This window comes from Frondihabitans cladoniiphilus (assembly GCF_039544345.1).
Lineage (GTDB): Bacteria > Actinomycetota > Actinomycetes > Actinomycetales > Microbacteriaceae > Frondihabitans > Frondihabitans cladoniiphilus.
In genome coordinates this window covers 338170-394864 of the sequence record NZ_BAABLM010000001.1, presented here as the reverse complement: position 1 = coordinate 394864, position 56695 = coordinate 338170, and the positions used below count along the sequence as shown (strand labels likewise).

The following is a 56695-nucleotide window of genomic DNA, read 5'->3' as shown; positions in this document are numbered from 1 at the left end:
CCTGAACAGCTTTCCGCCGACCTTCGTGAGCACCGGGCTCGACGCCGCTCTGATGCCGTAACGGAACACCCGCAGCCCGAGCGCCGTCCGCGGGTTCGCCACCTTCGGGACCCCCGGCGGCAGCTTCTGCGCCTGGTCGACATAGGGCCGCATGATCCTGTCGTAGGCCGCGAACGCGTCGCGGTGATGCACGTGGGATGCAAGCTCCCCCGCCAGCACGTAGGCGCCCACGACCGAGAGGCTCGTGCCCATGCCGCTCACCGGGGAGGCGCACCAGGCGGCGTCGCCCGTCAGAGCGACCCGGCCCCGCGACCACTCGGGCGCGTGCACCTGGCCGATCGCCTCGTAGTAGACGTCCTCCGTCGAATCGAGGGCGGCGAGGATGCGCGGGGCGGCGTAGCCCACGTCGGCGAACTGGTCGCGGAGGTGCTGCTTCTGCTCCTCGAGGCTGCGTCGGTTCTCGCGCCGAGCGCTCGCGCCCCGATCCGAGCTGTAGTCGATGGAGGTCAGCACCGCCCGCGTGGTCCCGTGCCGGTCGGGCCGGACGGTGACAGCCAGGCCTCCCGGCTCGTTGTACCAGTTCCACCAGTCGTCGTCGTCGGGTGTGCGCTCGAGGGTGAGGTAGGTCATGTCCATGCCGAGGGGCTTGATGACCGGGGCACTCGGGCCGTCGGCGCCGAACACCAGCCGACGGGTCGAGGAGCCGATGCCGTCGGCGGCGATCACCAGGTCGAAGGTGCGGTCCGGGCCGTTCTCGAACGAGACGCGGACGTGATCGCCCGTGTCGTCGACGGCCGTGATGGAGTCGCCGTAGACGTATTCGGTGGTGCTCGCGTCGCTGGTGCTGGTGTCGTCGGCCGTGCTCGCGTCGCCGGTCGGGCTCGCGTCGCCGGTGCTCGCGTCGCCGGTGCTCGCGTCGCCGGTGCTCGCGTCGACGAAGATCCGCGAGAGGTCGCCGCGGAGGATCTCGATCTCGGCGGTGGCCCCTTCCGTGTCGGACTCCCCCGCCGGGAACTCGGCCACGACGGCACCGCCCTCGCCGAGGAACCGTGTGCCGACCTCACCCGTCGTCGCGGCCCGGACGGCGTCCTCGAGCCCGGCTCGGCGGAGCACCTCGCGGGCGGCTCCACGGATGTCGATGTTCTGGCCGCCGGTGCGGAACTGCGGCGCCTTCTCGACGACGGTCGCCTGCCAGCCGTAGCGCCGCAGCCAGAAGGCGAGCGCGGGCCCGGCGATGCTGGCCCCCGAGATCAGGACGTGCGGTCGGGTCATGGTGGTGCCTCTCGGTGCAGGTGCGGTGCTGTGCGGGTGCGGGTGGGGGCGCTTCAGCGGGGCAAGGCAGCGGGAGCCGCGACCCCTGCGCCCGACAGTAGGCGGCTTCGCGACGCTCGGCGCGCCGCAGGCCTCCGGCGGCGGGAGACCGCTGTCGTCCCGTGACCTGTTGTCCTCCGCGGTGAATTCACGCCCACCGACAACACCCCGGCAGGCGCCGTAGTTGTCTGCCCGCGTGAATTCACCCCCACGGACAACGGCCCACCGCACCGAACAGATGTCCGTCGCAGTGAATTCACGCCGGCCGACAACAGCACGCCACGCCAATCAGATGTCCGTCGCGGTGAATTCACGCCGGACGACAACACGTGCGCGCACGAGTTCAGGCTCGGTCGCCGGGCATCCCCCGTCTCGCCGGTTCTGCGATCACGAGGGCTGGGCGGCGCGCCATTCGGCCGCGAGCACGGCCATGATGACCTCGTCGTGGAACTCGCCGTCGTGGAACACCACCTGCCGTCGCACGCCCTCCTCGACGAAGCCCGCCTTGGCGTAGGCACGCCGGGCCCGCGCATTGAAGGCCCAGACGCGGAGTTCGATCTGGTTCAGCGCCATCTCGAGGAAGCCGTAGCGCACGAGGGTCCGGACGGCATCGGTTCCGAGGCCGCGGTCGGTGAAGTCCGGCCCGAGGAGGATCGCGAGGGTCCCAGCCCGCCAGGGCAGAGCGGCGCCGTACAGGGTGGCGTGCCCGACGAGCTCGTCGGTCGCGAGGGAGCACACACTGAAGCCGACCGACCCCGGCCCCGTGTTCGCACTCCACTCGCGGAACATCTCGGCGGCGGCTCCCTCGGGGCGTGGCCGCACGAAGGGCTGCTGCAACGGAGCCCAAGCGGGGTCCGGGACCGTAGTACGGGGGTGCAGCTCGGAGCGCGGGCAGAGGCGCACCCCCGAACCCGCGCAGAACCCCAGGTCGACGAGGGTGCGGTGCGGCAACCGGGGTGCTCCTCCGCGGGAGCGGGGTGCGGGCGCGCGGAACGGGGGTGCAGCTCATCGCGCGCAGACCGATGCCCGCGCGAGCAGGGTCCTGGCGCGCGGAACGGGGGTGCGGGTCCACAGGGACGGGGTGCGGGTCAAGGCCCGGCCGACGCAGCCAGCCGAAACGAGCTAACTCGCCCCGCCGCCGTCACCACTGCGGCGGGTGCCGCCGATGCCACTTGATGCGCCGCTCGAGCTGCGCGCCGATCGCCAGCAGCACGTCCTCGCGCCCCGGCCGCCCGATCAGCTGCACCCCGACCGGCAGCCCGTCCGCCTCGTGCACCGGCAGGCTGATCGCCGGCAGCCCGGCCACGTTCACGAACGAGGTGAACGGCGCGTACAGGCACTGCTGCTCGAAGTTCCTCTCGGCGTCGACGGCGTCGTACCAGCCGTTCGGGCGCGGCGGCAGGGCGTTCGTCGGGGTCAGCACCGCGTCGAAGCGGTCGAACCGGGCGATGACCATCCGCTCGAACGCGGTCAGCCCCGCGAGAGCGCCTGCGAGGTCACGTGCGCCGAGCGACCGCCCCTGCAGCACGAGCCAGCGGGTGATGGGCTCGAGCAGGTCGAGGTCGGCCCCCTCGGCCGGGATCGACGCGGCACCCGCTTGCCAGAGCGTGCGGAAGTGCGTGCCGTAGTCCGACGGTGGAAGGGACGTCTCGTCGAGGCCGTGGCCGATCGCAGCCAGGTGGTCGACGGTGAGTTGCAGGGCATCCCGCGCGCTGGGGTCGATGGTCACGTCGTAGACGTCGTCCCACGGGCTGGTGGTCATGACGCCTATCTCGTAGCGCCCCTCGCCGCGCAGAGCCGACCCCAGATAGGCGGAGCCGAAACCGGGGCCGTCGGGATGCTCGGGGGCACGCAGGGCGTACGGGTGACGGGCCGGCAGGGAGTCGGGCGACACCATCGCGTCGAGGAGCATGCCGGCGTCGGCGACTGTCCGGGCGAGCGGGCCCCCGACGGCCAGGCCGCCGAGGCTCGTGATGCCGGACTGCGACGGGACGCGACCCCGCGACGGCTTGAGCCCGACGAGGCCGGTGGCCGACGCCGGGATCCGGATCGAGCCTCCCCCGTCGGATCCGGGTGCGAACGGGATCAGGCCCGCGGCCACCGCAGCGGCCGCCCCGCCGCTCGAGCCGCCGGGATTGAGAGAGGGGTTCCAGGGGTTGCGAGTCGGCGGACCGACGAGCGACTCGGTGTACGACGTGAGGCCGAACTCGGGGGTCGCCGTCTTGCCGAGGCTGATCGCGCCGGCGGCGTCGAGGGCCTCGACGATGCCGGAACTGCTGCTCGGAACCCGGCCCAGGGAGAGCCGCGAGCCCGACCAGGTCGGCACCCCCGCGCGGTCGTACAGATCCTTGTCGGCCAGAGGAAGGGCCCAGAGCGGGGCGGTCGACCGACCGCCGTCGGTCAGGGCTCGGGCCCGAGCACGAGCGGCATCCGCCGTGACGGTGACGAAGGAGCCGAGGCCGTCCGGGCCGCCGTCGAGACGCCCGATCCGCTCGAGATAGTGGTCGACCAGTTCGAGCGGAGAGACCTCTCCGCGACGGAGCCAGTCGTACTGTTCGTGGGCGCTGAGATGGTGGAGTTCGAACATCGGGTCGATCCTACGGCCGGGGTCGCCCGCGCATCGGGTGACAGCCGATGTCCTCCCTCCTGCGACTGATTTCGGGCGTCCGCTCACGGTTTCCTGAACGACTCTGGACTGTTCGGCGACACCGGCGTACGTTCCAGGTATCGGGTCCAACCAGCCCGAGTCGACGGGCCGACCACCCGGAGGCACAGGGGCCAACCCCCTACCGCAACACGCCGACCGTTCACCACGGCCGGCTCGCTCGATCGACCGATGAGGTGATCGCCGTGGATCAGACGGCTGAACGCTCCCCCCTCGGTCTCGTGCGCCTTCTTCTCCTCGGCCTGATCGTCTCAGGCGGGCTCGTTTTCGTCGGACTGTTCTTCTCCGCGACCTCGGCCCATGCCGACACACTCGACCCCGCGGCCGCGGCTCCTCCGGCCGCCGCGGCTCCCGCCGCCTCCGGTGGACTCGTCGGCGGCCTCGTCTCCAGCGTCACGAAGCCCGTCTCCGACCTGACCACGTCCGTGGCGTCGACCGCGGGATCCGCGGTGCAGCAGGTCACGCACGTCGCGACCGCCGTCACCGCACCGGTCCCGGTCGTGAATCACGTCGTCGCCCAGGTCGCACCGGTGGTCCCCGCCGTCGTGCAGCAGGTCGCGGCGTCGCACCCCGTCGCCACCGTCACCGCCCCTGTGGCGTCGACGGTCGACCAGGTCGTCGCCTCCACCGGACTCACCTCGACACCGATCGTCTCCGGTCTCGTCGGCACCGCTCCCGTCGCGGCGATCACCGCCCCGGTCGCGACCACCGTCGACGGCACCCTCACCGCGGTCGCCACCGGAACCACCACCCCCGCCGGCCTCGGGCCGGTCCTGTCCGGCCTCGGGCCGGTCCTCGGACTGCCGCCGATCGTGTCCTCCCCGACCGTTGCCGGCACGTCCGAGGCGACGACCATCCTCGCCGCCTCGGGCGATTCCCTTCTGCTCGGCTCGGCCCTGACGACGGCGACCTCGGCTTCGGCCTCAGCGGCCTCCGACCGGGCAGCCTCCGCCTTCGCCTTGACGAGCGGCTCGAGCATCCCCGTCTCGCTGTCGGCTTCGGGCTCGTCCGCCCCGTCGGCTCCGGTCTCCCCCGCCACCCCGGCTCCCGCGGGCCCCGTCGCTCCGGCGCTGCCCTCGGCTCCGGCCGGCAGCGGTTCGGGCTCGGGCTCGGGCAGCGGTTCGGCCGGCGGTTTCGCCGGCACCGCCGACCTGGCCTCCGGGTTCGGCGCACCGGCTCTCGCACTCACGACCTCCGGCATCTCCGCCGACGTCGCGCTTCCTTCCGCTCCCACGTACGACTCGGACACCACCCCCGACTGACCGGTCGCGTCCTGCCTCGGTAGAACGCCCTCGCCGCTCTCGCGGTCGCACTCGCCCTTCTCGGGCGGTCGACCCGGCCCGGCACCCGCCGCCTCCCAGCGGCACCTTCGCCTCTCGCAGGCGACGACCATCAGTCGAACGGATCGATTCAGAATCGGTCCGGGGATGCACGCCTCCCGTCTTCGGGACGGCTCGCGACATCCCCCGTGTCAAGGAGTACTTCCCATGAACAAGTACGTCACCCGCGGGCTCATCGGAGCCTGCTTCATCGGGGGCCTCTGGGCCGTCGGAACCACGGCGGCCAACGCCGCCACCACGACCGGCGACGACGGTCTCCTCTCCGGCACCCAGGTCGCCGGGGCCGTCACCACCCCGGTCACCGCCGCCGGCAACGCGATCAGCGTGCTCGGCAACTCGTCCTCCACTGCCGCGGCTGCTCCGGCCGCCGCCGCTCCGGCTGCGACCTCCCCGGCTCCGGCCACGGCGGCTTCCGCTCCGACCACGACCGGCACGCACGGGCTCCTCTCCGGCACGCAGGGCATCGTCTCGGTGCACCTGCCCGTGACGGTCTCCGGCAACGGCGTCTCGGTCGTCGGCCACTCGAGCTCGACCGGGTCCGCCGCTGCTCCGGCCGCTGCGGCTGCTCCGGCCGCTGCCGCTCCCGCCGCGCCGACCACCACCGGCACGAACTCGATCGCCGGCGGCACGCAGGTCGTCGCTCCGGTCTCCGTTCCCGTGACGGTCGGCGGCAACGCCATCTCCGTCCTCGGCGACTCCCACAGCACCGGGTCAACGACGGGCTCCGGCTCGACCGCCCCGGCCGCTTCGACCCCGGCCGCTTCCGGCTCGGCGCCGACGACCTCCGGAGCGAACGGCACCGCGAGCGGTACGCAGGCCCTGATCGGCCTCGACGTGCCCGTCACGGTCGCCGGCAACGGCATCTCGGTGCTGGGCGACTCGTCGAGCACCGGCTCCTCCACCGGCTCCACCGGCTCCACCGGCACCGGCTCGACCGGCTCCGGTTCGACCGGCACCGGTTCGGCACCGTCGACCACCGGCACGGACAGCGTCCTCGGCGGCACGCAGGCCCTCCTCGGCCTGAACGTGCCCGTGACGGTCGCCGGCAACGGTATCTCGGTGCTGGGCGACAGCAGCAGCACCGGCTCGACGGGCACCCCCACTGGTACGTCCGGCACGGGCACGGCCGGAACGGGCAGCACCACCGGAACCGGCAGCACCACCACCGGCTCCGACAGCACCCTCGGCGGCACGCAGGTCACCCCGACCGTCGGCGCTCCCGTCACCGTCGGAGGCAACGCCATCAGCGTCCTCGGCGACAGCAGCAGCACCGGCTCCACCACCGGTACCGGCACGACGGGTACGTCCACCGGCAGCACCGGAACCGGCAGCACCACCACCGGAGACGGCAGCACCCTCGGCGGCACCCAGATCGCCCCGATCGTGGGCCTGCCCGTCACCGTCACCGGCAACGGCATCTCGGTGATCGGCGACAGCAGCAGCACCGGCTCCACCACCGGCACCGGCACCACCGGAACCGGCACAGGCACCACCACCGGAACCGGCAGCACCACCACCGGAGACGGCAGCACCCTCGGCGGCACCCAGATCGCCCCGGTCGTCGACCTGCCCATCACCCTCGGCGGCAACGCTGTGACCGTCATCGGCACCTCGACGACGACCACGCCGAGCACCACGGGCGACCCCACCACGCCGATCACCGACCCGACGGACCCCACCGGTCCGGTCACCGACCCGACCACCCCGGTCACCAACCCGACGACGCCGACGGACCCCACCGACCCCACGATCGGTACGACTCCCGCCGCGACCCCGACGGTCGGCACCGCCTCTGACACCACCACCGGTGTCACCGACGGCACGACCACCGGCACCGCCGCAGTGACGACGGCCGCCGGACTCGGTGCGACGACGGCACTCGCCGACAGCGGCACCCTGGCCTTCACGGGGAGCGCGAACATCCTGCCCGCCCTTCTCGCCGGCCTGATGCTGCTGCTCGCCGGACTGGCCCTCGCGCTGAAGGCGCGTCGCGTCCGTCGCTGACGCGGCGCCGCGCGACACAACACGCACCACTGAACACGAGTCACTGAACACGCACCACTGAACACGCACCACTGAACACGCACGACCGAGCGCTTGGTCAGCGCTCGACGGACCCGGCCCGTGCCTCCTCGGCACGCGGCCGGATTCGTCGTGTCCGGCCGCGCCAGTGTCGACCGAGCAAGGGCGACGCGGCCAGGCCACCCGCATCCGCTACGGTCGCAGCATGGGGTACCTGTTCCTGGCCGCGGCCATCGTGTCCGAAGTCGTCGCCACGAGCTTCCTCCGGCTGACGAGCAACCCCGGCGGCACGAGCGGCACGAGCACACCGTGGTGGCCGTACATCATCGTGGTCGTCGGCTACGTGCTGTCGTTCGTGATGCTGTCCCAGACCCTGAGCGCGGGCATCCCCCTCGGTATCGCCTACGCGGTCTGGGCCGGAGCCGGCGTGGTCCTCGTGGCCCTCATCAGCTGGATCTTCTTCAAGGAGACCCTCACGCTGGTGCAAGTCGGGGGCATCGTGCTCGTGATCGCCGGCGTCGGGATGCTCGAACTCGGCGGTCGGCACAACCCCACGACCTGACCGCCGCACGACCCACGAGCGGAACGCCGCACGACCGGCGAGCGGAACGCCGCACGACCCCCGAGCGGAACGCCGCAGCGCCCTGCGAGCCGCCCGCCTCACGACCCCGACTCGACGCCGCCGACCCCTCCGTGGCAGGGTGGTGCCGTGCTCGAAGAGGAATACCAGCCCCGTCGTCAGCTGCCCCGCGCCCTGCGCAAGCCCGAGCCGCCCGAGGCCCCCTTCGCCTTCTCGATCCGGCCGGCCGTCGAGACCGACCTCCCGGGCATCCGCGAGATCTACAACCACTACGTCGCGAACTCCACGGTCACGTTCGACGAAGACCGAATGACTCTGCGGGAGTGGCGCGCGAAGTTCCACAAGGCCGAGAAGCTCGACATGCCGTTCCTCGTCGCCGAGTCGCCGACCGGCCACCTCCTCGGCTACACGCTCGTCATGCCGTGGCAGGCGAAATCGGCCTACCGCTTCACGGTCGAGAACTCGATCTACCTGGGGCCGGGCTCGACCGGCAAGGGCCTCGGCAAGGCCCTCCTCGCCGCGCTCATCGACGCCTGTCGTGAGGCCGGGATCCGCGAGATCATCGCCATCATCGCCGACAAGGGCGCCGACGCCTCGATCCACCTGCACGAGACCTTCGGCTTCAAGGAGGTGGGCCGCATGGGCAAGGTCGGCTTCAAGTTCGACCGCTGGCTCGGCACGGTCATGATGCAGAAGTCGATCAAGAAGAAGCCGCGGGTCAAGCGCGCCTGATCGGTGCAACACCCGGTCCGGCCGCACCCTGCACCTCCCGTACACCTCGCTTGCGGCGAGCGATCTAGTCCGCGGCGTGGATCGCCCGCCGCACGAGAGGGTTCCGGCCGCAGCACACTTCAGCCGGCGCGCCCCGGCGGCACGGGCAGCACGGGCAGCACGGGCGGCACGGGCGGCACGGGTGGCAGCGGCGGCACCGCCGGCAGCGCCCAGTCGACCGGCGCACCGCCCTGCGCCACCAGCAGCTCGTTCGCCCGCGAGAACGGTCGGCTGCCGAAGAAGCCCCGCGATGCCGACAGCGGGCTGGGGTGCGCCGACTCCACGACGGGCACCGAGCCGAGCAGGGGCTTCAGCGACTGCGCATCCCGCCCCCACAGAATCGCGACCAGCGGCCCGCCGCGCTCGACCAGGGCACGGATGGCCTGATCGGTGACCGCCTCCCACCCCTTGCCCCGGTGCGACGCCGCCTCGCCGGGACGCACCGTCAGCACCCGGTTGAGCAGCAGCACGCCGTTCTCGGACCACGGCCGGAGGTCGCCGTGAGCGACGGGCGGCACCCCGAGGTCGTCGTTCAATTCGCGGTAGATGTTGGCGAGGCTCCGCGGCACCGGCCGCACGTGCGGGTCGACCGCGAACGACAGTCCGATGGGATGCCCCGGCGTCGGGTACGGGTCCTGCCCGACGATCAGCACCCGCACGTCGTCGAACGGCTGTTGGAACGCGCGCAGCACCGAGGCACCGGCCGGCAGGTAGCCGCGCCCGGCCGCGACCTCGTCGCGCAGGAACGCCCCCATCGCGTGGACCTGCGGCTCGACGGGCGCCAGCACTCGAGCCCAGCCGGGGTCGACGAGGTCCATCAGGGGATGCACGTCCATGGTGAGAGGGCGGCCGTCAGTCCGCGACGCCCAGAGTGCCGACCGTCACACCGACGATCTCGCCGGACACCTCGTCCAGCTGCGGCTCGACCCGCCAGACACTGCCGTTGCCGATGACGGCGAGGGCACCGTCGCCGACGACCAGAGCCGTATTCTCGTCGATGGCGACGCCACCGGTGACGAGCCCGGCCTCGGTCGCGGCGATGAGGCGCGTCAGCGTGCCCCACTGGGCGGCATGGACGTCGATGGCGAGGTCGACGAGCCCGAGCCCCTGAGCGAGCGTCACCTCGTCGAGGTCCTCGGACGCGTCGGGCGGGCAGACCTCGACCCCGCCGATGCGGTAGCCGCCGAGGATGGCCGTGTCGGCAGCGATCATCGCACCGGCCGAGAAGCCGAGGTAGGGCAGCCCGTCGGAGACGAGGAGACGCACCTGGTCGACCAGCGGCACGATCGCCTCGAAGTACGCGGGCGTCACGCCGCCACCGACGAGGAGGCCGTCGATGTCGGAGAGCACGGTCGTGTCGAAGACGTCGCTCGAGATGACCTCGGTCACCAGCGGCTCGCACGGGCCGATGCTCGCGAGCAGCGCGGGGAACTCGTTCCGGTACTCGGCGGAGGGCACGTCGTCCTCCACCACGAGGAGCACGGCGATGCGAGGCACCTCGCGACCGATGCGGGAGGCCCGGGTCGCCGCCTCGGCGACGAACAACTCGTAGACCTCGGTCGCGTCGGGCGACCAGCCGCCGCCGACGAGGTGGATGCTCACGTGCTCACCGTCACCGGGGGCAGAGCGCTCCACGGGAAGGTGATCCAGTCGGCCGTGTGCCGCCAGACGTGGTCGGGTTCGAGGATCGTGCGGGGCTTCGCGTACAGGCAGACGGTGTGGACGTCGGCCCCGTGTTCGCGCAGCAGGTCGCGCACGAGCTCGAGGGTGCGGCCGGAGTCGGAGACGTCGTCGGCCAGCAGCACGCGCTTGCCCGCGAGCGAGGGGGCGTCGAGCGCCGGCGGGAGGACGACGGGCGCCTGCAGCACCGAGTTGATGCCGGTGTAGAACTCGACGTTGATCGAGCCGCACATCTTGGTGTCGAGGGCGTAGGCGATGGCGCCGGCGAGGACGAGCCCACCTCGGGCGATCGCCACGACGACATCGGGGCGGAAACCGCTGCCGAGGACGTCCTGCGCGAGCTCGCGGGCGGCCTCGCCGAATTCAAGCCAGCCGAGGATCTCGCGCGAGGTGTCGCGGCCACTCGTCTCGCCGAGGGCCGTCGGCCCGGTGAGCAGGTCTGCGGACGAACCGGCCGCGTCGGCGGCTTCCGGCACGTCGTCGGGGTGAAGAGCCATGCCGACAACCGTAGTGGGAGGGCCCGCGTCGGACCTACCCGGTAGCGGGAATAGCCATCGGCCGGTTGAACGACACCCGCTGCCGTTCTGGCAGGGAGAACCGCGTCGTCACGCCTCGCGAGTAGAGCACCGAGTCGGGGGCGCGCTCGACGACGCCGGGAAGCCCGCCCGCAGCCACCAGCTGATCGTCGAGCTCGACCAGCTCGGCCCGTTGCAGGGGCCAGGCGGGATGCTCGTTCCGCCAGTACCGCGTCGTGCCCCCACGCTCCACGTGCATCCCCCACCGCGCGGTCAGGAAGTCGGCCAGCGGATCGCCCGAGACCTTCTCGTCGAGGGGACGGATCGTGAGGTGGCTCGTCGGGTGCGGGCTCGCGCCGGCCGCGGCGGGCCAGCGTCGCCGCGAGTCGTAGGTGAGGGTGCCGCCGCCCCGCACGATGCTCATGTCCGCCCAGGTGTAGGGCAGCCCGAGCCCGGCGCGGGCGGCCAGGACGGGCGGGAGCTTGGCGGCCTCGAGCGAGCGGAAGACGACGCCGCGTCGCCCTTCATCGTCGACGCTGTACAGCCGGACGTTGGTCTCGGGAAAGGTGCCGAAGTACGGCACCGGGGGCAGCGGCCCGAACGCGCTCCGGCCGAGCTCGAAGCCGATCAACCCGACCCAGGTCGAGCCGTCGAAGACGTCCGGACGGGTGCCCGGGGGCAGGAGCGGCGCCACCCGCTCGGGCTCGACCCGCCAGTGGACGAAGGCGAGGTCGCTCCACCGCTGCTGAATGATGCCCGCACCCGGCAGTGCCGGCGCCACCGTGGTCACGGCCTCGGCGGTCGCAGCGTCGCGGATCGGGGGATGCTCGGAGTCGCTCACCTGGTCGACGCTAGCCCTGCCCGCTGCACGGTTCCGGACGCCTCGGCGAGCGCCGCCGCCTCGGGCCCGCGAGCGCTGCGACGCGTCACGCCGACTTCGACCACACGGGCCGGAACTGGACGCTGATGCGCGGCCCGACGGCGTTCTTGGTCTTGGCGATGGCGTGCTCGTGGGTGCGCTGGGTCGAGCCGCCCATGACGAGGAGGTCGCCGTGACCGAGCGGGAAGCGTCGCACTTCGCCGGTCGATCGGGAGCGGACGGCCAGTGTGCGGGCGGCGCCGACGGAGACGATGGCCACCATCGTGTCGCGGTCGATGGCGTCGCCGACCTTGTCGCCGTGCCAGGCGATGCTGTCGTCGCCGGTGCGGTAGAAGCAGAGCCCGGCGGTTTCGAAGACCTGGCCGGGCGGGCGGCCGTAGTGGTCGTTGAGGGCGTTCTGCGCCTCGTGGAGCACGGAGTCGGGCAGTCGTGAGCCGGGCCCGAACCAGGAGACGAGCCGGGGGACGTCGACGATGCGGTCGTACATCTCGCGGCGGTCGGCCTGCCAGGGCACGTCGCCGGCGAGCCGTTCGAAGAGAGCGTCGGAGTTCTCGACCCAGCCGGGGCGGAGGTCGAGCCAGGCGCCTTCGCCGAGGTCGATGCGCTGGACGGAGCGGCCGAGAGCCGCGAGCGTCGGGTCGGCGTCGAGGTCGTCGAAGAGCGAGGACTGGTAGGTCAGGGTCATGAGTCGATCGTACGCTTTTTCGAACGTATGTTCGAGTGAATTCTTCGAATGAAGAGGAAGAGTCCGGCGACAGGGGGTGGGCGCTTACGCTGAGGCGTGGCACGTCGATGGGGCTCCGGGACGCGCATCCTCGCTGCCTATCTCGCCCTTGCACTCGTGACGGCGCTGGTCGTCGTGGTGGGTGCGGCGGAGCAGCCCGTCTACGGCGGTGCAGCGCCGTTCGGCGGCACACGATTCGACGAGCTGCGGGCCGCTCCGAAGGCGAGCGGCTGGACGCTGGACCTCGCGTCGGCAGTCGCCCCGGGCATCCCCGTCGAATGCGTGGTGCTGCGGGCGGGCGACGTCGACGCGGCGCACGAGCTCGTGACGGCGACGGTGCCCTCGTCCAGCCCGACCGGACGCTTCACCGCCTGCACGCGGTACGCCTCGGCGGTCGCGGCACGCCTGGTCATGGTGGATCCGGCGACGGGACGAGTGCTGTGGACGCGCGACCTGGCCGGCGACCTCGGCCTGACCTCGGCGTCGGTGGTCTGGCACGCGTCGTCGACACGAGGCGTCGTCGTCGTGGGCGTGGACGCGCTGGAGGGCGACGACCTCGTGGGCCTCGACGTGAGCACCGGACGGACGAGGGGGCGGACGAGCGTCCCCGATCCCGACGACGTGATCAACTTCGCCGTGGTCGGCGATCTCGTCCTGACCGCCTCCCCCGACGCCGACTCGGCGGTGACCCGCTACTCGCTGCGCCGCGTCGACGACGTCTCGGATCTCGTCTGGACGGAGGAGACCTCGTCGTCGGTATTCCCGCAGCTCCTCTCTCACCGCCTGCTCGTGCCGCTGCCCACGGGAACCGTCAGCGTCGACGGCTCCACCGGCCGCGTCACGGCGTGGCCGCACGACCTCTCCCGCGACACGGGCGTGCAGGTCGCGGGCGATCGGGTGTTCGCCGTCCTCCCCGGCGCGGGGGTGGGCCTCGCTCCCACCCTCGAGGCCTACCGGGCCGACGGCACGGTCGACTGGAGGTACACCGCCGCGGGAATCGCCGCGGTCGCGACCTCGCGGGACTGCGTGGTGGTGTCCCGTCTCGGCTCCACGACGACGTGTCTCGACCCGACGACGGGTCGTGCCCGCTGGAGCGCCGACCTGCCGGGGGTCGTCGAGGGGACTCCCCCGGGCGCCACGACGAGCGACATCGAGATCGTCGCCCCGGTCCGCACGGGCGACACGACCCTCCGCGTGAGCGAGGTCGACGCCGCTTCGGGCCGGGTGCGGTTCGCCTCGGTCCTGCCTCGCGGCATGGTCGTGGCCGGTCAGAGCCGCACCGTCGGCTATGCGATCGACGCGCCCGACCAGGCCTCGGGCAGCGGCCGCCTCTCGGCCTTCGACCTGTCGAGCGGCCGCGTCCTCTGGACCGTCTCCAGCGTCGCACCGCCCGTCGCCGCACCGCACGACACCGACTACTTCGACGTCTGGGGTGGCCACCTCGTGGCCCTCACGGGGCGGGGCACGGTCTCCGAGCTGACGACGACGACCGCCGACGGGCCGCGGCATGGCATGCTCGACCGATGAAACGCAACGCGACCTCCCACCTCGTCCTCGACGTCGTCTCCCCCGCCGAGCTGGTCCTGTCGGTCGCCGTCGCCGAGGGGCAGGACTCGACCGAGACGCTCACCGTCGTCCAGGGCGGCCGCGAACTCCCCTACCGCGAGATCGTCGACGACCGGGGCACGCGCCTGCAGGTGGTCCAGGTCGACGAGGGCCGCGTGCAGATGGACTACCGGGTCGAAGTGCGGGGGATGCAGGAGCCCATCCCCGTCGTCCCCCTCGACTCCATCCAGTACCTCCGCCCGAGCCGGTACTGCGAATCCGACACTCTGGGGCCCACCGCCCGCTCCGAGTTCGCCGGCCTCCACGGCTTCGAGCTCTTGAGCGCCGTCAGCTCGTGGGTCGGCTCGAAACTGCTCTACGTCCCCGGCGCCAGCCAGCCGACCGACGGCGCCGTGCAGACCCTCCTCGACCGCCGGGGCGTCTGCCGGGACTACGCGCACCTCGTCATCGCCCTGCTGCGAGCGCTCGACGTGCCGGCCCGACTGGTCTCGGTCTACGCGCCGGGGCTGTGGCCGATGGACTTCCACGCGGTGGCCGAGGCGCTGATCGAGGGGCGCTGGTACGTCGTCGACGCCACCGCCCTGGCGCCGCGGCAGAGCCTGGTGCGGATCGCGACCGGGCGCGACGCGTCCGACACGGCGTTCCTGTCGTCGTCGGGCGGCTGGGTGAAGCTCGTCGAGCTGGAGGTGGGCGCCGTGGTCGACGTGCTGCCGACCGACGACATCGACCAGCTCGTGTCGGTCCGCTAGCGCGTGTTCAGCTCGCCGCGCGCGAGCTTGTGCGACGCCGCCTGGGCGACGGGCTTGACTGTGACGAGGTCGAGGTTGACGTGGGCCGGCAGTTCGACGGCGTGGACGATCGTCTCGGCGATGTCGTCAGCGGTGAGCGGCGCCACCACGCCGTCGTAGACGGCGTCGGCACGCTCCTGGTCGCCGTCGAACCGGACCAGCGAGAAGTCGGTCTTGACCATGCCCGGAGCGACCTCGATGACCCGGAGGGGCTCGCCGTTCAGTTCGAGGCGGAGAGCGGAGACGAGCGCGTGCTCGGCGAACTTCGCGGCGTTGTAGCCGCCGCCGTTCTCGTACGCGGTGTGGCCGGCGATCGACGTGACGGTGAGGATGTCGCCCGAGCCGACCTCGTCGGCGCCCTTGCGGAGGGACGGCAGGAGGGCGCTGATCGCCCGCTTGGTGCCGAGGACGTTCACGTCGAACATGCGCTGCCAGTCGTCGATGGAGCCGTTCTCGACCGTGTCGAGCCCGAACGCGCCGCCGGCGTTGTTGATCAGGGCGTGCAGGGGGCCGGTGGCCTCGACGTGCTCGCGGAGGGCGGCGACGTCGGCGTCGCTCGTGACGTCGGCGACGACGTAGGTGGCGCCGGTCTCGGCGGCGATCGCCTTCAGCTTGTCCTCGCGTCGGGCGACGGCCACGACGTCCCAGTCGTGCGAACGGAACAGTCGCACCGTCGCCTCGCCGATTCCCGAGCTCGCTCCGGTGACCACCACTCGTTTCGCCATGCCGTGCATCCTTCTCTCGTGTCGTAACGTCTTCCGCCAACGCTAGTGGTCGCGCGCGGCGAGCTGAAGACGCGCTGACCCGACCCGTGACGCCCGGCTAAGCGGAGGGTTACGCCCCGTGTCCGCAGGCGCTGGCGCACCCCCGGAGGTCGCCCTAGGCTCGCGGCAACCGCAGATCGACCCCCGTCGGCCGGCCTGCGGAACCGACCCCGACATTGGAGCACTCATGACCGACCAGCCAGCGCCCTGGGCGTTCGAGACCCAGCAGATCCACGCCGGTGCGCAGCCCGACCCGACCACGCACGCCCGGGCGACTCCCATCTACAAGACGACCTCGTTCGTCTTCAAGGACTCCGAGCAGGCGAAGAACCTCTTCGCCCTGGCCGAGTTCGGCAACATCTACTCGCGCATCACCAACCCGACCAACGACGTCGTGGAGCAGCGCATCGCCGCGCTCGAGGGAGGCACCGGCGCCCTCCTCGTCGCTTCCGGCCAGGCGGCCGAGACGCTGGCCGTGCTGAACATCGCCCAGGCCGGCGACCACATCGTCTCGTCGTCGTCGATCTACGGCGGCACCTACAACCTCTTCAAGTACACGCTGGCGAAGCTCGGCATCGAGACCACCTTCGTCGAGAACCAGGATGACGCCGACGAGTGGCACCGCGCCATCCGTCCGAACACGAAGCTGTTCTTCGCCGAGACCATCGGCAATCCGCGCATCAACATCCTCGACATCTCCCTCGTGTCGAGCGTCGCCCACGAGGCCGGCGTGCCTCTGATCGTGGACAACACGATCGCCACGCCGTACCTGATCCGCCCCTTCGAGTTCGGGGCCGACGTCGTCGTCCACTCCGCCACCAAGTTCCTCGGCGGACACGGCACCGTCATCGGCGGCTTCATCGTCGACGGCGGCAAGTTCGAATGGTCGAAGAACGTCGAGAAGTTCCCCGAGCTGACGCTGCCCGACCCCTCCTACCATGGCGCCAGCTACACGACGGCCGTCGGCGACGGGCTCGCGTACATCATCAAGGCACGCGTGCAGCTCCTCCGCGACCTCGGCGCCTCGAACTCGCCCGACACCGCGTTCGCCCTCATCCAGGGAATCGAGACGCTGAGCCTCCGGATCGAGCGGCACGTCCAGAACGCGCAGGAGATCGCCGAGTGGCTCGACGCCCGCGACGACGTCGCCAACGTCTTCTACGCCGGCCTCCCCACCAGCCCGTGGTACGCCGCCGCCAACAAGTACGCCCCCAAGGGCGTCGGCGCGGTGCTCTCCTTCGAGCTCAAGGGCGGCGTCGACGCCGGCCGTGCGCTGGTCGACAACCTGGCGCTCTTCAGCCACCTCGCCAACATCGGCGACGTCCGCAGCCTGGTGATCCACCCGGCTTCGACGACCCACTCGCAGCTCACCCCCGAGCAGCAACTCACGACCGGCGTCACCCCCGGCCTGATCCGCCTCAGCATCGGCCTCGAGAACATCGTCGATCTGAAGGCCGACCTCGAAGCGGGCTTCCAGGCCGCCCGCGCCGTCACCCAGGCGTCGCTGACCAGCAACTGACCAGCAACTGACCAGCAACCGATCGGCACCCGACACCGCCTCGACGGACCCCACACCGCCGAGGCACCACGTCGGCGAAGGGCCGGGACCGCGTAACACGTCGGCGGTCCCGGCCCTTTGCCGTCAGGATGGACTCAATGGACTGGCAGACGACCTCCGAAGACACCGTTCCCTCGAGCGTGATCACCGAGCGCACCCGGTTGTCGCTCCTCGGCAAGCCCCCGGTCACGGGCGCCTGGCGCGAGGGCGACCCCGTGGGCGACCGCCTCTTCGTGACCCTCCCCGATCTCCTCCTCGAGAGCGGCGAGACGCTCCCGCGTCCGCGCATCGCCTACGAGACCTGGGGTGAGCGGGCCTCCGACGACTCGAACGTGCTGCTGGTGCTGCACGCGCTGACGGGTGACAGCCACGTCATCGGAGACGCCGGGAACGGGCATCCCACGGCCGGCTGGTGGGGTGGGATCGTCGGCCCCGGGCTCGCCGTCGACACCGACCGCTGGTTCGTGGTCGCGCCCAACATGATCGGCGGCTGCCAGGGCTCGACCGGCCCCGCGTCGCTCGACCCCGACGGTCGCGAGTGGGGCGCCCGGTTCCCCCGCCTCACGATCCGCGACCAGGTCCAGGCGCAGGTGGCCTTCTCGGACGCCCTCGGCATCGACTCCTGGGCCGCCGTGATCGGCGGGTCGATGGGTGGGATGCACGCCCTCGAGTGGGCCGTCGGCCACCACGACCGTCTCGACCGCTTCGCCGCCCTCGCCACGACGTCCCTCTCGAGCGCCGACGAGATCGCGCTGAGCGCGGTGCAGATCGAGGCGATCCGCATGGACGAGCACTTCCACGACGGCGACTACTACGAGCTCCCCGACGGCGCCGGCCCCTACCGCGGATTGGCCCTGGCACGGCGGATGGCCCTGCTCAACTACCGCTCGCCCGACGAGCTGAACGCGCGGTTCGGCCGGAGCTGGCAGAGCGAGCTCTCCCCCCTCACCGGAGAGGGGCGCTTCGCCGTGGCCAGCTACCTCGACTTCCACGGCAACAAGTTCACCCGCCGGTTCGACGCGAACAGCTACATCACGTTGGCGCAGGCGATGGACTCCCACGACATCGGCCGAGACCGCGGCGGGGTCTCGTCGGCGCTGCAGCGCGTGCGGGCCAAGGGCCTCGTCCTCGGCATCGACAGCGACCGGCTCTTCCCGCCGGCCGACCAGATCCTCATCGCCGAGGGTCTCCGCGACGACGTCGCCGAAGAAGCCGTCATCATCTCGAGCGAATACGGCCACGACGGCTTCCTCATCGAGAACGACCTCGTCTCCCGCGAGTTGCACGCCCTGCTCGAGCGGTGAGGCCACCCGGCCCTGACGGATCAACGGCTCGTCGTCGGGTTACAGGGCCGCGAGCCGTTCATACCGCCGACGGCATTCATTCGGGCCTCGTATGGCGAGTCGTGCTCAAAACGGGCACTATCGGGGGACAAATTATGGAACGATGTGTCTAGTGCCCTCAAGGGCGCCGATCACCGACACTCCTTGGAACCGAATGGACCTCTTCGCCCAGGAGCGTGACCGTCTGCTACGGACGACCACACGCTTTCTCGGAATAGCCTGCACCGTGCTGTCAGCCGTGTCGCTCAGCTTTCCGGGGGTGGCCACCGCCCGCATCGGGCCGGTGCCGCAGCTCGCGGTGATCCTGCCCTTCGCGGCGCTCATGGTCGTCTTCCTCATCATGGTGGGCCGGAGTGTGCGCATCCTGTGGGTCGTCCTCGGATTGGCTGCGGGTCTCGCCGCCGGCGCCGCGGCCCTCCTCCCCGACGGCTTCGACGGCAACGGGCCGCTCGCCACGGCGGTCATCCCCTTCGTCGGCGGCGGCGTCGCCTCCTTCGCTCTCGTCCTGCACTCGTCGAGGCGGCGCGTGGCCCTCGCGGCCGTCGCCGCGGTCCTGGTGCTCGCCGAGGTCGTCCTCGGCACCCGCGAGGTCCTCAGCGTGCAACTCGCGGCCGTCCTCCTCGGCTGGGTGCTCGTCTTCGTGGCCGGCTTCTGGATCGGCAACAGCGTGCCCCGAGCCGCGCGCCGCATCTACTCGATCGGCAACGCGCACCGCGCCGAACGTCAGGCCAGCGAGACCGAAGCCCAGCGCCGCCAGGGCGCCCGCCTGCTGCACGACACCGTCCTGGCCACTCTCACCCTCCTCGCCCACTCGGGTGTCGGCGTCACGAGCGACGCCCTCCGGGCCCAGGCGGCGGAGGATGCCCGGCTCCTGCGCCATCTCCGCCTCGGCTCGACCCCCCAGCCGCAGGCCTCGGGCGACTACAACCTCGACACGGTCGAGGAGAGCCCCCTCGGCCAGACCCTCGAGTCCGTCAAGCAGCGCTTCGGCCGCATGGGCCTCGAGGTGAGCTGGCACGGCACCGGCCAGGTCCTCCTGCCGACGAACGTGCTCGACGCCTTCCTGCTCGCCCTCGCCGAGTGCCTCGAGAACGTGCGGCGGCACGCCGGCGTCACCGAGGCGCACGTCACGATCATCCACGACGAGACCATGGTCCGCGCGATGGTCACCGACGCCGGCGTCGGGTTCGACCTGACGGGCATCTCCGAAGAACGCCTCGGCTTCAAGGAGAGCGTCGTCAACCGTCTTCGCGAGGTCGGTGGGGGCGCCCGACTCTTCTCCGCACCCGGTGCGGGCACCACCGTCGTCCTGGAGGCACCGCGATGAGCATCGACGAGAACACCCTCGGAGTCCCCCGCCACCGCCGAGCGGCCCGCGGTCTGCCCACCAGCTCGACCGGCGCGCGATCCCTCCGCCAGGCCCAGGCGGCGGGCGCGACCCTCGGAACCGGCTACCTCGGCATGGGCGCGGCCGCCGTCGCCGCCGTGCAGGCCGTGTACGGGCTCATCTTCTTCCTCGTGCACCTCTCGTCGTACCCGGTCGCCGCACCTGCGATCATCGCGTGGCTGGTGTACCTGGCGGCGTTCATCGGCGTCGTCGCCCTCGTCGCCATCCAGGGCGAGCGCCTCACCGGCACCGTCATGATCGCCCTCTCGGCGGCCCTGGCCGTCGTCGTCGTGCTCGACTTCGTCGCCATCTGGCCGCTTCACAACGTCGGCACCTACGCGACCGCGAGCGTCTCGGTCGGCTTCGGACTCCTTCCGCTCGTCACCCTGCGTCCGGCTCGCGAGGTGATCCTCGCCACCGTCGTGCTCTTCCTCCTGTTCGTCGCGGCGATCGTCCTCACCACGCCGCTGACGGCCCGCACGTTCCCCGGTCAGATCGCCGCCCTCGGCCTCGCCTGCCTGCCGCCGAGCATCGCCGTCTACGCGGTCCAGCGGTTCCGGCACATGGTCCAGATCGAGCTCGACCGGGTCCTGGTCCAGTCGAACGTCACCCAGCCGCGGTTCGCGGTCGGAATGCTGGCCAGCGATGAGCTCGCCCGTCTGGACCTCGCCGCAGAGAAGCTCCTCGACGGCGTCGCCACCGGCGAGGTCCCGCTCCCCCTCGAACCCCAGGTCGCCTCGACGGCCGCCTCGCTTGCGACCGAACTGCGCCTCCACCTCATCGAGGGTCGCCGCGAGACCTGGCTGTACCACGCGGTCACCGAGTCCGAGTACCTCGGCCGGGCCGTCAAACTCGCCGACCCCTCGTCGCTGGCCGGGCTCCTCACTCCCGAGCAGCGCGACGGCCTGCTCCAGGCCGTCTGGCTGCTGCTCGGCGACCGCCGCACCCGGGCCGCGGGTACGAGCGTGACCCTCACCCTCGGGCCCATCGGCACCTCGATCCAGTCGATGGCGGGCCGCAGCGTCGAGGTGCCCATCGACATCACCTCGACCGGCATCCGCCGCAACCGCGTGACCCCCGCGACCTGGAACGCCCTCCAGCGCATGGGTGACTATTCGACCTCGACGCATCAGGGGAGTCTGCGGCTCGCCATCCGGTGCATCGTCGAGAACCCCGCTGACGCTTAGCATTACCCCAACTTCACCGAAAGAGAGACAACCCCGTGCCTGACTCCGAAGGTCGCATCCGCCTGGCCCTGGTCGACGACCACAAGATGCTTCTCGGTGCCCTGAGCGAGTGGATCCGAGGGGCCGCGAGCGACATCTCCATGGTCGCCGCGGTCGCGTCGTGGCCCGAGCTGCTCACGCATGCCGAGTTCCCCGTCGACGTCGTCCTCCTCGACCTCGACCTCAAAGACAACCTGCCGATCTCGCTGAAGATCTCGACCCTGAAGACGGCCGGCGTCAAGACGGTGCTGATGAGCACCTACTCCGAGCCCAACGTGGTCCGCGAGGCGCTGGCCGCCGGCGCGCTCGGCTACCTCGTCAAGAGCGAAGACGCGGAGATGATCGTCGAGGCGATCCGCAGCGCCTCCAACGGCGAGTCCTACATCTCGGCCGAGCTCGACCTGGCCCTCAACGCGGCCGAGGTCGGCGGGGTGCCGAAGCTGAGCGCCCAAGAGCGCCGCGTCATGGCCCTCTACGGCGGTGGCGAGCCCGTCAAGGCCGTGGCGTACCAGCTCGGCATCTCCGAAGAGACGGCCAAGAGCTACCTCAAGCGGATCCGCGAGAAGTACCGCGTCGCCGGGTACGACGTGGGCACGAAGGTCGCCCTGCGGAAGCGCGCCATCCAAGACGGCATCCTGCTGCAGACGGACGACGCGGCGCCGAGCGGCTTCTAGTCCCGTCTCGCCGAACACCCTGCAACGGCAGAAGCACACCTCCTCGGAGGTGTGCTTCTGCCGTTGCGGGGTGTTCTCGTGCCAGAACCCGGCGTCAGGCCGAGACGCGCGACGACCCCGCCGTGAGGCCCGCGGCCTCGAGACTCGCGCGCCGCGTCGACCGTCGCTCGACGGTGAAGCTGACCACCGTCAGGATCACGCCCAGCAAGGCCAGCACCACGCCCACCCAGGCCGGAGCGGCCACGCCGAGCCCGGCTGCGATGACCGCGCCGCCCAGGTACGCCCCGAGGCTGTTGCCGAGGTTGAACGCCGAGTGGTTGAGGGCGGCGGCGATGACCCGACTCTCGCCGGCCACCTCCATGAGGCGGCTCTGGATCGCGGGGTTGATGACCGAGCTGGACAGCCCCAGCAGGAACGCGAAGGCGAAGATGCCGTAGATCGTGTCGGCAGTCAGGGCGTAGCCGACGAGTGAGCCGATCAGCGCCACGAACCCGACCACAAGGGTGCGCCGGATGCTCTTGTCGCTCGCCCATCCCCCGATCACGTTGCCGATCGTCATGCCGATCCCGACGCCGACCAGCACGAGCGGCACGATGCTCTCGCTGAGCCCCGCCCCGATGGTCACCGCGGTCGAGACGTAGCTGTAGACGGCGAAGAACCCGCCGAAGCCGATCGCGCCGACGCCCATCATCAGCCACACCTGCGGCCGGCGGAACGCCTGGAGCTCGCGCCGGATCGAGGCTCCCTCGTCGGCGGCCTGGTGCGGCAGCGCCGCCGCGACGGCCAGGAAGGTCAGCGCGAACAGGCCGGCGACCGCGAGATACGCGACCCGCCACCCGGCCACCTGGCCGAGGGCCGTGATCGCCGGCACGCCGACGATGTTGGCGACGGTCAGGCCCCCGAGGACGAACGCGACGCCCTTGCCTCGGTTGCCCGGCCCCATGATCGACGCAGCCGCCAGCGAGGCGATGCCGAAGTAGGCGCCGTGCGGCAGACCGGCGGCGAAGCGCGCGATGAGCACGAGATGGAAATTCGGCAGGACCGCGGACGCCAGCGTGGCCACGACGAACGCGACGAGGAGTATCAGCAGCAGCTTCTTGCGCGGCACGTGCGAGGTCGTCGCCGCGATGGTGGGTGCGCCGACGACGACGCCGAGGGCGTAGGCACTGACCAGCCAGCCCGCGTGCGCGGTGGCCTGCTCGACCGACTGACCGTAGAGCTGCGGCAGTAGGTCGTGGGCGATGTTCGGCAGGAGGCCCATCGCCACGAACTCGGTCGAGCCGATGGCGAAGCCGCCGAGTGCCAACGAGAGGAGCGCGAAGCGGCGGCGGCGGGCGGTGAGAGCGGTCACGGGCGACGGCTTCCTGCGAGGAGACGGATGCGGGGAGGACTGCGGTTCGCCCTTGAACCGGTCGTGGAGCCCTACAGGAACTCCGAGACGATTCTAAGGCGAGCGCGTCCTCCCCCGCACGACCCCGCGCGCGACTTCTAGTGAGCGATCACCGGCTCGTCGTTCGAGTGCGCGTCGGCGTGCGCCGAACCGCCGGGGGCGGCGGTGTGCGCGCCGCCGTGGCCGCGACGACGGAACAGCAGGACCGACAGCACCGCACCGAAGGCGAAGAACCCGGCGCCGTACCAGTAGGCGGTGGCGTAACTGTGCACGGCCGCCTCGGCCGCGACCGCGGCGGAGACCGGAACGTGGGATGCGAGGTAGCTGGTCGCCGCCGACGCCGCCAACGTGTTGAGCAGCGCGGTGCCGATCGAGCCGCCGACCTGCTGCCCCGTGTTGACCATCGCCGAGGCGACTCCCGCGTACTCGCGTTCGACGCCGAGGGTGGCGGTCTGGATGGAGGCCGGCATGATCGAGCCCATACCGAAGCCCAGCACGAGCAGGGCGGGCAGGACGTCGGCGGCGTAGTGGCTGTCGACGCCGAGACGCGTGAGGATGAGCATCCCCACCGTGGCCAGGGTCATGCCGAAGGGCACCATGATCTTCGGCCCGAACCGCGGCACGAAGATGTTGGTCGACAGCTGGGCGGCGAGCACCAGCATGCCGATCATCGGCAGGAACGAGAGCCCGGTGTTGATCGGCGAGAACTTGAGAGTCGTCTCGAGGTAGTACGTGACGAAGAGGAAGATGCCGAACATCCCCGCGCCGGCGATCGCGACCGAGCTGTAGGCCGCGCCGCGGTTGCGGTCGAGGATCACGTGGAGGGGCAGCAGGGGGTGAGCCGCTCGACGCTGCCAGAGGACGAAGACGACGAGCAGCACGAGCGCCGCGGCCAGGAAGCCCCATGTCAGCGGCGAGGACCAGCCGTCGGTCTCGGCGTTCGAGAAGCCGTAGACGAGCGAGAACAGCGCCGCCGAGACGAGGATCGTGCCGGGCACGTCGAGCTTCGGCCGCGGGCCGTTGCGGACGACGGAGTGGACGAAGAAGATCGCGCCGATGATGGCGATGATCGCGATGACGACGTTGATGTAGAGGTTCCAGCGCCAGGAGAAGTCCTGCGTCAGGAACCCGCCGAGCAGCAGGCCGATGGCGCCGCCGGCACCGGCGATGGCGCCGAACACGCCGAAGGCCCGGGCGCGTTCCTTCGGCACCGTGAAGGTCGTGGTCAGGACCGCGAGGGCCGTGGGAGCGAGGATCGCGCCGAAGGCGCCCTGCAGTGCTCGGGCGCCGACGAGCTCACCGAAGCTGGTCGCCGCGCCGCCGAGGGCCGACGCTCCGGCGAAGCCGATGAGCCCGATGACGAACGTGCGCTTGCGACCGATGAGGTCGGAGAGGCGGCCACCGAGGAGCAGGAGGCTGCCGAAGGCAAGCGAATAGGCCGTGACGATCCATTGCCGCTCGCCGTTGGTGAAGCCGAGGTCTTTCTGGGCGGCGGGGAGGGCGATGTTCACGACGGTGGAGTCGAGCACGACCATGAGCTGGGCGAGGCCGACGACCCCGAGGGTGAGCCAGCGCCGGGCGTCGGGCGCAGGGGTGCCGACGGCACCCGGAGATGTGGAGGTCTGAGACATAGTGTCGACTATAAACGGATACTGCACGTTTCGGAACTGTTGAGTTTCGGATCCGACAGGTCTAGGATCGGGGCAGCAAGGGAGGCCATCGTGAGCGGCTTGGTGCAGATCGACGAGACGCCTCGTCTCGGGCGCAAGCGCGACCCCTCTCGAGACGCCGAGATCCAGCGCTGTGCGGTCGAAGTGCTCGGCGAGGTCGGCTACGAGGGCATGACCATCGAGATGGTGGCCGCTCGCGCCAAGGCCGGCAAGGCGACCGTCTATCGACGCTGGGCGTCGAAAGAAGACCTCGTGATCGACTCGGTCGCGTGCATGAAGCGCGGCGACCTCGAGAACCTGCCCCTTCCCGACACCGGCACGCTGCGCGGCGACCTCGTCGCCCTCATCCGACCCCATTCGATCGAGGACAACGAGAAGAAGATGCGCGTCATGGGCGGCCTCATGTCGCTCCTCTCGCGCAACCCCGAGCTGTCCGACGCCGTCAACTCCGCCATCGTCGAGCCCCGCGCGAAGATCAACCGGGTGCTGTTCCAACGCGCGATCGACCGTGGCGAGATCGCCCCCGAGTGCGACCTCGACACCCTGTCGATGATCAGTCCGTCGATGGTCGCCTACCGCACGCTCATCGTCAAGAAGCCCGTCGATCGCGAGTACCTGGTCTCGATCATCGACGGCGTGATCCTGCCGGCCGTCGGTCTCCGACCCGGCACCGCCTAAGCCGCCGCCAACCCTTCTAAGCCGCCGCCAGCGCTTCCAAGAACAGTCGCAGCTCCTCCGGCGACGTGAACACGTGCCCGACGATCCCCAGGGCCTCGGCCGCCTCCACGTTGACGCGCTTGTTGTCGACGAACACCATCTCGCCGGGCTCGATGCCCAGTTCGCCCAGCACGTGCTCGTAGATCGAGGGTCTCGGCTTGAGGTCGTTCAGCTCGGCGCTCACGAAGAGCCGCTCGAAGAACGCCCCCATCGGCGAGTAGCGGAACGGGCCGCCGAAGTCGTAGCCGGCATTCGAGAGCAGGGCGAGTCGCGTCCCGCCCTCGTGCAGGTCGTGCAGCACCTCGAGCGTGCCTGGCTCGGGATCGAACCACGACGTGAAGTCGAGCACCCAGAGCCGGTGCACCAGGGCCTCCGACCAGGTCACGACCAGGTCGTCGGCGATCGCCTTCCAGTAGCGGACGACGCCGAGCGATCCGTCGTCGAGCGCGTCGCGGTGCGCCTCGTAGCTCGCCCAGAACGGTTCGGCCGGAACCCCGGCCAGGTCGACGAGGGCCTGCCTCGACTCCGCCGACGGCGATCGGCTGATCACCTCGCCGTAGTCGAAGACGACGGTGGAACCGGGGATCGAGAGAGAAGCCATGCGACCACGCTAGCGATCGACGCCTACCGTTGACGGCATGACCGACAGCACGTCTTCCGACTACACGCCCTGGACCCCCGACGACGCGAAGGCGTGGATCGCCGTCCCGAAGGACGACGACGACAAGTACAGCCGCGGGGTGCTCGGCGTCGTGACCGGTTCGAACCAGTACCCGGGCGCGGCGGTCCTCGGCGTCGAAGCCGCCCTCCACACCGGCGTCGGCATGCTGCGCTACCTCGGCCCCGACCGCGCCGCCGACTTCGTCCTGCACCGCCGCCCCGAAGCCGTCACGAGCCCCGGCCGCGTCCAGGCCTGGCTGCTCGGCTCCGGCATCGACCCCGACACCCTCGACGGCGTCACGACCGACCGGTTCCGGCAGGCCGCCGAGTCGGGCCTGCCCCTGGTCCTCGACGCCGGCGCCCTCTCCCTCCGCGAGCGCACCGACGCCACCGTCGTCGTCACCCCGCACTTCCGCGAGCTCGCCCGGGCTCTGGGAAAGACTGTGGCCGACGTCGCGAACGACCCGGCCGAGGCCGCCGCCCGCACCGCCGGCGAGTGGGGCGCCACCGTCCTGCTCAAGGGGCACCACACCTACGTCGCCTCCCCCGGCGGCCTCCGACTCGTCGCCGCCAGCGCTCCGTCCTGGCTGGCCACGGCGGGCGCCGGCGATGCCCTCGGCGGCATCCTGGGGGCACTCGTGGCCACCCACGCCGACGAGATCGCGGGTGACGAGGATGCCCTGGCCCGGCTGGCAGCGACCGCCAGCGTCGTCCACGGCCTCGCTGCAGAGCGGTCCAGCGGCGGCGGTCCGATCACGGTGCTGTCGTTGATCGACGCCCTGCCGGCCACCATCGCCGAGCTGCTCCGCTGAGGGGGCATCGGCGGGAGGCGGCTTCCGTCAGGCGGCCGTTCCCGTCAGGCGGCCGCTCCCGTCAGGAGGCGGGCGACGCCTTCACCAGGAACTCGACCGACCCCTGCTTCTGCACCGTGACGAACCCGAGGCTCGGCGCGACGACCTTGTAGTCGGAGAACGTGATCGGGATGCTCCCGCTCACCTCGGCCCCTTTGCCCGCGAGCGCGGCCTTGAGCGGCACGGTGACGGTCTTCGTGACTCCGTGCAGTTCGAGGGTGCCGGTCGCCGAGAACGAGGCCAGCTTCCCCTCGTCCAGGCCGGTCGCCTCCACCGGCGCCGTCAGCGTGAAGGTGGCGGTGGGATGCAGGTCGGTCTCGAGCGCCGAGGTGCGGAAGTACTCGTCGCGCGACGAGCTGTCGGTGGCGATCGTCGCGACGTCGACCGTGACGGTGGCGGCTGACAGGGTGTCGCCGGAGAAGGTCACCTGGCCGGACACCTTCGAGGTCGTGCCGACCACCGTCACGTTCGTCCCGTTCAAGACCTCCTTGACCCGGTAGCCGGCCGTGCTGCCCGACCCGATGGCCCAGTCGCCCGTCAACGGGGTCCCCACGAGGGAGGAGTCCCCCGGGGTGACGGCGGCGGTGGGCACGGCGGCCGGCGGCCCGACGATCACGTCGCGATAGAAGATCGGCCCCCCGATCGCGAGGGTGCCGCCCACGACGACGACGATTCCCACGACGGTCCACAAGACGGTCTTCTTCTGCACGGGTACTCCGGGTTCCTGCCGCGCGGGGACGCTGCGGCAGGTCCATTGTCGACCCCGCTACCCTGACAGAATGCCCGCGCAGCGCTCTTCGTCCGCCGTCGCGGTGTCCGCCACCGTCCTGCTCTGGGTGGGCTTCGTCGTCGTGCACCTCTGGGTCTCGTGGCTGGCGATCCACGGCCCGCACCTCCCGCTGGGCGACGTGGTCAACCAGTACCACGGCTGGGTGGCCGACGGTCTCGCCGGGAACGGCTGGGTCGGCCTCGACCGTGTCTGGGTCTACCCCACGCTCGCCCTCGCTCCTCTCCTGTTCAGCGCGGCCCTCGGCCTCGCCGCTTACGTGCACGTCTGGCTGGTGCTGGTCGCCGTCCTCGACGCCGTCGCGTTCGCGGTCCTCACGCGCGGCGGCACCCGACGACGGGCCCTCGGCTGGTGGTGGCTGGCGTTCCTCGTGCTGCTCGGGCCGATCGCCGTCGGCCGGCTGGACTCCATCACCGTGCCGATCGCCCTGGTCGGGCTCCTCCTGGTGAGCCGGAGGCCCGCCCTCGCCGCAGTGCTCCTCACGGTCGGCACCTGGATCAAGGTCTGGCCCGTGGCGCTGGTCGGCGCCGTGCTGATCTCCGAGAGACGGTGGATGCGCATCCTCGTCTCCGTCCTCGCCACCTCGGTCGCGGTCGTGCTCCTCGCCTTCGTCTTCGGCGGCACGAGTGCGGCGATCTTCGGGTTCGTCGGGCAACAGACGTCCCGGGGCCTGCAGGTCGAGGCGCCCGTCTCGACCTGGTGGCTGTGGCTCGAGGCCCTGCACGTGCCGGGCGTCTCCACGCAGTACGACGTCGCGATCAACACGTTCCAGATCCACGGGCCGGGCACGGTGGTGGCCGCCGCCGTGATGACTCCCGTCCAGCTCGTGATCCTGGTGGGCGTCGTGCTGCTCGGCTGGCGCGCTCGCCACCGTGGCGTGCCATCGACGTCGATCCTCGGCCCCCTCGCCCTGGGCCTGACAGCGGCGCTCATCGTGGGCAACAAGGTCGGCTCACCGCAGTACGTGACCTGGCTGGCCGTGGTGGTGCTGGCGGGGTTCGTGCTGGCTCGCGACGGCGGGCCGTCGTTCGTCCTGCCCGGCGTCCTGACGCTCGCGATCGCCGGCCTGACGCAGGTCGTCTACCCGTTCCACTACGACGGGCTGCTGCTCGCCCACCCGGGGATGGTGCTGGTGATCACCCTCCGGAACGCCCTGCTGGTCGCGCTCCTCGTCGTGGCGGCGGTCCAGCTCTGGCGGCTGGACGGGCGGCGTCTCGACGGGCCACGGCTGGACGGGCCACGGGCGGACAGGCCGCGTGGCCGGTCGGCGGGAGCGACCTCCGCTCCGGTGGGAGGATGAGGGCATGATCGTCGCATTCAGCGTGTCGCCCAGCGGTGGAGCCCCCGCCGGCGACGAGCCCGACTCCGTCCACACCGCCGTCGCCGCCGCCGTCAAGGTCGTGCGCGATTCCGGCCTTCCGAACCGCACCTCGTCGATGTTCACCGAGATCGAGGGCGACTGGGACGAGGTCATGGCCGTCGTCAAGGCCGCCACCGAGGCCGTGGCCCCCTTCGGACGCCGCGTGTCCCTCGTCCTGAAGGCCGACATCCGCCCCGGTCACACCGGCGAGCTCGATGGCAAGGTCGAGCGCCTCGAGAGGGCGATCGACCGGCTCTAGCCGCCCGGCCCGGCCCGGCCCGACGGGTCAGCTCGGCGAGGGCGCCCGCAGGGTGAGCCCGTGGTGCAGCACCGTCAGCGTCGCCGCCGTCACGAGGCCGAACGGGTCGCCGTCGAGCTGGATCTCCTCCGGCCGCGCGAACCGGAGCTCGAGGCGCCGAGCCGTGGTGTAGCGGAGCGTGCGCGAGGTCGGCAGGAACAGGGCGAGGAACCGCCCGAACGCCGTCCGGTGGAAGAACCGGTTGAAGGCCAGGCCGTAGCCGATCTTGGTCCAGCCCGCTCCCCCGCGCGGCCGGAACGCCACCGCGTCGAGGATCCCGTCGTCGGGCACCGCCGCCGGCAGCAACAGGATGTTGGCCGTCAAGGTGCCGCAGTTGCCCACGATCACCGTGTGCGCGGCCATCGAGCGCCTCTTCTCGTCGTCCCGCCGGTAGCTCAGATCGATCTGCTTGTTGCCGAAGACCGACCGCGCGATCGGGTCGGTGTACGCGAGCCAGCCGACGCGCTTCTTCAGTCGGGCGTTCGTGTTGGCGGCCATGCTCGCGTCGAGCCCGACTCCGGCCATGACGAGGAACGCGTGTCGAGACGGAGGCTGCCCCTCGGCCTCCAGCTCCGCGAAGGCGATGTCGATCGGGCGGTTCGCTCCCGTGAAGGCGGTCCGGACCGAGAGGTCGATGTCGTTCAGTGGCAGACGCAGGTTGCGCGCGAACAGATTGCCGGTGCCGACCGGCAGCAGGGCCATCGGGATCCCCGTCGTGTGCAGCACCTCCGCAGCCACTCGGAGGGTCCCGTCGCCGCCGACGATGAGAACGACGTCGGGTGTCGTCGAAGCCGCCTCTTGGGCAGCCGCGCGTCCGTCGTCGGACGCCGCCGTCTCGTGCCAGGTGGACTCCGCCCAGCCGCTGCGCCGCTCTTCTGCGGCGACGCTGGCCCGCAGCTTCGCCACCTTCACCTTGATCGGGTTGTAGACGACGGCGACCCGCCCCCGAACGGGCGCGGAATCAGAGGCGGGATGCACTCCTCGAGCGTAGCCGGGGCGGAATGATCCGACCGCCACACGCCTTAAGCCTTCACATGGCCACTCTCTTCTCCCCCATCACCCTCCGTCGTACCGAGTTCCGCAACCGCCTCTGGGTTCCGGCCATGTGCCAGTACTCGGTCGAGAAGCGCGACGGCGTGCCGACGCCCTGGCACCTCGTCCACCTCGGCTCCTTCGCCCGCGGCGGTGCCGGTGCCATCGTCACCGAGGCGACCGCCGTCGTGCCCGAGGGCCGCATCTCCCCTCAAGACCTCGGGCTCTGGAACGACGAGCACAAGGCCGCCTTCGTGCCGATCGTCGACTTCGTCCACACGCAGGGCGCGAAGATCGGCGTGCAACTCGCGCACGCCGGCCGCAAGGCGTCGACTCCCCGCACCTGGGAGCCGCAGAACGGCACCCTGTCCGAGAGCGAGCACGGCTGGCCGGTCGTCGGTCCGTCGGCCATCGCGTTCGAGGGCTACGACACTCCGCGCGCCCTCGAGACCGCCGAGGTGGAGGAGGTCGTCGCGGCGTTCGTCGCCGCCGCCGTCCGCGCCCAGGAGGCCGGCTTCGACTTCGTCGAGCTCCACGCCGCCCACGGCTACTTGATGCACCAGTTCCTGTCGCCGCTCAGCAACGAGCGCACCGACCAGTACGGCGGCTCGCTCGAGAACCGCGCCCGCATCGTGATCGACGCCGTGACGGGCATCCGCCGGGCTACTGGCGACGACTTCCCGATCCTCGTCCGCTTCTCCGCCACCGATTGGGTCGAGGGCGGCTGGAACGAGCACGAGACCGCGACGGTCGCGAGCTGGGCGCGGGATGCGGGTGCCGACCTCTTCGACATCTCCTCCGGTGGCATCGCGGCCCACGCCGACATCCCCGTCGGGCTGGGCTACCAGGTGCCGTTCGCCGACTCCGTCCGCCGCGAGGGGCACGTCGAGACCGGCGCCGTCGGCCTCATCGTCGGCGCCCAGCAGGCCCAGGAGATCGTCGAGGAGGGGCAGGCCGACGTGGTCTTCGTCGGCCGCGAGTTCCTGCGCGACCCGCACTTCGCTCTTCGCGCCGCGTTCGAGTTGGGCGTCGAGCTCGACTACTACCCGCAGCAGTACCACCGCGCGCCGTTCCACGCGCCCGTTCCGGCCTGATTCGCCGAACACATCGAAGCGGCACGAACCCTCCTCCGAGGAGGAAGGTTCGTGCCGCTCTCGTGTGTTCGAGGCCCCTCGATCAGGAGCGACGCGTGGCGTCCTGCACCTCGCCGATCAGCTCCTCGAGGATGTCCTCGAGGAAGACGACGCCCATCGTGGTGCCCTGCTCGTCGAACGACCGGGCCACGTGGATACCGGCCCGGCGCATGGTGGCGAGGGCGTCCTCCAGTTCGGTGCCCTGGTAGATCGAGATGAGCTGGCGGATGCGCTTCGGCGGCACGGGGTCGAAGAACTCGTCCGCATCGAGGTCGATCACGTCTTTGAGGTGCAGGTAGCCCGTCGGCTCGCCCTCGTCGTCGACCAGGACGTAGCGGGAGAAGCCGCTCTGGGCGACGGCCCTCTCGACCTCGGCCGGCGTGGTCGCCTCCGAGAGCGTGACCATGGAGTCCATCGTCACGGCGATGTCGGAGACCTTCTTCTCGGTGAACTCGAACGCCGCGCGCAGAGTGCCCGTCGTGTCGAGGAGCACGCCCTCGCGCTGCGACTGCGCCACGATCGACTGCACCTCTTCGACCGTGAACGCGCTCGTCGCCTCGCTCTTGGGCTCGACGCCGAAGGCCTTGACGACCGCGTTGGTGAGCCAGTTGAGCGTGACGATCACGACGCGGAAGATGCGGGCGATGAAGACCAGCGGCGGCGCCAGCAGCAGGGCCGCCCGGTCGGGGACCGAGAACGAGATGTTCTTCGGCACCATCTCGCCGAACACGACGTGCAGGAACGAGACGATGACGAGGGTGACGACGAAGCCGACGGTCTCGACGACCCCGACGCTCCAGCCGGTCAGGTGCAGCGGCCCCTCGAGCAGATGGTGGATCGAGGGTTCGGACACGTTCAGGATCAGCAGCGAGCAAACGGTGATGCCGAGCTGCGTCGTCGCCAGCATGAGCGTGGCGTGCTCCATGGCGTACAACGTGGTCTTGGCCGCACGGTTGCCGGCCTCGGCCTTGGGTTCGATGGACGAGCGGCGCGCCGAGATCACGGCGAACTCCGCCCCGACGAAGAAGCCGTTGCCGAGCAGCAGCACCACGAGCCAGACGATTCCGAGCCAGTCGCTCATGCGGGAACCTCCGTCGGGGTGAAGCGGATGCGGTCGATGCGGCGCCCGTCGAGGCGCTCCACGCGGAACACCCCGTCGTCGGTCTCCACGGTGTCGCCGACCACCGGCAGGCGACCGAGGCCGCTCATCAGCCAGCCTCCGACGGTCTCGTACGGGCCGTCTTCCGGCACCTTCACGGAGGCGCGCTCCCAGAGTTCGTCGGGACGGAGCATCCCCGGGAAGGTCAGCCACCCGCGGGAGCGCACGACGTCGACCCGGCTGCGGTCGTGCTCGTCGGAGACCTCGCCGACCAGCTCTTCGATGAGGTCTTCGAGGGTGACCACACCGGCCGTGCCGCCGTATTCGTCGACGACGACGGCCATCTGGTAGCCCTTGCCGCGCACCTCGCCGAGGAGGTTGTCGAGGGTCATCGTCTCGGGCACCCGGATGACGTCGGTCTGCAGGGCGGACACGGGCACATCGGCCCGCTTCTCTCTCGGCACCGCGACGGCCTGCTTGACGTGGACGAGACCCACCACGTCGTCGATGTCGTCGTCGGTCACCGGGAAGCGCGAGTAGCCGGTGCGCCGGGCGAGCTCGAGGACGGTCTCGGCCGAGTCGGTGCGCCCGACGCTCGTGACACGCGGACGCGGGGTCATGACGTCGGAGGCGGTGTGGTCGCCGAACACGAGGGTGCGGGCCAGCAGAGTCGCCGTGTCGAGGTCGAGGCTGCCCTCGAAGGCGGAGCGGCGCACGAGCGAGGAGAGCTCCTCCGCCGTGCGGGCGCCGGAGAGCTCTTCTTTCGGCTCGATGCCGATGCCGCGCAGCACGACGTTGGCCGTGCCGTTGAGCAGCGCGACCGCCGGCTTGAAGACGCGGGTGAACCCGACCTGGAACGGCATGACCAGCTTGGCGGTGCCGAGTGGCAGCGCCAGGGCGAAGTTCTTCGGTACGAGTTCGCCGATGATCATCGACAGCAGAGTCGCAACGACGATCGAGACGATCGGTGCGACGACGTCGACGACGGTGAGCGACGCCCCGAGCTGACGGAACGGGTCCTCGATCAGAGTCGAGATCGCGGGCTCCATCGTGTAGCCGGTGAGGAGCGTGGTCAGCGTGATGCCGAGCTGGGCGCTGGAGAGGTGGGTCGAGGTGACCTTGAGCGCGCCGATGGTCGTGCCGAGCCGCTTCTCTCCGCGGCTCTGACGCGACTCGAGATTGGCCCGGTCGAGGTTGACCAACGAGAACTCGCTGGCCACGAACAGGCCGGTGCCGACCGTGAGCACGAGGCCGATGGCGAGGAGGATCCACTCGTTCACGCGCGGGTCACCCGCGTCGGATCGAGGAGGTCGGGAGGGGGCGAGAGACTATGAGGAGGGTCGTCCATGGTGAGAGAAGCGTACCGGAGCGTTCGGCCCTCCGTCTGAAGAATCACCCCGAGCATCCCGCGCTCATCGCCTTTCAGCCTGTCGCCTGCCGGGGCCGTCGCGTCACTCGCAGACCGGAGTCACCACGAGACCGGGAGGGCCTTGCCCTCCTCGTAGCCCGCGGCCGACTGGATGCCCACCAGGGCCCGCTCGCGGAACTCGGGCACGCTTCGCGCACCGGCGTAGGTGAACGAGCTGCGCACGCCGGACGTGATCATGTCGAGGAGGTCTTCGAGGGAAGGCCGAAGCGGGTCGAGGTAGATGCGCGACGACGAGATGCCCTCGGCGAAGAGCGTCTTGCGCGCGAGTTCGTACGGGTCGAGCCGCTCGAACCGGCTCTGCACGGCCTTCGTCGAGGCCATCCCCCAGCTCTCCTTGTAGACCGCGCCCGCCTCGTCGGTCGCGAGCTCGCCGGGGGCCTCGATCGTGCCGGCGAACCAGGAGCCGATCATCACGGAGGCGGCCCCCGCGGCCAGGGCCAGGGCCACGTCGCGCGGGTAGCGGACCCCGCCGTCGGCCCAGACGTGCGCCCCGAGGGAGCGGGCGGTCTCGGCCGTCTCGATTACGGCCGAGAACTGCGGGCGTCCGACGGCGGTCATCATGCGGGTCGTGCACATCGCGCCCAAGCCGACCCCGACCTTCACGATGTCGGCTCCGGCGTTGACGAGGTGTCGGACGGCCTCGGCGGTGACGACGTTCCCGGCGACGATCGGGATCCCGAGCCCCAGGGCCTTGACCTCGGCGATCGCTCGGATCATGGCGTCCTGGTGGCCGTGCGCCGTGTCGAGCACGAGCACGTCGACGCCCGCCGCCGCCAGCGCCTTCACCTTGTCGGCGACGTCGCCGTTCACGCCGACCGCCGCAGCGACGCGCAGCCGCCCCGACGCGTCGACGGCCGGCGTGTAGAGCGTGGACCGCAGCGCGCTCTTGCGGCTGATCGTGCCGATGACGTGCCCCTGGTGGAGCACGGGCGCGAAGTCGAGGTCGGCGGCGACCAGCAGGTCGAAGGCGGCGCGGGGCCCGTCGAGGTCGTCGGCGTCGAGCGAGGCGAGCGATCCGTGGACCAGGTCGCCGAGCGTCGCGTCCCGGGCGGCGGACCCCAGGCGCGTCGCCGGGATGCAGCCGACGAAGGTGCCGTCGGCCTCGTGGAGGACGATGCCGTGCCCCTCGGTCGACGGAAGAGTGGCCCGGGCATCCTCGACCGTGTCGGACGGCGCCATGGCGTACGGCGTGTCGTAGCCGACCGGCTGCTCCTTGACCCAGCGGATCGCCGCATCGAGGTCTTGCAGGTGCATGTCCTGCGGCAGGACCCCGAGGCCTCCGCGACGCGCCAGGGTGGCGGCGAGACGCGGGCCCGTCACCGAGTTCATGTTGGCCGAGACCAGGGGGATGCTCGCCCCCGTGCCGTCGTCGGGAGCGAGCGACACGTCCAACCGCGACGTGACCGCCGACCGTGACGGGACGAGGAACACGTCGGAATAGGTCAGATCGTGCGTCGGTGTCGTCTCGTAGAACCTCATGCCAGACAAACTAAACCTTGCGGGAAGCTCCCACCCCGTGCGGTCCTAACGATTACTCTTGGAAGGCAACGGGCCGCAGGAGGCCCGGAGACTGATCAACAATCAACGGAGAGTGGGCGATCGGCTGTGTCAAGCCACGTGACCGGTACGACTGACGAGGGTGCTGCGGAGTTCGGAGCCAACGAATGGCTCGTCGACGAGATGTACGAGCAGTTCGTCGCGGACAAGAACTCGGTGGACAAGTCCTGGTGGCCGCTCCTCGAGAGCTATCGGTCCGCCGACGCGTCCGACGCCCCGTCGTCCCCGCCCTCGCCGTCCTCGTCCTCTCCTGCGACCGGGGCCCCGGCGCCCGCCGTCGCTCCCGCCGCTGAGCCGGCCGCCGCAGCCCCGGCGTCGACGCCGGTCGTCGCGGCGCGCACCACCTCGGTCGAGCCGAAAGAGAAGCCCATCCCGGCCGACGCCCCGACCAAGCCCGACGCCAAGGCGAGCGAGCAGCCGAAGCCCGAGTCCGAGAACCAGGTGCAGCCGCTTCGCGGCATGGCGAAGAGCCTCGCGACCAACATGGACGCCAGCCTGACCGTCCCCACGGCCACGAGCGTCCGCACGATCCCGGCGACCCTGCTGATCGACAACCGGATCGTCATCAACAACAACCTCAAGCGCGCCCGCGGCGGCAAGGTCTCCTTCACGCACCTCATCGGCTGGGCGCTGGTCCAGGCTCTGAAGCGGTTCCCGAGCCAGAATGTCTACTACGACGTGGTCGACGGCAAGCCGTCGGTCGTCACGCCCGCGCACATCAACCTCGGTCTCGCCATCGACATCCCGAAGCCCGACGGCACTCGCGCCCTGCTCGTCCCCGGCATCAAGAAGTGCGAGACGCTGAACTTCGCCCAGTTCGTCGCCGCCTACGAAGAGATCGTCAAGAAGGCCCGCGCCAACAAGCTCACCGCCGACGACTTCGCCGGCAACACGATCTCGCTGACGAACCCCGGCGGGATCGGCACCGAGCACAGCGTGCCCCGGCTGATGAAGGGTGCCGGCACCATCATCGGCGCCGGCGCGCTCGAGTACCCGGCGCAGTTCCAGGGCTCGGCTCCCAAGACCCTCGTCGAGCTCGGCATCGGCAAGACCATCACCCTGACCTCGACCTACGACCACCGGGTGATCCAGGGTGCGGGTTCCGGCGAGTTCCTCAAGATCGTGCACTCGCTGCTCATCGGCGAGAACGACTTCTACGAGGACGTCTTCAGCGACCTGCGCATCCCCTACGCGCCGATCCGCTGGAACCCCGACATCAACGTCAACCTCGCCGAGCGCGTCGGCAAGACCGCCCGCGTGCAGGAGCTGATCAACAGCTACCGCGTCCGCGGTCACCTGATGGCCGACATCGACCCGCTCGAGTACCGCCAGCGCACGCACCCCGACCTCGAGATCGAGCGTCACGGCCTCACCCTGTGGGATCTCGACCGCGAGTTCGTCACCGGCGGGTTCGGGGGCAAGCCGGGCATGCTGCTCCGCGAGATCCTCGGCGTCCTCCGCGACTCCTACTGCCGCACCATCGGCATCGAGTACATGCACATCCAAGACCCCGCGCAGCGCCGCTGGGTCCAGGAGCACGTCGAGGTGCCGTACACGAAGCCGACGCACGACGACCAGATGCGCATCCTCGGCAAGCTCAACGAGGCCGAGGCGTTCGAGACCTTCCTGCAGACCAAGTACGTCGGTCAGAAACGCTTCAGCCTCGAGGGCGGCGAGTCCGCGATCTCGCTCCTCGACACGATCATCCAGGACGCCGCGACGGCGGGCCTCTCCGAGGTCGCCATCGGCATGGCCCACCGCGGTCGCCTCAACGTGCTGACGAACATCGCCGGCAAGACCTACGGCCAGATCTTCCGCGAGTTCGAGGGCACGCAAGACCCCAAGACCGTCCAGGGCTCCGGCGACGTCAAGTACCACCTCGGCACCGAGGGCGAGTTCGTCTCCGCCGCCGGCGTCAAGATCCCCGTCTACATCGCCGCCAACCCCTCGCACCTCGAAGCCGGCGACGGCGTGCTCGAGGGCATCGTCCGCGCCAAGCAGGACCGCCAGGAGCCCGGCTCGTTCGCTGTCCTCCCGCTCCTCGTGCACGGTGACGCGGCGATGGCCGGCCAGGGCATCGTGGTCGAGACGATGCAGATGTCGCAGCTCCGCGGGTACCGCGTGGGCGGCACGATCCACATCGTGATCAACAACCAGGTCGGGTTCACCACCTCCCCCTCAGAAGGTCGGACCTCCGTCTACTCGACCGACGTCGCGAAGACCATCCAGGCTCCGATCTTCCACGTCAACGGCGACGACCCCGAGGCCGTCGCCCGCGTCGCCGAGCTCGCGTTCGCGTACCGCCAGGAGTTCAAGCGCGACGTCGTCATCGACCTCATCTGCTACCGCCGCCGCGGTCACAACGAGGGCGACGACCCGTCGATGACCCAGCCGCTGATGTACAACCTCATCGAGGCCAAGCGCAGCGTCCGCACCCTCTACACCGAGGCGCTCGTCGGCCGCGGCGACATCACCCAGGAGGAGTACGAGGGCGCTCACGCCGACTTCCAGAACCAGCTCGAGCAGGCCTTCGCCGAGACGCACGCCGCACAGACCGGGTCCATCCCGATCGTCACCGGCGACGCCCACGCGGTCGCCGACCTCGAGCGTCCGGCCGCGCAGCAGGACGACTCGGCCAAGGGCGACGAGTTCTCCACGGCCGTCGACACCTCGCTGATCCACGCGATCGGCGACTCCTTCGACAACCCGCCGGCGGGCTTCACGGTCCACCCGAAGCTCCAGCAGCTCTTGAAGAAGCGCGCGGACATGAGCCGGACCGGCCAGATCGACTGGGCCTTCGGCGAGCTGCTCGCGATCGGCTCGCTCCTGACCGAGGGCACCCCGGTGCGCTTCGCCGGTCAAGACACGAGGCGCGGCACGTTCGTCCAGCGGCACGCCGTCCTGCACGACCGCGAGAACGACCAGGAGTGGATCCCCCTTCAGAACGTCACCGACAACCAGGCGAAGCTCTGGATCTACGACTCGCTGCTGAGCGAGTACGCGGCGATGGGCTTCGAGTACGGTTACTCGGTCGAGCGGGCCGACGCCCTGGTGCTCTGGGAGGCGCAGTTCGGCGACTTCGCGAACGGGGCGCAGACCATCGTCGACGAGTTCATCTCCAGCGCCGAGCAGAAGTGGGGGCAGCGCTCGAGCGTCGTCCTCCTGCTCCCGCACGGCTACGAGGGCCAGGGTCCGGACCACTCCTCGGCGCGCATCGAGCGCTACCTGCAGCTCTGCGCCGAGAACAACATGACCGTGGCCCGCCCCTCGACCCCGGCCTCGTACTTCCACCTGTTGCGTCGCCAGGCCTACGCCCGTCCGCGCCGCCCGCTCATCGTCTTCACCCCGAAGGCCATGCTGCGACTCCGCGGTGCGACCAGCGACGTCGAGGCGTTCACGACCGGCCGATTCGAACCCGTGCTCGACTGCACGCGGGTCACCGATCCTTCGAAGGCGAAGAAGGTCGTGCTGCACTCCGGCAAGATCCACTACGACCTCAAGGCCGAGCTCGACAAGCGCGGCGTCGACGCCGACGACATCGCCCTGGTCCGTCTCGAGCAGCTCTATCCGCTGCCCCTCGCCGAGATCCGCGCGGTGCTCGACCGCTACCCGTCGGCCGAGCTCGTCTGGGCGCAAGAAGAGCCCGAAAACCAGGGTGCCTGGCCGTTCGTCGCCCTCGAGCTGCAGCCGCAGCTCGGCGGACGCACGATCACGGTCGCGTCGCGTCCCGCCTCGGCCTCTCCCGCCGCCGGCTCCGCGAAGCGCAGTGCGGCCGAGCTGGCCGACCTGCTCGACCGGGCGCTCTCGCTCTAGGTCGAGTCCGCCGAAGGCCGTCGTCCCCTGCGGGGGCGGCGGCCTTCGGCTTGCCTCGCTCCGTGCATCGCCCCGTGCATCCCCCGTCAGGCGAGCTTCGCGTACCGGGTACCGGACTCGTGGTAGCCGCGCTTCTGGTAGAAGCGGTGCGCCGAGTCGGTCGCCGCCGCCGAGACGGCGCTCAGGGTGGACGCCTCGTGCGAGCGAGCCCAGGCCTCGAAGTGCGAGAGCAACTGCGACCCGACGCCGTCGCGACGCGCATCGGCGCGGACGACGAGCAGCAGGAGCTGCGCCGTGGGGGCGTCGGTGTTGTAGGCCCACATCACGTGCGCCCCCGCGACGGCTGCGATGCGACCCGCGTCGTCGCGGATCACCCAGGTCTCGTGCCCGGCCTCGAGGGTCAGCCGGGTGAGCCGCGCGGACAGGGCCGGGGCGTCGAGGGTGTAGCCGAGCGACCGGATGAGCGACACGAGGTCGTCGAGGTCGGAGGAGGAGGGGATGCCCAGGGGCTCGACGGACGCGGTCATCCCCCGAAACTACCGCAGGCTCGAACCGTGTGACGCGGCCGGGCCCACGAGCGAGGAGCTAGTGCGTCGCCTGGAGGTCGCGCAGCTTCGAGAGCACCTGGAGACGGAGGTCTTCGGGCGCGGTCTCACGGCACGCGCGCTGCACGGCCTCGGTCATGACGACGTTGACGTGGAGCTCGCTGGAGCAGTCGACACAGGTCTTCATGTGCTCACGAATGTCGGCCGCATCATCGCGGGCCAGTTCGTTGTGGAGGTATTCCTCGAGTTCGGCCTTGGCCTTGTCGCACCCGCAGTCGGTCATTTCTTGGTTCCCTTCGTGGTCGGGGCCGGCACAGCGATGCCTCGGTCGCGTGCGTAGTCGGCCAGCAGTTCTCGCAGGAGGCGACGACCGCGGTGGAGCCGGCTCATCACCGTGCCCACGGGCGTCTTCATGATGTCGGCGATCTCCTGGTAGGAGAAGCCCTCGACGTCGGCCAGGTACACGGCCAGACGGAAGTCTTCGGGGACCTTCTGCAGCGCGTCTTTGACCGCGCTGTCGGGCAGGTGGTCGATGGCCTCGGCCTCGGCCGAGCGCGACGTGGTCGAGAGGGTGGCGGAGGATGCTCCCCCGAGCTGCCAGTCTTCGAGCTCGTCGATCGTGCCCTGGTAGGGGTCGCGCTGCTTCTTGCGATACGTGTTGATGAAGGTGTTCGTCAAGATGCGGTACAGCCACGCCTTGAGGTTCGTGCCCTGCGTGAACTGGGCGAAGGCGGCGAACGCCTTGACGTAGGTCTCCTGGACGAGGTCGGAGGCGTCGGCGGGGTTGCGGGTCATGCGCATTCCGGCCGCGTAGAGCTGGTCCATGAACGGGAGCGCCTGCTCTTCGAAGAGGGCGCGCTTGGCGTCGGCCGCCTCGGCGGCGGCATCGCTGGTGGTGGTGGGGGACGAGTCGTGCTCGCCGTCGGGGGTGCTCATCGCAGCCGATTCTAGTTCGGTGACGTCGATGGCAACCGGTGCAGTGGCAACGGGCATGAGTCCTCCTTCGCGCGGTTCGCAGGGCGTCGCTGTACTACCCTGACAACCGATGCAGGTATTCAGGTATTCCGACCCCGAGTTCAATCCCTACGACGATCGGCGCGAGCCCGAAGTCGACGAGGGGTTCTGGGTGGCGCCCACGGTGCAGGGTCCGGTGCGCGCGACTCTCTCGCTGCCGGGGTCGAAGTCGTTGACGAATCGCGAGCTGGTGCTGTCGGCCCTCGCCGAGCATCCCTCGACCCTCACTGCCCCCCTGCACTCACGCGATTCGGCCCTGATGATCCAGGCGCTGAAAGACCTGGGCGCCGGTATCGAGGAGGTGCCCGGCGACGAACCGTTCGGGCCCGACCTCACGGTCACGCCGGCACCGATCGAGGGCGGCACGTCGATCGACTGCGGCCTCGCCGGGACCGTCATGCGCTTCCTGCCCCCGTTCGCCGCTCTCGCCCAGGGGCCGGTCACGTTCGACGGCGACGTCAACGCCCGACGACGCCCCATGAAGACCACCATCGAGTCGTTGCGCGCCCTCGGAGTCGACGTCAGCGACGACGGCCGGGGGACGCTGCCGTTCCGGCTCTACGGCACGGGCGAGATCGAAGGCGGCGAGATCGCGATCGACGCCTCGGCCTCGAGCCAGTTCGTCTCCGGCCTCCTGCTGTCCGCCCCGCGCTTCACGAAGGGGCTGACCCTGCGCCACACCGGCGAGAAGCTGCCGAGCATGCCGCACATCGAGATGACGATCGACGCCCTCGCCTCTCGCGGCGTCGTCGTCGACTCGCCCGAGCCCGGCGTGTGGGTCGTGCCGCCCGCCCCCATCCGCGGCCGCGACGTGGTCATCGAGCCCGACCTCTCGAACGCCGCTCCGTTCCTCGTGGCCGCGCTGGTCGCCGGAGGCACGGTGTCGATCAAGCACTGGCCCGCCGACACCACTCAGGTCGGAGCCGACCTGCGCGAGCTTCTGCCGCTGTGGGGCGCCGTCGTCACGTACGACGCCGAGACGAGCATCCTCACGGTCGACGGGGGCGACGGTCTGATCGGCGGCGGCTCGCTGCCCGGGGTCGAGGTCGACCTGTCGCGCGGCGGAGAACTGGCGCCCGCGCTCGTGGCCCTCTGCGCCCTCGCCTCGGGCCCGTCCACCATCACCGGCATCGGGCACCTCCGCGGTCACGAGACCGACCGCCTGGCCGCTCTCGCAGCCGAGATCAACGGATTGGGCGGCAGCGTCACCGAACTCGAGGACGGTCTCCACCTCGAGCCCTCTCCTCTGCACGCCGGCCAATGGCGCACCTACGAAGACCACCGGATGGCGCACGCCGCCGCGATCATCGGGCTCGCCGTGCCGAACGTCGAACTCGACGACGTCCGCGTGGTCTCGAAGACGCTTCCGCAGTTCGTCGACCTCTGGACCGAGCTGCTCGGCCGCAAGGTGTCGACGAGTGCGGCCGACGTCGACCTGCTCGGATTCCTGTAGGCCGCGCGATGTCGTGGTGGAGTGACGGCGAAGAGGCCGACGGCGTCGAGGACGAGCGCGAGTACGGCGAGTACGACGAGAGCTCGGTGCGGGTACGCCCGAACCCCAAGGGCAACCGTCCGCGGACGAAGCAGCGCCCCGCCTACGCCGAAGCCATCGAAGGCGTCGTCTGGACGGTCGACCGCGGCCGCTACGGCGTGCTGCTCGACGCGGGCACGCCCGACGAGCGCGAGATCACGACCGCCCGGGCCCGCGAGCTGGGCAAGAAGTCCGTCGTCACCGGCGACCGCGTCGACATCGTCGGCGACACGAGCGGCGCCGAGGGGTCGTTGGCCCGCATCGTCCGGGTGCACGAGCGCTCGACCCTGCTGCGCCGGTCCGCCGACGACAGTGACTCCGTCGAGCGTGTCATCGTGGCCAACGCCGACCAGATGCTCATCGTGGTGGCCGCCGCCGACCCCGAGCCCCGCTCGCGGCTGGTCGACCGCTACATGGTGGCCGCGTTCGACGCCGGGGTGGAGCCGATCCTCGTCATCACCAAGACCGACCTGGCCGACCCCGCGCCCTTCGCGGCCCATTTCTCCTGCCTCGACCTGCGCATCCTCACCTCGACCTCGACCGCCTTCGACACGGCGGCGGCCGGAGCCGAGCCCGACTCGGAAGCGGCGCGTGCCGAGTCGCCCGAGCTGCGGGAGCTCCGCCGGGTACTCGATGGCCACGTCACCGTCACGGTCGGCCACTCCGGCGTCGGCAAGTCGACCCTCGTGAACGCCCTGACCGGCTCGAAGCGGGCGGTCGGCGTCGTCAACACCGTCACCGGTCGCGGGCGTCACACGTCGTCATCGACGGTCTCGTTCAAGGTGCCCTCGGGCGGCTGGATCATCGACACGCCCGGCGTGCGCTCGTTCGGACTCGGGCACGTGAACCCCGAGAACATCCTGCAGTCGTTCGCGTCGCATGCGGTCTTCCCGGAGGGCTACCAGCCGCCCGGGGGGATCCCCCTCGACCAGGCCCACGACTGGGAGATCGTCGACCGCGTCGAGGGCGGCGAGCTCGGCGACGTCGGCCGCGAGCGGATCGAGAGCCTGCAAGCGCTGCTGGTCAGCAAGGGCTAGCTCTCGCCGCCCTGTCGTCAGCCGGGCGTCCCTCCGCCTCTTCGGCGCCGGCCTGGTGATTCGGCGCCGGCCTGATGACATCGCGCTCTCGCACCCTGCCGCCCGACCCTCGCCCGCCGCCGCCTCGCACACGCACCCTGCCGCGCGCGCCGACCCCCTTCGATCCGGCGAGGCCCCTCGGCTATCCCGGCGGGGTTGTGCCGATTCAGCGGGGGCCTGCCTGCCGCGATGGAGGGGGCCCGCCGAAATGACGGGGGCTTCGCCGCTCCGACGGGCTTGTGCCGATTCAGCGGGGGCCCGCCGATCCGGCGGGGGCGAAGCCGCCCAGGGGCTCGATACGCTGATCGGGTGACCGACTCTGCCGCCGACTCCCCCGCAGGCGCCGCCGCGCCGTACGCCGCCGACCTCGCCCTCGCTCTCGCGCTGGCCGACGACGCCGACGCCGTCAGCCTCGAGCGCTACCGGGCGGCCGACCTCGACGTGACGCTCAAGGCGGACCACACCCACGTGACCGATGCCGACCAGCGAGTGGAGCGCATCCTCCGTTCCCGCCTCGCCGAGGTCCGACCCGACGACGCCTTCTACGGCGAGGAGACCGCTGCAGCCGAAGGCGTTCCCGCCGACCCCGAGCACACGCACCGGCAGTGGATCGTCGACCCCATCGACGGCACCGCCAACTTCTTGAGGGGCGTGCCGATCTGGGCCACGTTGATCGCTCTGGTAGTCGACGGCGCGCCCGTGGTCGGGGTGGTCAGCGCCCCCGCACTGGGTCGCCGGTGGTGGGGTTCCCTCGGCGGCGGAGCCTTCGCGAGCGACAGGGATGCCCAGCTCCGCGTCTCGACGGTGAAGACCCTCGCCGACGCCTCCCTCAGCTACAACGGCCTGCAGTACTGGATCGACGACGGCCGCACCGAGCAGCTGCTGTCGCTCGCTGGAACCGTCTGGCGGACCCGGGCCTTCGGCGACTTCTGGCCGTACATGCTCGTGGCGGAGGGCGCCGTCGACGTCACCGGCGAGCCCGGGCTGGCCCCGTACGACATGGCGGCGCTGGTGCCGATCGTGACCGAGGCGGGCGGACGCTTCTCGAGCGTCGACGGCGAGCCCGGCATCTGGCACGGTAGCGCCCTCGCCACCAATGGCCTCCTGCACGACGCGGCCGTCGCCGCCTTCGCGCGCCCCTAGCGGCCGTCGCCGCAGCACTGCTTCTGGCTCGCGCGTGCCGGCGCCGCCAGCCGCTGCCGCCTGCGGGCACGCGAGTGGGCGCAAACGGCCGGCCCCACACGCGGAGGCGGCCGATTGCGCCCACTGGACGCCGTCGATCAGCGGTCGTCCCCGTGCACCCCCGCGTGGCCGTGCATCCCCGCGTGGTCGTGTGCCGGAGCGCCGTCGGCATCGCCCGCACTCGGTTCGCCCGGGGCCCCGCCCATCATCCGCAGCATCGACCAGCTCCCCGACCGGACGAAGACGACCAGCAAGACCGCAGCGAGGGCGAGGAACACGATGTTCAGCCACGTCGTGTAGTCCCACGAGACGCCGGCGTCGAGCACCACCACCGAGCGGTTCGTCGGCACCAGGCGCAGCGGCGTGAAGATCAGCTCGACCAGGTAACCCGCCACGACCATCGCCCCGTAGAACACGGCCGTGATCCGCAGGGCCGCCCGCCCGCCGTAGTAGCGCCGGTAGATCAGGATGATGGGCACGATGATCAGGTCGGCGAAGACGAAGCTGATCACTCCGCCGAAGCTGATTCCCCCGTTCCACAGGACGGCGGCCAGCGGCACGTTCCCGACCGAGCAGACGAAGCTGACCATCGCCAGGATCGGCCCGACCAGCGGCCCGACGACGAACGACAGGCCGGGGTCGCCCGACGCGAACACCGCCTGGAGCCAGCTCTTCGGCACCCACGCGTCGAAGGCTCCCGCGATGAGCAGGCCGATCACGATGTCGCGCAGCACCGACGCCCAGTCCATGACGAAGTACTGCGACACGGCCGTGACACCGCGCCGCGAGAGGAGGCGACGCCAGAACCCGTCGTCGCCCTGTACCGACATGTCCATCGAGGCGTGGCCCTCCATCGAGCCGGCGAGCCCCTTGTCGGCCTGCTCGCGCGCGGCCTCGACGATTCGCCCGCGCATCCACAGGCGGAACCCCAGGGCGATCAGCAGGATCATGATCGGACCCCCCACGAACTCGGCCAGCGTGAACTGCCAGCCGAGCACGAACGCGAGGATCAACCCGAGCTCGACGACCAGGTTGGTGGAGGCGACCTCGAACGCCATCGCCGACGAGAAGCTCGCCCCCTTGCGGAACAGGGCGCGGGCGAGGGCGACGGCCGCATAGGAGCACGACGACGACAGGGCGCCCAGGCCGGTGGCCGTCGCGAGAGCCCGCGGCGAGTCGTCGGCGAGGAGACGCGTGATGCGGTCGGTGCGGACGACGGCCTGGATCACGCCGGACAGGGCGAAGCCGAGCACGAGCGGCCAGAGGATCTCCCAGGCCATGGAACCCGCCGCGGCGAGGGCCCGGAGGAGTTCGGTGACGACGAAGGCGACGACGGACATGGCGGCCCTCCTGCGGTCGGCGGCCCCGGGCGGGGCGGATACCCCCTGAGGGTATACCTCTCAGACGCCGGGAGCCCGCTCGGGCATCCCCCGCTCAGCCGGTGACGGCGGCCCGCTTCGACTTGCGCCGCTGGAGCAGGGCGTGGATCGCGATCGGCACGACCGAGATGAGCACCAGGACGATCGCCAGGACGTCGATGTTCTCGGTGATGACCGGGAAGCCGGAAAGAAGCGAGCCCACGATCGTGAGGCCGCCGGCCCAGAGCGCCGCTCCGACGAGATTGAAGAGCAGGAACTTCGGGTAGCGGTAACGGGTCGCACCGGCGGCGAGCGGCACGTAGGTGCGGACGATCGGCACGAAGCGCCCGAGGATCAGGGCTGCTCCCCCGTACTTCTCGAAGAACTCCTCGGCCTGCCGCAGATGGGAGGTCTTGAGGATGCGGGCGTCGGGCTTGAAGAGACGACGCCCGAACCGAGACCCCAGGAAGTAGCCGACGCTGTCGCCGAGCGCCGCCGCCACGAAGCCGCAGATCGCGATGACCCAGACGCTGAGGTCGAGGGCGTCGTGGAGCAGACCGGCGGTCACGAGCAGCGAGTCGCCGGGCAGGAACGGGAAGAGGACGCCGGACTCGATGAAGATCATCAGCGAGAGTCCGGCGAGGGCCCACGGGCCGAGGCCTTCGAGCAGAGCGGCGGGATCGGGAAGCATCGTCAAGGAATAACGGTCGGGGATGCGAGACCCCTCCGAACGTGCAGGGGCTGCAACGCCGCACGACGACGAAAGCCGCCCCGAAGGACGGCTTTCGTGCGCGCATCACACAGTGCTCATGACAGGCCAGTGGTGGAGATGGGGGGAATTGAACCCCCGTCCATCGCTGAAATTGTACGCATTCTACGGGCGTAGCCAGATAAGACGTTCTACTCGGCTCCGACCTTTGCTACTGGCATCTAGGTCGACGAGCCCAGCCCGAGTGCGAGTCCCGTGTCACCCTCTGGCGTAATGACACAGCGAGCTCTCTAGCTGACGCCGGCACCCGGATAGAGAGCAGTCTCCGGACCGACGGACTTATGTGGCTCTACTGCTTACGCAGCGAGAGCGAAGTCAGTGCGCTTGGAATTGGCACTTATTGTTTTGCAGGGAGCGTTTACGAGATAACCCCACATCCTCGGCCCGCTTCTCGTTCGCAAACAGGCGATGTCGAAACCGATCATCCCCTCGAAGAGGCCTTGTCATGAGCACTGTGGAATTGTGATGATGCCTGCTGCTTTCGCAGCCCTCCATCTTACGACGGAAGTGTCTAGGAGCCTAGTCGCCCAGATTGCGTCGGGCCGACATCGCCCGGTCGGCCTCGCGCTTGTCGGTGCGCTCGCGCAGCGTCTGCCGCTTGTCGTACTCGCGCTTGCCCTTGGCGACGGCGATCTCGACCTTGGCCCGACCGTCGGAGAAGTAGATCTTCATCGGGACGAGGGTGAACCCGCCCTCTTTCGTCTTGTGGCTGATCTTGACGATCTGGTCTTTGTGCAGCAGTAGCTTGCGCTTGCGGCGCGGCGCGTGATTGTTCCAGGTGCCCTGGAAGTACTCGGGGATGTGGACGGCGTCGAGCCAGACCTCACCGCCGTCGACGAACGCATACCCGTCGACGAGGGATGCACGGCCCTGCCGCAGCGCCTTCACCTCGGTGCCGGTGAGGACCATTCCGGCCTCATAGGTGTCGTCGATCAGGTAGTCATGCCGCGCGCGACGGTTGGTCGCGACGACCTTCTCGCCCTTGTCTTTCGGCATGGCTCATGCCCTTTCGGTTCTGCGGGAGTGCTGCCCGAACCCGGGCAGCCTCTCAGCATAGCGCAGGCGGTCGCGCGACGTCAGACCTTCAGGTAGCGGCGGATGGCGACGTTGGCGGACACCGCGGCCAGCAGCGCCCCGATCACGATCAGCAGCGGTACCACGAACGCGGTGTCTTGCAGGCCGACGAACGGCGTCGAGGCGAACGACTGCGCGAGGTATCCCCGCACGAAGAACTTCACGATCAGCACGATGGCCCCACCGGCCAGGACCGATCCCACGAGCGCGGCGATCACGCCCTCGAGGATGAACGGCGTCTGGATGAACCGGTTCGACGCCCCCACGAGTCTCATGATGCCCAGCTCCCGTCTTCGACTGAAAGCCGAGAGGCGGATGGTCGTGGCGATGAGAAGGACGGCCGCGATGAGCATCAGCACAGCGATGCCGATGGCCGTGTAGGAGGCCGCGCTCAGCACGGAGAAGATTGGCTGCAAGTACCCGCGCTGGTCGACGACGCTCTGCACGCCGGCCTGACTCGACAGGCTCTCGATGAGGATGTCGGACTGCGAAGGGTTCTTGAGGTTCACCCAGAACGTCTCGTTGAGGTACGACGGCTGGACGAACTCGGTGGCCGGGCTGTTGGCGAACTGCTGCTTGAAGCGCGTGTAGGCCTGGTTCTGCGTCTCGAAGTACTCGGCCTTGATGTACGGCGCGAGCGTGGTCGATTTGAGCTGGGCCTCGACCTGATCCCGCTGGTCGGCCGTGGCCTTCGCCCCGGTGCAGTTGCCGGTCGTGTCGGTGTCGGTGCAGAGGTAGACGGCGACCTGCGCCTTGTCGTACCAGTACCCCTTCATCTGGTTGATCTGCATCTGGAGCAGGACGGCCGTGCCGACGAAGGTCAGCGAGATGAAGGTGACGAGGACGACGGAGACGACCATCGAGACGTTGCGCTTGAGGCCGCTGCCGACCTCGCCGAAGACGAGTCCGAGCCTCATTCGTCGCCTCCCCAGGTGGGGACGGCCTGCGCCTCGACGGACGTGGGATCGAGCTGGGGTGCCGGGAACTGCTGAACGGGGACTCCTTGAGTGGCGGGCTGTGCATCCTGCCCGACCCTTTGGATCGGTACGGCCTGGGTCTGGTAGCCGCCGGAACGCTCGTCGCGGACGATGGTGCCGCCCGAGAGTTCGATCACCCGACGCTGCATCTGATCGACGATGCCGGCGTCGTGCGTGGCCATGAGGACGGTCGTGCCCGACGCGTTGATGCGGTCGAGGAGGGTCATGATGCCGGCGCTGGTCGCCGGGTCGAGGTTGCCGGTCGGCTCGTCGGCCAGGAGGATGGCGGGTCGGTTGACGATCGCGCGGGCGATGGCCACCCGCTGCTGTTCGCCACCCGAAAGCTCGTGCGGAAGGCGCTGCGCCTTTCCGGCGAGCCCGACCATCTTGAGGACGTCCGGGACGGCTTCCTGGATGTAGCCGCGGCTCTTGCCGATCACCTGGAGCGTGAAGGCGACGTTGTCGAAGACGGACTTCTGCGGCAGCAGCCGGAAGTCCTGGAAGACGACGCCGAGGTTGCGGCGGAAGTACGGCACCTTGCGGCTCGAGAGGGTGCCGAGCTTCTGCCCGAGCACGTGGATCTGCCCCTTGGAGGGCTTCTCCTCTTTCAGGACGAGGCGGAGGAAGCTGGACTTGCCCGACCCCGAGGCGCCCACGAGGAAGACGAACTCGCCCTTGAGGATCTCGAGGGTGACACCGTTGAGCGCCGGGCGAGGGTTGCCGGCGTAGAACTTGGAGACTTCATCGAAGCGAATCATGACGGGCCAAGACTAGGCACGGCGAGGCCGATTCGGCAGGAGGCGCGCCTCCCCGGGCGAGCCTCGCAATCTCCTGAACGAACGCTCCGTCGCGGCTGTCCGCCGGCGCTTCGTTGCTGAGCGCTGCTCAGTCGTCGCCGCTCAGTCGTCGCTGCGCTTGCGCCAGCGGATGCCCGCCGAGATGAAGCCGTCGAGGTCGCCGTCGAAGACGTTGGACGGGTTGTTCACCTCGTGCTCGCTGCGGAGGTCTTTGACCATCTGGTACGGCGCGAGCACGTAGCTGCGGATCTGGTCGCCCCAGCTCGCCGTGATGTTGCCGGCGAGCTCTTTCTTCTTGGCGTTCTCGGCCTCTTTCTGGAGCACGAGGAGGCGCGACTGCAGAACGCGCATGGCCGCGGCCCGGTTCTGGATCTGGCTCTTCTCGTTCTGCATCGAGACGACGGTGCCGGTGGGGATGTGCGTGAGGCGGACCGCGGAGTCGGTCGTGTTGACTGACTGGCCGCCCGGGCCCGACGAGCGGAAGACGTCGACGCGGATGTCGTTCTCCGGGATCTCGATGGCCTCGGTCACCTCCATCAGCGGAATGACCTCGACGGCGGCGAAGCTCGTCTGGCGCTTGCCCGCCGCGCCGAACGGCGACATGCGCACGAGGCGGTGCGTGCCGGCCTCGACGCTGAGCGTGCCGAAGGCGTAGGGCGCGTCGACCTCGAACGTGGCCGACTTGATGCCCGCCTCTTCGGCGTAGCTGGTGTCCATCACGGTCACCTTGTAGTTGTGCTTCTCGGCGTACCGCAGGTACATGCGCAGCAGCATGTCGGCGAAGTCGGCGGCGTCGACGCCGCCGGCGCCCGCACGGATCGTGATGACGGCGGGACGCGGGTCGTACTCGCCGTCGAGCAGGGTCTGGATCTCGAGCTCGTCCATCATCTTCTGGATGCTCGCCAGCTCGACCACGGCCTCGTCGGCACTCTCTTGGTCGTCACCGTCGTTGGCCATCTCGACGAGAACCTCGAGGTCGTCGATGCGCTGCCCGGTGTGGGTGATCTTGTCGAGCTCCGACTTGCGGTGGCTCAAGTCGCTGGTGACGCGCTGGGCGTTCTCGGTGTCGTTCCAGAGCTCCGGATCGGAGGCCTCTTTCTCGAGCTCGGCGATCTCGGTGGCCAGACGGTCGGGTCCGATGACCGCGGCGATGTCGGAGAAGGTCGACCGCAGTGCCGCGATCTTGTCGGAGAAGTCCAGCTCGATCATGGTGCCCGAGTCTACCGGGGCGAGCCGGGCGTCGGCCGCCGTGCGGGTGGGCCGCCACCGCCCGGCGTCAGCCGCCGACGCCGGCCTCCCGCAGCGTCAGTTCGGCGAGCAGCCGCATCTCGAGCAGGTCCCCCGCCCGCCAGGCCGTGACCGGGTCGGGGCTGATCCGCAGGAGAGCGGCACTGTCGGAGCTGGAGAGCGCGCGGAACGCGAGGAGCTCCACTCCCCCGTCGGAGGCGGCGAGCATCCTCACCCCCTCGGCCTTTCGCGCGAAGCGCCGGTGCCGAGCGACGAGACCGGCGACCAGGAAGGCGATGGGGACGAGCGCCACGACGAGTCCGACGGCGAGGGCGACGTGGCCGACGAGCTCCTGTTGGCGACGGCCGGCCTCGGCGAGCGCCGCCCCGGCACCGCTGGCGCCCTTGAGCGGGGAGCTCGCCGCACCGCCGACGAGGGGGATGCCGCCGAGGGTGCGGGCCGCGCGGCCCAGGGTGGTCTCGAACGAGGTGCCGGCCGAGGCGACGTTCTCGCCGAGGTCGCCCAGTGTTCGGATCAGGGCGGCGAGAAGGATGCCCGTGGTCGCGAACACGACGACGCCCACGACGCTCGCGACATCGGCTGCGATCTGGCGGCGGCGTGCTCCGGGCGTCTTCGAGTAGAGCTGCATCGGTCGAGTGTGCGCCGCTCGGGCCGGATCGGGCCGGTCGGCGGCCGGCCTGACACGGCCACGGCGCGGGTCAGGGGCCGAGCAGTGGCGCGCCTGGCGCGGCGACAGCGCCGGTCAGCGGCCGAGCAGCGGCGCGCGGTCGGCGTACCCGGCGCGGGTGGCGCGGGCCACGGCGTCGGGCAGGGCCGCGAGGAAGGCGTCGACGTCGGCCCCCGTGGTCGTGTGGCCGACCGTGATGCGCAGGGCGCCCCGGGCCTCGTCGTCGCTGAGCCCCATCGCGAGCAGCACGTGCGACGCCTCGGGGATTCCGGCCTGGCAGGCCGAGCCCGTCGACACCGACACCCCGGCGGCGTCGAGGAGGAAGAGGAGGGAGTCGCCCTCGCAGCCCGGAAAGGTGAAGTGCGCGTTGCCCGGGAGGCGGTCGACGGGGTCGCCCCGGAGGATCGCGGAGGGGACGGCCGCTCGCACCCCCGCGACGACACGGTCGCGGAGCGGCTCGTAGGACGGGTGGGACGCAGAGGCGGCGACGGCGAAGGAGACGGCGGCCGGGGCATCCTGCGTGCCGGATCTCACGTCGCGCTGCTGGCCCCCGCCGTGGATCAGCGGCACGACCGTGGCCGTGCGCGAGAGCACGAGCGCGCCGATGCCGATGGGGCCGCCGATCTTGTGCGCCGAGACGCTCAGGGCGGCGAGGCCCGTCGAACGGAAGTCGAGCGGCATCTGCCCGTAGGCGGCGACCGCGTCGGAGTGGACCGGCACGCCGTGGGCCGTGGCGAGCGCCACCACCTCGGCGATCGGCTGGATCGTGCCGACCTCGTTGTTGGCCCAGAGCAGGGTGACGAGCGCGACGTCGTCGAAGCGCTCGAGGGCCCGAGCGAGGGCGTCCACCCGCACCCGGCCGAGCTCGTCGAGGGGGATCCACTCGATCACGGCCCCCTCGTAGCGCTCGAGCCACTCGACGGTGTCGACGGTCGCGTGGTGCTCGCCGCCGGGGACGAGGATGCGCGGGCGGGGCTTCTCGGCCTGGCGCGCCCACCACAGGCCCTTGACCGCGAGGTTGACCGACTCGGTGCCGCCGGAGGTGAACACCACTTCGATGGGGTCGCAGCCGAGGGAGTCGGCGACGCGCTCGCGCGCCTCTTCGAGCACCCTCTTGGCGTTCTGCCCGGCGCTGTGGATCGACGACGGGTTGCCCACGCCGTGCAGCGCTGCCGTGTAGGCGTCGATGGCCTCGGGCAGCATGGGCGTCGTGGCCGCGTGGTCGAGATAGACCGCCAAAGTGCCTCCTGCCGTCGGTGTCCCGTTCGTTCATTACTCTAGGACTCGTGACTGTGCTCGCTCCCCGGCCCGACGATCCGCTTCGTGCCGATCCTCTGCACGACCTCGGCCTCCGGGTCGGTGAGAACGGCCCGACGTTGCGCGTCTGGTCGGGCGCCGCGACGGGTGTCGACCTCGTGATCGACGACGCTCCCCAGGAGCGGGTCGTCCCGATGATCCGCGACCCCCACGGCGTGTGGACGGGCAGCGATCCGCGTCTCGTGCCAGGGCGGCGCTACTGGCTGCGGGCCGACGGCGAGCCCGTCAGCGACGACGGCGTGAAGACGCCGTTCGACCCGACCGTCGACCTCCTCGACCCGTACGGGCGCGGGCTCGGCAAGACCGGCCGGGGCGAATGGCGCAGCGTCGTCATCGACGAGTCGTTCGACTGGGGCGGCGTGGCCAAACCGGCCGTGCCCCTCGACCACACGGTCGTCTACGAGGCGCACGTGCGGGGCTTGACGAGGCTCTCCCCCACCGTTCCCGAAGACCTGCGCGGAACCTACGCGGGGCTGGCCCACGAGAGCACCATCGCCTATCTGAACGACCTCGGCGTCACGGCCGTCCAGCTCCTCCCCGTCCATCAGCACATCGACGAGCAGCGGCTCGTGGCCCAGGGCTTCGAGAACTACTGGGGCTACAATACGCTCTCGTACTTCGCCCCGCACGCGGCCTACGCCTCTCGGGACGCGCAGCTCGGCGGCCCGTCGGCGATCGCCCGCGAGTTCAAGGGCATGGTCCGCCTGCTCCACGCCGCAGGTATCGAGGTCTGGCTCGACGTCGTCTACAACCACACCGCGGAGGAGGGCGAGGAGGGTCCGGTCACGAGCTTCCGGGGCCTCGACGGCTCCTACTACCGGCACGACGCCACCGGCGCACCCATCGACGTGACCGGCTGCGGCAACACGCTCGACACCAGCCTCCCCGCCGGCGCCCGCCTGGTCCTCGACAGCCTCCGCTACTGGGCCACCGAGATGCAGATCGACGGCTTCCGGTTCGACCTCGCCGCGACCCTCGGCCGCGGACCCGACGCGGTCTTCTCCGGCGCCGACCCCCTGCTCGCCGCCATCCGCGACGACGACGCCCTCCAGGGCGTGAAGCTGATCGCCGAGCCGTGGGACGTCGGGCTCGGCGGCTGGCAGACCGGCAACTTCCCCGAAGGGTGGAGCGAGTGGAACGACCGGTTCCGCAACCGAGCCCGGGACTTCTGGTTGAGGGACGTCGCCGATGCCCGCCACCACGGCCGTGCATCCAACGGTCTCGGTAGTTTCGCTTCGAAGCTGTCCGGGTCGAGCAACATCTACTCGCACGAGCGCGGGCCGCTCTCGGGCGTGAACTTCATCACGGCGCACGACGGCTTCACCCTGGCCGACGTCGTCGCGTACGACCACAAGCACAATCTCCGCAACGGCGAGGAGAACCGCGACGGCGCCGACGACAACCGCTCGTTCAACCACGGGGCGGAAGGGCCGACCGACAACCCGTGGATCCTGGATGCCCGGCGGCGCGCCTCCCGGAACCTCCTGGCCACGCTGTTCCTCTCGGCGGGCGTGCCGATGCTGACCGCCGGCGACGAGATCGGGCGCACCCAGCGCGGCAACAACAACAGCTACTGCAGCGACGACGAGATCTCGTGGGTCGACTGGCAGCTCGACGACGAGCGGGAGGCGCTGCTCGCCGACACGAAGGCGCTGATCCGTCTGCGTCGGGAGAACCCGGCGCTGCGCCCCGTGCGGTTCGGCAGCCCGGGCCTCGCGACCCTGTCCGCCACCGCCATGAGCTGGTTCGACGCCTCCGGCCGGTACATGAGCCCGGAGGACTGGAACGACCCCGACAAGCGCACGCTCCAATACCTAGCGGCGTCGACCCCGGAGGTCGAGGAGTTCAACCGGGTGCTCGTCGTCGTCCACGGCTCCGAGACCGCCACCACGGTCACCCTGCCGGTCGAGACGGGCATCGAGGCCTACGAGGCACTGTGGACGAGCGGCGACGTGTTCGACCCGACGCCCGCGGCCCCCGGCAGCGTCTACGAGCTGCGAGGACCGACGGTGACGCTGTGGCGCGTGCGATGACGCCGAGGCGAGTCCGATGACGCCGGGGCGAGTCCCATGACGCCGCGGTGAGTGCGATGACGCGGGCGTGGGTGCGGTGAGCGCCGCCGCCCCGGGAACACCTGCCACCGTCGCCCTCACCACCGCGGGCATCCCCTTCACCGGCCACACCTACGAGCACGCCGACACCGCGACGAATTTCGGCGAGGAGGCCGCGGCCCTTCTCGGCCTCGACGACGACCAGGTCTTCAAGACGCTCGTCGTCCAGGCCGACGCCGAGCTGGTGGTCGCGGTCGTGCCCGTCTCCGGGCGACTCGACCTCAAGGCCCTCGCAGCGGCCGTCGGGGCGAAGAAGGCGGCGCTGGCCGATCCCGCCCTGGCGCAGAGGCGCACCGGCTACATCGTCGGCGGAATCAGCCCGATCGGCCAGAAGACCGCCCTCACCACCGTGGTCGACGAGACCGCCGAGCTCTACGACACCGTCTTCGTGAGCGGAGGCCGGCGCGGATTCGACATCGAGATCTCACCCGCCGACCTCGCCCGCGCGACCGGTGCGACGTTCGCTGCGATCGCACGGCCCTGAACCGGGGCCGCGGGATGCACGATCCGCGCCGATCACGGGGGCGCGACGCCGAGCCGCCCGCCCCGTGCCTTCGGGTGCCCGCCGTGGGTCTCCGGACGTACCCCGCCGATCCCCTCTGTCGGTGGCTCGGCGTACCGTGCAGCCCATGAGCGACCAGAACCAGACCCCCGACAGCACCGACGTCGACACGACCGGCACCACCGACCCCACGCAGAAGCCGATGCTCGGCTCCCCCGTCGCCGAGGGCGAGACCGCCGAGAAGGACCCCAGCGACTGGGTCACCGGCGACGAGCCCGCCACCGGCCCGCAGAAGAGCTACCTCGACACCCTGGCCCGCGAGGCCGGAGAAGAGATCCCGGCCGACATCACGAAGGCCGAGGCGAGCGAGCACATCGACCGTCTTCAGCAGAAGACCGGCCGCGGCGCCTAGGGCCTCCGTCGTGGCTGGGGCGCGGGGGCGACGGACCGGGTACGGTCAAGTCGTGGCGCCACGAGACGAATCCAAGGTCGGACCCCGAGTCGGACGCATCCCCATCACGGGGCTGCTTCCGCGGACGCCCGACGACCTGTTCGACACCAAAGCCTTCGTGAGCGAGGTGGTGCCTTTCGAGGCCACCGTCTTCCGCGAAGGCCACGACATCATCGACGCGGCTCTGATCGTGGTCGACCCCGAGGGCGGCGTCACTCGCCACCCGATGACCCCGGGCATCCCCGGCACCGATCGCTGGAGCGCGAAGGCGCAGTTCCAGCTGCCGGGCGTCCACGCCTGGCACGTCGAGGCCTGGAACGACGACTGGGCGACCTGGTTGCACACCGCCGAGATCAAGATCCCGGCCGAACAAGACGTCGACAACGTGTTCGCGACCGGCCGAGAGCTGCTCGAGCGGGCGGCGAAGTCGGCACCCGACGTCACCCTCTTCCGCGACGGGGCGAAGGCCCTGGGCAACGCCGGCCT

Annotated in this window: 52 protein-coding genes and 1 other RNA gene (2 of these 53 running past the window's edge); 24 read left to right on the top strand and 29 right to left on the bottom strand. The window is 70.5% G+C overall.

The genetic code is table 11. The features are described 5' to 3' along the window. The 3 genes from ABEA39_RS01820 to ABEA39_RS01810 form a co-directional block, all read right to left on the bottom strand. Positions 1-1272, bottom strand: the 5' portion of a protein-coding gene (locus ABEA39_RS01820) for an FAD-dependent monooxygenase (RefSeq protein ID WP_345372553.1). The gene continues 60 nt to the left of window position 1, outside the view; 1272 of the gene's 1332 nt are visible here — the first part of the coding sequence; it begins with the start codon at positions 1270-1272; its stop codon lies beyond the left edge, outside the window. 426 nt (positions 1273-1698) lie between these two features. Next, positions 1699-2133: a GNAT family N-acetyltransferase gene (locus ABEA39_RS01815; protein ID WP_345372551.1), complete on the bottom strand. Its 435-nt coding sequence runs from the start codon at positions 2131-2133 to the stop codon at positions 1699-1701. Positions 2134-2452: 319 nt separating this feature from the next. Continuing rightward, positions 2453-3898 (bottom strand): amidase, encoded by a 1446-nt coding sequence (locus ABEA39_RS01810; RefSeq protein ID WP_345372549.1) that lies wholly within the window; start codon positions 3896-3898, stop codon positions 2453-2455. Between the two features lie 263 nt (positions 3899-4161). Between ABEA39_RS01810 and ABEA39_RS01805 the strand changes: the two genes are divergently transcribed. The 4 genes from ABEA39_RS01805 to ABEA39_RS01790 all read left to right on the top strand — a co-directional run bounded on the left by ABEA39_RS01805 (position 4162) and on the right by ABEA39_RS01790 (position 8650). After that, positions 4162-5238: a hypothetical protein gene (locus tag ABEA39_RS01805; RefSeq protein WP_345372547.1), complete on the top strand. Its 1077-nt coding sequence runs from the start codon at positions 4162-4164 to the stop codon at positions 5236-5238. A gap of 225 nt (positions 5239-5463) precedes the next feature. Next, positions 5464-7320, top strand: coding sequence for a hypothetical protein (locus ABEA39_RS01800; RefSeq protein WP_345372545.1), 1857 nt, complete (start codon positions 5464-5466; stop codon positions 7318-7320). Positions 7321-7543: 223 nt separating this feature from the next. Beyond that, on the top strand, positions 7544-7900 hold the full coding sequence (locus tag ABEA39_RS01795; RefSeq protein ID WP_425556913.1) for a DMT family transporter: 357 nt from the start codon (positions 7544-7546) through the stop codon (positions 7898-7900). Positions 7901-8047: 147 nt separating this feature from the next. After that, a complete protein-coding gene (locus ABEA39_RS01790) occupies positions 8048-8650 on the top strand; it encodes a GNAT family N-acetyltransferase (protein ID WP_345372540.1) in 603 nt (200 codons plus the stop codon). 119 nt (positions 8651-8769) lie between these two features. Here ABEA39_RS01790 and ABEA39_RS01785 read toward each other — a convergent pair whose 3' ends face one another. The 5 genes from ABEA39_RS01785 to ABEA39_RS01765 form a co-directional block, all read right to left on the bottom strand. Continuing rightward, complete coding sequence (locus ABEA39_RS01785; RefSeq protein WP_345372538.1) at positions 8770-9525, bottom strand: uracil-DNA glycosylase; 756 nt, start codon at positions 9523-9525, stop codon at positions 8770-8772. A gap of 16 nt (positions 9526-9541) precedes the next feature. Then, positions 9542-10291 (bottom strand): Type 1 glutamine amidotransferase-like domain-containing protein, encoded by a 750-nt coding sequence (locus ABEA39_RS01780; protein WP_345372537.1) that lies wholly within the window; start codon positions 10289-10291, stop codon positions 9542-9544. After that, the gene (locus ABEA39_RS01775) at positions 10288-10866 is read right to left on the bottom strand and encodes a phosphoribosyltransferase (protein WP_345372535.1); all 579 of its coding nucleotides are present in this window, start codon (positions 10864-10866) and stop codon (positions 10288-10290) included. Before ABEA39_RS01775 ends, ABEA39_RS01780 begins: the two co-directional genes overlap by 4 nt. Positions 10867-10900: 34 nt before the next feature. Next, positions 10901-11725, bottom strand: a complete 825-nt coding sequence (locus tag ABEA39_RS01770) for a YqjF family protein (RefSeq protein WP_345372533.1) — start codon at positions 11723-11725, stop codon at positions 10901-10903. 85 nt (positions 11726-11810) lie between these two features. Next, entirely contained in the window at positions 11811-12449 is a 639-nt protein-coding gene (locus tag ABEA39_RS01765; protein ID WP_345372531.1) for an alpha-ketoglutarate-dependent dioxygenase AlkB, read from the bottom strand. Positions 12450-12545: 96 nt separating this feature from the next. Between ABEA39_RS01765 and ABEA39_RS01760 the strand changes: the two genes are divergently transcribed. Together ABEA39_RS01760 and ABEA39_RS01755 are read left to right on the top strand one after the other, a co-directional pair. Beyond that, entirely contained in the window at positions 12546-14015 is a 1470-nt protein-coding gene (locus ABEA39_RS01760; protein WP_345372529.1) for an outer membrane protein assembly factor BamB family protein, read from the top strand. Continuing rightward, entirely contained in the window at positions 14012-14803 is a 792-nt protein-coding gene (locus ABEA39_RS01755) for a transglutaminase-like domain-containing protein (protein ID WP_345372526.1), read from the top strand. The genes ABEA39_RS01760 and ABEA39_RS01755 overlap by 4 nt, the downstream gene beginning before the upstream one ends. On the opposite strand, the gene ABEA39_RS01750 is transcribed toward ABEA39_RS01755, so the two are convergent. Continuing rightward, positions 14800-15567, bottom strand: a complete 768-nt coding sequence (locus ABEA39_RS01750) for an SDR family oxidoreductase (RefSeq protein ID WP_345372524.1) — start codon at positions 15565-15567, stop codon at positions 14800-14802. The genes ABEA39_RS01755 and ABEA39_RS01750 overlap by 4 nt on opposite strands. A gap of 226 nt (positions 15568-15793) precedes the next feature. On the opposite strand from ABEA39_RS01750, the gene ABEA39_RS01745 reads away from it, so the two are divergent. From ABEA39_RS01745 to ABEA39_RS01725, 5 genes are all read left to right on the top strand, one after another. Further along, the gene (locus tag ABEA39_RS01745) at positions 15794-17125 is read left to right on the top strand and encodes a bifunctional o-acetylhomoserine/o-acetylserine sulfhydrylase (RefSeq protein WP_345372522.1); all 1332 of its coding nucleotides are present in this window, start codon (positions 15794-15796) and stop codon (positions 17123-17125) included. Between the two features lie 137 nt (positions 17126-17262). After that, positions 17263-18468: a homoserine O-acetyltransferase MetX gene (gene metX / locus ABEA39_RS01740; RefSeq protein ID WP_345372520.1), complete on the top strand. Its 1206-nt coding sequence runs from the start codon at positions 17263-17265 to the stop codon at positions 18466-18468. Positions 18469-18733: 265 nt separating this feature from the next. Next, positions 18734-19834: a sensor histidine kinase gene (locus ABEA39_RS01735; protein ID WP_345372517.1), complete on the top strand. Its 1101-nt coding sequence runs from the start codon at positions 18734-18736 to the stop codon at positions 19832-19834. Beyond that, positions 19831-21081: a hypothetical protein gene (locus ABEA39_RS01730; RefSeq protein ID WP_345372514.1), complete on the top strand. Its 1251-nt coding sequence runs from the start codon at positions 19831-19833 to the stop codon at positions 21079-21081. The genes ABEA39_RS01735 and ABEA39_RS01730 overlap by 4 nt, the downstream gene beginning before the upstream one ends. 35 nt (positions 21082-21116) lie before the next feature. Beyond that, entirely contained in the window at positions 21117-21794 is a 678-nt protein-coding gene (locus ABEA39_RS01725; protein WP_345372512.1) for a response regulator transcription factor, read from the top strand. A gap of 94 nt (positions 21795-21888) precedes the next feature. Here the strand turns inward: ABEA39_RS01725 and ABEA39_RS01720 are convergent, their stop codons facing one another. Both ABEA39_RS01720 and ABEA39_RS01715 read right to left on the bottom strand, forming a co-directional pair. Then, entirely contained in the window at positions 21889-23145 is a 1257-nt protein-coding gene (locus ABEA39_RS01720) for an MFS transporter (protein WP_345372510.1), read from the bottom strand. Positions 23146-23282: 137 nt separating this feature from the next. Beyond that, positions 23283-24815, bottom strand: a complete 1533-nt coding sequence (locus tag ABEA39_RS01715) for an MFS transporter (protein WP_345372508.1) — start codon at positions 24813-24815, stop codon at positions 23283-23285. A 90-nt stretch (positions 24816-24905) separates the two neighbouring features. Here ABEA39_RS01715 and ABEA39_RS01710 point away from each other — a divergent pair, with 90 nt between their 5' ends. Next, positions 24906-25532 carry a TetR/AcrR family transcriptional regulator gene (locus ABEA39_RS01710; protein WP_345372506.1) on the top strand — a complete coding sequence of 209 codons (627 nt, stop codon included), beginning with the start codon at positions 24906-24908 and terminating at the stop codon, positions 25530-25532. Between the two features lie 16 nt (positions 25533-25548). On the opposite strand, the gene ABEA39_RS01705 is transcribed toward ABEA39_RS01710, so the two are convergent. Continuing rightward, positions 25549-26172: an HAD-IA family hydrolase gene (locus ABEA39_RS01705; protein ID WP_345372504.1), complete on the bottom strand. Its 624-nt coding sequence runs from the start codon at positions 26170-26172 to the stop codon at positions 25549-25551. A gap of 37 nt (positions 26173-26209) precedes the next feature. Here ABEA39_RS01705 and ABEA39_RS01700 point away from each other — a divergent pair, with 37 nt between their 5' ends. Continuing rightward, positions 26210-27043: an ADP-dependent NAD(P)H-hydrate dehydratase gene (locus tag ABEA39_RS01700; protein ID WP_345372502.1), complete on the top strand. Its 834-nt coding sequence runs from the start codon at positions 26210-26212 to the stop codon at positions 27041-27043. Between the two features lie 61 nt (positions 27044-27104). Here ABEA39_RS01700 and ABEA39_RS01695 read toward each other — a convergent pair whose 3' ends face one another. Continuing rightward, complete coding sequence (locus tag ABEA39_RS01695) at positions 27105-27791, bottom strand: YceI family protein (protein WP_345372500.1); 687 nt, start codon at positions 27789-27791, stop codon at positions 27105-27107. Positions 27792-27861: 70 nt separating this feature from the next. On the opposite strand from ABEA39_RS01695, the gene ABEA39_RS01690 reads away from it, so the two are divergent. Further along, the gene (locus tag ABEA39_RS01690) at positions 27862-29169 is read left to right on the top strand and encodes a glycosyltransferase family 87 protein (protein WP_345372498.1); all 1308 of its coding nucleotides are present in this window, start codon (positions 27862-27864) and stop codon (positions 29167-29169) included. Positions 29170-29173: 4 nt separating this feature from the next. Beyond that, a complete protein-coding gene (locus tag ABEA39_RS01685) occupies positions 29174-29488 on the top strand; it encodes a thiamine-binding protein (protein ID WP_345372496.1) in 315 nt (104 codons plus the stop codon). A gap of 27 nt (positions 29489-29515) precedes the next feature. Here the strand turns inward: ABEA39_RS01685 and ABEA39_RS01680 are convergent, their stop codons facing one another. Beyond that, on the bottom strand, positions 29516-30505 hold the full coding sequence (locus tag ABEA39_RS01680; RefSeq protein ID WP_345372493.1) for a diacylglycerol/lipid kinase family protein: 990 nt from the start codon (positions 30503-30505) through the stop codon (positions 29516-29518). Positions 30506-30561: 56 nt separating this feature from the next. Here ABEA39_RS01680 and ABEA39_RS01675 point away from each other — a divergent pair, with 56 nt between their 5' ends. Beyond that, positions 30562-31653, top strand: a complete 1092-nt coding sequence (locus ABEA39_RS01675; RefSeq protein WP_345372492.1) for an NADH:flavin oxidoreductase/NADH oxidase — start codon at positions 30562-30564, stop codon at positions 31651-31653. 82 nt (positions 31654-31735) lie between these two features. Here ABEA39_RS01675 and ABEA39_RS01670 read toward each other — a convergent pair whose 3' ends face one another. The 3 genes from ABEA39_RS01670 to guaB1 all read right to left on the bottom strand — a co-directional run bounded on the left by ABEA39_RS01670 (position 31736) and on the right by guaB1 (position 35699). After that, positions 31736-32773: a hemolysin family protein gene (locus ABEA39_RS01670; protein ID WP_345372489.1), complete on the bottom strand. Its 1038-nt coding sequence runs from the start codon at positions 32771-32773 to the stop codon at positions 31736-31738. Next, positions 32770-34071 carry a hemolysin family protein gene (locus tag ABEA39_RS01665; protein WP_345372486.1) on the bottom strand — a complete coding sequence of 434 codons (1302 nt, stop codon included), beginning with the start codon at positions 34069-34071 and terminating at the stop codon, positions 32770-32772. The genes ABEA39_RS01670 and ABEA39_RS01665 overlap by 4 nt, the downstream gene beginning before the upstream one ends. A 188-nt stretch (positions 34072-34259) precedes the next feature. Then, on the bottom strand, positions 34260-35699 hold the full coding sequence (guaB1, locus tag ABEA39_RS01660; RefSeq protein ID WP_345372483.1) for a GMP reductase: 1440 nt from the start codon (positions 35697-35699) through the stop codon (positions 34260-34262). 126 nt (positions 35700-35825) lie between these two features. On the opposite strand from guaB1, the gene ABEA39_RS01655 reads away from it, so the two are divergent. Beyond that, a complete protein-coding gene (locus ABEA39_RS01655) occupies positions 35826-39590 on the top strand; it encodes a multifunctional oxoglutarate decarboxylase/oxoglutarate dehydrogenase thiamine pyrophosphate-binding subunit/dihydrolipoyllysine-residue succinyltransferase subunit (protein WP_345372481.1) in 3765 nt (1254 codons plus the stop codon). A gap of 86 nt (positions 39591-39676) precedes the next feature. Here the strand turns inward: ABEA39_RS01655 and ABEA39_RS01650 are convergent, their stop codons facing one another. Genes ABEA39_RS01650 through ABEA39_RS01640 form a run of 3 tightly spaced genes read right to left on the bottom strand, consistent with a single transcriptional unit; the run spans position 39677 to position 41071 of the window. After that, on the bottom strand, positions 39677-40117 hold the full coding sequence (locus tag ABEA39_RS01650) for a GNAT family N-acetyltransferase (protein ID WP_345372479.1): 441 nt from the start codon (positions 40115-40117) through the stop codon (positions 39677-39679). A 58-nt stretch (positions 40118-40175) separates the two neighbouring features. Beyond that, on the bottom strand, positions 40176-40418 hold the full coding sequence (locus ABEA39_RS01645; protein WP_345372477.1) for an anti-sigma factor family protein: 243 nt from the start codon (positions 40416-40418) through the stop codon (positions 40176-40178). Further along, a complete protein-coding gene (locus ABEA39_RS01640) occupies positions 40415-41071 on the bottom strand; it encodes a sigma-70 family RNA polymerase sigma factor (RefSeq protein ID WP_345372474.1) in 657 nt (218 codons plus the stop codon). The genes ABEA39_RS01645 and ABEA39_RS01640 overlap by 4 nt, the downstream gene beginning before the upstream one ends. A gap of 109 nt (positions 41072-41180) precedes the next feature. On the opposite strand from ABEA39_RS01640, the gene aroA reads away from it, so the two are divergent. The 3 genes from aroA (at position 41181) to ABEA39_RS01625 (ending at position 44899) form a co-directional block, all read left to right on the top strand. Then, positions 41181-42602, top strand: a complete 1422-nt coding sequence (gene aroA / locus ABEA39_RS01635; RefSeq protein WP_345372472.1) for a 3-phosphoshikimate 1-carboxyvinyltransferase — start codon at positions 41181-41183, stop codon at positions 42600-42602. A gap of 8 nt (positions 42603-42610) precedes the next feature. Beyond that, entirely contained in the window at positions 42611-43717 is a 1107-nt protein-coding gene (rsgA, locus tag ABEA39_RS01630) for a ribosome small subunit-dependent GTPase A (RefSeq protein ID WP_345372469.1), read from the top strand. 348 nt (positions 43718-44065) lie between these two features. Then, on the top strand, positions 44066-44899 hold the full coding sequence (locus ABEA39_RS01625) for an inositol monophosphatase family protein (RefSeq protein ID WP_345372466.1): 834 nt from the start codon (positions 44066-44068) through the stop codon (positions 44897-44899). A gap of 137 nt (positions 44900-45036) precedes the next feature. Here ABEA39_RS01625 and ABEA39_RS01620 read toward each other — a convergent pair whose 3' ends face one another. From ABEA39_RS01620 to ABEA39_RS01580, 9 genes are all read right to left on the bottom strand, one after another. After that, the gene (locus ABEA39_RS01620) at positions 45037-46278 is read right to left on the bottom strand and encodes a permease (RefSeq protein WP_345372464.1); all 1242 of its coding nucleotides are present in this window, start codon (positions 46276-46278) and stop codon (positions 45037-45039) included. Between the two features lie 94 nt (positions 46279-46372). Further along, on the bottom strand, positions 46373-46987 hold the full coding sequence (locus tag ABEA39_RS01615) for a DedA family protein (protein ID WP_345373902.1): 615 nt from the start codon (positions 46985-46987) through the stop codon (positions 46373-46375). A 130-nt stretch (positions 46988-47117) separates the two neighbouring features. Further along, positions 47118-47494: a transfer-messenger RNA gene (gene ssrA, locus ABEA39_RS01610) on the bottom strand. A 90-nt stretch (positions 47495-47584) separates the two neighbouring features. After that, positions 47585-48061, bottom strand: a complete 477-nt coding sequence (gene smpB, locus ABEA39_RS01605; protein ID WP_345372462.1) for an SsrA-binding protein SmpB — start codon at positions 48059-48061, stop codon at positions 47585-47587. A gap of 80 nt (positions 48062-48141) precedes the next feature. After that, positions 48142-49056 carry a permease-like cell division protein FtsX gene (ftsX, locus tag ABEA39_RS01600; RefSeq protein WP_345372460.1) on the bottom strand — a complete coding sequence of 305 codons (915 nt, stop codon included), beginning with the start codon at positions 49054-49056 and terminating at the stop codon, positions 48142-48144. Continuing rightward, positions 49053-49874, bottom strand: coding sequence for a cell division ATP-binding protein FtsE (ftsE, locus tag ABEA39_RS01595; RefSeq protein ID WP_345372458.1), 822 nt, complete (start codon positions 49872-49874; stop codon positions 49053-49055). The genes ftsX and ftsE overlap by 4 nt, the downstream gene beginning before the upstream one ends. A gap of 141 nt (positions 49875-50015) precedes the next feature. Next, positions 50016-51122, bottom strand: coding sequence for a peptide chain release factor 2 (gene prfB, locus ABEA39_RS01590; RefSeq protein WP_345372456.1), 1107 nt, complete (start codon positions 51120-51122; stop codon positions 50016-50018). Positions 51123-51189: 67 nt separating this feature from the next. Then, positions 51190-51789: a hypothetical protein gene (locus ABEA39_RS01585; RefSeq protein ID WP_345372454.1), complete on the bottom strand. Its 600-nt coding sequence runs from the start codon at positions 51787-51789 to the stop codon at positions 51190-51192. A gap of 114 nt (positions 51790-51903) precedes the next feature. Then, a complete protein-coding gene (locus ABEA39_RS01580; RefSeq protein ID WP_345372452.1) occupies positions 51904-53067 on the bottom strand; it encodes a cysteine desulfurase family protein in 1164 nt (387 codons plus the stop codon). Between the two features lie 47 nt (positions 53068-53114). Here ABEA39_RS01580 and glgX point away from each other — a divergent pair, with 47 nt between their 5' ends. The 4 genes from glgX to ABEA39_RS01560 all read left to right on the top strand — a co-directional run. Further along, positions 53115-55178, top strand: coding sequence for a glycogen debranching protein GlgX (glgX, locus tag ABEA39_RS01575; protein ID WP_345372449.1), 2064 nt, complete (start codon positions 53115-53117; stop codon positions 55176-55178). A 76-nt stretch (positions 55179-55254) separates the two neighbouring features. Beyond that, on the top strand, positions 55255-55740 hold the full coding sequence (gene ybaK / locus ABEA39_RS01570; protein ID WP_345372446.1) for a Cys-tRNA(Pro) deacylase: 486 nt from the start codon (positions 55255-55257) through the stop codon (positions 55738-55740). Between the two features lie 145 nt (positions 55741-55885). Continuing rightward, complete coding sequence (locus ABEA39_RS01565; protein ID WP_345372442.1) at positions 55886-56170, top strand: DUF3072 domain-containing protein; 285 nt, start codon at positions 55886-55888, stop codon at positions 56168-56170. A gap of 52 nt (positions 56171-56222) precedes the next feature. Next, positions 56223-56695 carry the 5' portion of an alpha-1,4-glucan--maltose-1-phosphate maltosyltransferase gene (locus ABEA39_RS01560; RefSeq protein WP_425556885.1) on the top strand. Its footprint extends 1540 nt past the window's final position, so 473 of the gene's 2013 nt are visible here — the first part of the coding sequence; the start codon lies at positions 56223-56225; the stop codon falls past the right edge of the window.

Excerpts from the sequence above, each read along its gene's own strand:
- ABEA39_RS01565 (WP_345372442.1), top strand. The coding sequence starts at position 55,886 with ATGAGCGACCAGAACCAGACCCCCGACAGCACCGACGTCGACACGACC.
- ABEA39_RS01690 (WP_345372498.1), top strand. The coding sequence starts at position 27,862 with ATGCCCGCGCAGCGCTCTTCGTCCGCCGTCGCGGTGTCCGCCACCGTC.
- ABEA39_RS01810 (WP_345372549.1), bottom strand. The coding sequence starts at position 3,898 with ATGTTCGAACTCCACCATCTCAGCGCCCACGAACAGTACGACTGGCTC.
- guaB1 (WP_345372483.1), bottom strand. The coding sequence starts at position 35,699 with ATGAGGTTCTACGAGACGACACCGACGCACGATCTGACCTATTCCGAC.
- ABEA39_RS01645 (WP_345372477.1), bottom strand. The coding sequence starts at position 40,418 with ATGACCGACTGCGGGTGCGACAAGGCCAAGGCCGAACTCGAGGAATAC.
- ABEA39_RS01755 (WP_345372526.1), top strand. The coding sequence starts at position 14,012 with ATGAAACGCAACGCGACCTCCCACCTCGTCCTCGACGTCGTCTCCCCC.
- rsgA (WP_345372469.1), top strand. The coding sequence starts at position 42,611 with ATGTCGTGGTGGAGTGACGGCGAAGAGGCCGACGGCGTCGAGGACGAG.
- ftsE (WP_345372458.1), bottom strand. The coding sequence starts at position 49,874 with ATGATTCGCTTCGATGAAGTCTCCAAGTTCTACGCCGGCAACCCTCGC.
- ABEA39_RS01785 (WP_345372538.1), bottom strand. The coding sequence starts at position 9,525 with ATGGACGTGCATCCCCTGATGGACCTCGTCGACCCCGGCTGGGCTCGA.
- metX (WP_345372520.1), top strand. The coding sequence starts at position 17,263 with ATGGACTGGCAGACGACCTCCGAAGACACCGTTCCCTCGAGCGTGATC.
- smpB (WP_345372462.1), bottom strand. The coding sequence starts at position 48,061 with ATGCCGAAAGACAAGGGCGAGAAGGTCGTCGCGACCAACCGTCGCGCG.
- ABEA39_RS01730 (WP_345372514.1), top strand. The coding sequence starts at position 19,831 with ATGAGCATCGACGAGAACACCCTCGGAGTCCCCCGCCACCGCCGAGCG.
- ftsX (WP_345372460.1), bottom strand. The coding sequence starts at position 49,056 with ATGAGGCTCGGACTCGTCTTCGGCGAGGTCGGCAGCGGCCTCAAGCGC.
- ABEA39_RS01615 (WP_345373902.1), bottom strand. The coding sequence starts at position 46,987 with ATGCTTCCCGATCCCGCCGCTCTGCTCGAAGGCCTCGGCCCGTGGGCC.
- ABEA39_RS01800 (WP_345372545.1), top strand. The coding sequence starts at position 5,464 with ATGAACAAGTACGTCACCCGCGGGCTCATCGGAGCCTGCTTCATCGGG.
- prfB (WP_345372456.1), bottom strand. The coding sequence starts at position 51,122 with ATGATCGAGCTGGACTTCTCCGACAAGATCGCGGCACTGCGGTCGACC.
- ABEA39_RS01745 (WP_345372522.1), top strand. The coding sequence starts at position 15,794 with ATGACCGACCAGCCAGCGCCCTGGGCGTTCGAGACCCAGCAGATCCAC.
- ABEA39_RS01700 (WP_345372502.1), top strand. The coding sequence starts at position 26,210 with ATGACCGACAGCACGTCTTCCGACTACACGCCCTGGACCCCCGACGAC.
- aroA (WP_345372472.1), top strand. The coding sequence starts at position 41,181 with ATGCAGGTATTCAGGTATTCCGACCCCGAGTTCAATCCCTACGACGAT.
- ABEA39_RS01715 (WP_345372508.1), bottom strand. The coding sequence starts at position 24,815 with ATGTCTCAGACCTCCACATCTCCGGGTGCCGTCGGCACCCCTGCGCCC.
- ABEA39_RS01650 (WP_345372479.1), bottom strand. The coding sequence starts at position 40,117 with ATGACCGCGTCCGTCGAGCCCCTGGGCATCCCCTCCTCCTCCGACCTC.
- ABEA39_RS01750 (WP_345372524.1), bottom strand. The coding sequence starts at position 15,567 with ATGGCGAAACGAGTGGTGGTCACCGGAGCGAGCTCGGGAATCGGCGAG.
- ABEA39_RS01775 (WP_345372535.1), bottom strand. The coding sequence starts at position 10,866 with ATGGCTCTTCACCCCGACGACGTGCCGGAAGCCGCCGACGCGGCCGGT.
- ABEA39_RS01765 (WP_345372531.1), bottom strand. The coding sequence starts at position 12,449 with ATGACCCTGACCTACCAGTCCTCGCTCTTCGACGACCTCGACGCCGAC.
- ABEA39_RS01685 (WP_345372496.1), top strand. The coding sequence starts at position 29,174 with ATGATCGTCGCATTCAGCGTGTCGCCCAGCGGTGGAGCCCCCGCCGGC.
- ABEA39_RS01705 (WP_345372504.1), bottom strand. The coding sequence starts at position 26,172 with ATGGCTTCTCTCTCGATCCCCGGTTCCACCGTCGTCTTCGACTACGGC.
- ABEA39_RS01620 (WP_345372464.1), bottom strand. The coding sequence starts at position 46,278 with ATGTCCGTCGTCGCCTTCGTCGTCACCGAACTCCTCCGGGCCCTCGCC.
- ABEA39_RS01585 (WP_345372454.1), bottom strand. The coding sequence starts at position 51,789 with ATGCAGCTCTACTCGAAGACGCCCGGAGCACGCCGCCGCCAGATCGCA.
- ABEA39_RS01640 (WP_345372474.1), bottom strand. The coding sequence starts at position 41,071 with ATGAGCACCCCCGACGGCGAGCACGACTCGTCCCCCACCACCACCAGC.
- ABEA39_RS01670 (WP_345372489.1), bottom strand. The coding sequence starts at position 32,773 with ATGAGCGACTGGCTCGGAATCGTCTGGCTCGTGGTGCTGCTGCTCGGC.
- ABEA39_RS01795 (WP_425556913.1), top strand. The coding sequence starts at position 7,544 with ATGGGGTACCTGTTCCTGGCCGCGGCCATCGTGTCCGAAGTCGTCGCC.
- ABEA39_RS01675 (WP_345372492.1), top strand. The coding sequence starts at position 30,562 with ATGGCCACTCTCTTCTCCCCCATCACCCTCCGTCGTACCGAGTTCCGC.